This is a genomic window from Nocardia sp. JCM 38205, assembly GCF_058222935.1.
Genome location: NZ_JBYHFL010000004.1, coordinates 398,130 through 454,485, shown reverse-complemented (window position 1 = coordinate 454,485; position 56,356 = coordinate 398,130). Strand labels below are relative to the sequence as shown.

The following is a 56,356-nucleotide window of genomic DNA, read 5'->3' as shown; positions in this document are numbered from 1 at the left end:
TGCCCGCGGTGAGGTAGAGGCCGGCTTCGAGGACGCAATCGTCGCCGAGCGGGATGCCGAGGCCGGAGTTGGCGCCGAGCAGGGAGCGTTCGCCGATGGAGATGACGGTGGTGCCGCCGCCGGAGAGGGTGCCCATGGTGGAGGCGCCGCCGCCGATGTCGGAGCCGTCACCCACCACGACGCCCGCGGAGATGCGGCCTTCGACCATGGAGGCGCCGAGGGTGCCTGCGTTGAAGTTGACGAAGCCTTCGTGCATGACGGTGGTGCCCGAGGCCAGATGCGCGCCGAGGCGCACGCGGTCGGCGTCACCGATGCGCACGCCGGAGGGCACCACATAGTCGACCATGCGCGGGAACTTGTCGACGCTGTAGACGGTCACCGGGCCGCGGGCGCGCAGCTTGGCGCGGGTGGTCTCGAAACCCTCAACCGCCGCGGGGCCGTGGTTGGTCCACACCACATTGCTGAGCAGGCCGAACTGGCCTTCCAGGCTCACCTCGTGCGGACGAACCAGCCGGTGCGAGAGCAGATGCAGCCGCAGGTAGACGTCGTGCGCGTCCACGGGCGCGGAGGACAGGTCGGCGATGGTGGTCTGCACCGCGATCACCTCGACGCCGCGGGCCTCGTCGGGACCGACCAGCGCGGCGAATTCCGCGGGCACCTCGTCGAGCCGCTTGGTCGCGGTTTCGGCGAATTCACCCAGCTGGGGATTCGGGAACCAGGTGTCGAGGACGGTGCCGTCCGCGGTCACATTGGCGATACCGACTGCAGTTGCTCCCTGAATGCTCACGTCAGCAGAGCCTACCGACCGTCCGGCTCCCGTGGTGCAGCCACGTCACCGGCTGCCGCGCAGATCACGGCATCCCCGGCGGGTGATTCGGTGCGTGGCCGTCGCCGGTTCCCGTGGTAGCTGCCCGCCGTCCTGTCGCCGTCGCACCGACTTGCCCCGGCGTCGGCGTCCAGTCACCCTGGGCCGGCACTGTCTCGCCAACGTCTTCGCGTCGACCCCACGGCGCCTTCGCGTCGGTCGACGGGGCCTTCGCGTCGGTCGACGGGGCCTTCGCGTCGGTCGACGGGGCCTTCGCCTCGTCCCACGGCGCCTGCGCCTCGTCGCTGCTGCCGCCGGAGACCCGCTGACTACCCTGAACCGGTGACCCTCGATCTGCGCGCCGACCCGATTGCCCTCACCGCCGCCCTCGTCGACATCCCGAGTGTGTCCAGGGACGAGCTGGCCGTCACCGACGCGGTGGAGGCCGCGCTGCGGACCCAGACCAGCGGCTTCGAGATCGTGCGCGACGGCAATGTGGTGCTCGCGCGCACCGATCGCGGCCTGCCGACCCGCGTGGTGCTGGCCGGGCATCTGGATACCGTGCCGATCGCCGACAATGTGCCGAGCCGGATGGACACCGAGGACGGCGAGCCGGTGATGTACGGCTGCGGCACCGTGGACATGAAATCCGGTGACGCGGTGTTCCTGCATCTGGCCGCGACCGTCGCCGAACCCGCGCACGACCTGACGTTGATTTTCTACGACTGCGAGGAGATCGCCGCCGAGTTCAATGGCCTGGCCCGGATCGAGCGGGAACGCCCCGAATGGCTCGACGGCGACTTGGCGATCCTCGGTGAGCCGTCCGGCGGCTGGATCGAGGCCGGCTGCCAGGGCACCTTGCGCGTCCGGCTCGCCACCGCGGGCACCAGGGCGCATTCGGCGCGGGCCTGGCTGGGCGACAACGCCATCCACCGGTTGGCGCCGGTCTTGCAGCGGCTGTCCGACTACCGGGCGCGCCAGGTCGATATCGACGGCTGTGTGTACCGCGAGGGTCTGTCTGCGGTGCGGGTCGCCGGTGGGGTGGCGGGCAATGTGGTACCCGACGCCGCCGAGGTCGACGTGAACTTCCGGTTCGCGCCCGACCGCAGCGTCGCCGACGCCACCGAGCACGTCCGCGAGGTGTTCGCCGGTCTCGAGCTCGATTTCCAGGTCACCGACGCGGCGCCCGGCGCGCTGCCCGGCCTCACCGCCCCCGCGGCCAAGGACTTGATCACCACCGTGCACGCGCACGGTGCCGCCGGTGTGCGCGCCAAGTACGGCTGGACCGACGTCTCCCGGTTCGCCGCCCGTGGCGTACCCGCGGTGAACTTCGGCCCCGGCGATCCGAACCTGGCGCACAAACGTGACGAGCGGGTCCCGCTGGCCCAGATCACCCAGGTCACGGCGATGCTGCGGAGCTATCTCACCGGCGCTGCGTGACGCCGCCGGACCGCCACTGATGGCCGACGGAACCGAGGCAAAGGCTGGTCAGCATCGTTTTCGAGGGAAGCGAGACCGAACCGCGACGCCGCAGGCGGCGCCAATAGACTCAGCCCCATGTCCACCGACGCCGCCGAGCCACTCAACAGCAAGCCGAAGTCGACAGCCAGATTCCGCGGGCCGATCATGTTCCGCCGGGATCGCAAGCCCGGCGTCGGCACCGCCGACCGGAATCTGCTGGATCGGCGTGGCGACAGCGATTGGGTGCATACCGACCCGTGGCGGGTGCTGCGCATCCAGGCCGAGTTCGTGGAGGGTTTCGGGGCGCTGGCCGAGGTGCCGCGCGCGGTGTCGGTGTTCGGTTCGGCGCGTACGCCGGTCGATCATCCCGAATACGAGGCCGCCCGTGCCATCGGTTCCGCGCTGGCGCACGCCGGGTTCGCGGTGATCACCGGCGGCGGGCCCGGCGCGATGGAGGCCGCCAACCGGGGCGCGTGTGAGGCGGGCGGCTATTCGATCGGGCTCGGTATCGAATTGCCGTTCGAGCAGGGGCTCAACGAATGGGTCGATCTCGGTATCAATTTCCGCTACTTCTTCGTCCGTAAGACCATGTTCGTCAAGTACTCGCAGGCATTCGTCTGCCTGCCGGGCGGTTTCGGCACCATGGACGAGTTGTTCGAGGCGTTGACGCTGGTGCAGACCCGCAAGATCACCCGGTTCCCGATCATCCTGTTCGGCACCAGGTTCTGGGGCGGGCTGGTGGACTGGATCCGCGATTCGCTGCTGGGGGCGGGCAAGATCTCGCCGGGCGATGTGGATCTGCTCTACGTCACCGACAGCGTCGAGGACGTGGTGCGCATTCTGGAGCAGGCCACCGCCGAGCGTGAGAATCTGGAAACGATGGGCACGGAGGACAAGTGGTGAGCGCGGCCGAACGCGCCTACGCCGTCTGCGTCTACTGCTCGGCCAGCACCATCGACGGCGCGCAGCTGGAGCTGGCGGCGCGGGTCGGCACCGAAATCGCCCGGCGCGGTTGGCAATTGGTGTCCGGCGGCGGCCACGTGTCGATGATGGGCGCGGTGGCCACGGCCGCCCGCGCCGGCGGCGCGAACACCATCGGCGTGATCCCGAAGCATCTGGTGCACCGCGAGGTGGCCGATGTGGACGCCGACGAACTCGTCGTCACCGACACCATGCGCCAGCGCAAGCAGGTGATGGAGGACCGCGCCGACGCCTTCCTCACCCTGCCCGGCGGCATCGGCACGCTAGAGGAATTCTTCGAGACGTGGACCGGCGCCTACCTCGGCGTACACGACAAACCCGTCGTCGTGCTGGATCCGGACGGGCATTACCGCGGGTTGTTCGCCTGGGTGGACGAGCTGCACGCGCGCGGTTTCGTCCCGCAGCCCGCGCTGGATCGGGTGCGCGTCGTCGCCGACTTCGACGAGGCATTCGAGGCACTCGTTCCGAGTACGGCGCGACGAGAGCCCGGCACTCCGGAGCCGGTGGGCAATCCCGCTGCCGCCCAGCAGCATCCGATCGAGGAGTACTGATTCCGTGCGCAACGACGCCACCGTCAGCGTGTTCGACCTGGCCAAGAGCCTGCCCGGGATGGCGGTGGACGCGCCGGGCATGCTGCGCAATGCCTTCGGCATGCTGGTCGGCCCCGGTGACAAGGCGTCGGTCGGCCGGTATTTCCAGCGGGCGGCGCACCGTCATCCGCATCGGGCGTTCCTGCGGTTCGAGGGCCACGAATACACCTACGGCGCAGCCAATTCGCTGGTGAACCGCTACGCGAGCGTGCTGGCCGAGCACGGCGTCGGCCGCGGTGACGTGGTCGGTGTGCTGATGACCAACCGCCCGGAAACCCTGTTCACGGTGCTGGCCACGGTCAAGCTCGGCGCCACCGTCGGCCTGCTCAATCACCATCAGCGCGATCGGGTGCTCGCGCACAGCTTCGGGTTGCTCGGCAGTGTGGTGAACGTCGTCGGTGCGGAATGCCAGGAGGCGCTCGATTCGCTGGCCGAGCCGCCGGCCCGGCTGCTGTACGCCGAGGATCTGCATGCCGAAGCCCAGCTCGGCGATCCGTCCGATCCGCCGGTCTGCGCGGAGGTGACCGCGGGGGAGCGGGCGTTCCTGATCTTCACCTCGGGCACCACCGGCCTGCCGAAGGCCAGCGTGATGACGCATCTGCGCTGGTCCAAGAGCATGTCCGGGCTCGGTGGCCTCGGCGTCCGGCTCCGCGGTGACGACACGATGTACTGCTGTCTGCCGCTGTACCACAACAACGCGCTCACGGTGGCGCTGTCGTCGGTGCTTGCGGCCGGTGCGACCTTCGCGCTGGGCAGGCAGTTCTCGGCATCCCGCTTCTGGGACGAGGTGATCGGCGAGCGCGCCACCGCGTTCATCTACATCGGCGAACTGTGCCGGTATCTGCTCAACCAGCCGGCCCGGCCGACCGACCGTACGCACCGGGTGCGCCTGGCCGTCGGCAACGGTCTGCGGCCGGAGCTGTGGGACGAATTCCGGCGGCGCTTCGGCATCGGGCGGGTCGTGGAGTTCTACGGCGCCAGCGAGGCCAATATCGCGTTCGTCAACGCCTTCGGGGTCGACCGCACCGCCGGTTTCGGGCCGCTGCCCTACGCCATCGTGGAATACGACGAGGACACCGGAAAGCCCGAGCGCGGCCCGGACGGCCGGTTGCGTCGCGTGCGTTCGGGTGGCGTCGGACTGCTGCTGGCCAAGGTCACCGGCCGCACGCCGTTCGACGGCTACACCGATGAGGCCGCCTCCGAGGCCAAACTCGTGCGTGACGGCTTCCGACCTGGCGATGTCTGGTTCGACACCGGCGATCTGGTGCGCGATCAGGGCTGGTTCCATATCGCCTTCGTCGACCGGCTCGGCGATACCTTCCGCTGGAAGGGCGAGAACGTGGCCACCACCGAGGTCGAGGCGGCGCTGAGCGCCTCGCCGGCCATTTCCCAGGCCGTGGTATTCGGCGTGGACATCCCCGGTACCGACGGCAAGGCCGGGATGGCGGCGGTGACCCTCGCACCCGGCGCCGAATTCGACGGAACAGCGCTGGCCGAGCTGGCGTATGAGCGGCTGCCGCGGTACGCGGTGCCGCTGTTCATCCGGGTGGTCGATGAACTCGAGACCACCTCCACGTTCAAGAGCCGCAAGGTAGAACTGCGCAAACAAGGGTATTCGCCCGACGATGATTCCGACGTGTTCGTCCTCGCCGGCCGCGCCGACGGCTATATCCCGGCCTATCCGGGCTACGCCGCCGATGTGGCGACCGGGCGCGCGCCCCGGGACTGACCGGGGTCCGCGCCCGAAACCGGTTATTACACGAGTCGGTACAGTCGACCCCATGTTCCGCCCCGACGCGCCGTCGCCGACCCTGTGCGGACGCCCGGTGGCGACGGACCGGGCGCTGGTCATGGCGATTGTGAACCGCACCCCGGACTCGTTCTACGACCGGGGCGCCACCTTCACCGATGCCGCCGCCATGGACGCCGTGGCCCGCGCGGTCGACGAGGGCGCCGATCTGGTCGATATCGGCGGTGTCAAAGCCGGGCCCGGCGAGGTGGTCGATGCCGCCGAGGAAAACCGCCGGGTGGTCCCGTTCGTCGCCGCCATCCGCGCCGCCTACCCGGACCTGCTGATCAGCGTCGACACCTGGCGCGCCGAGGTGGGGCGTACAGCGATCGGCGAGGGCGCCGATCTGATCAACGACACCTGGGCGGGCGCCGATCCCGATCTGGTCGCGGTCGCCGCCGAACTGGGCGCGGGCATCGTGTGCAGCCATACCGGCGGCGCCGTACCGCGCACCAGACCGCACCGGGTCCGCTACTCCGACGTGGTCACCGAGGTCACCGCCACGGTGGTGCGGGCGGCGGAGGCGGCGCTGGCCGCCGGGGTGCGGCGCGACTCGATCCTGATCGACCCGACCCACGATTTCGGAAAGAACACCTACCACGGGCTCGAACTGTTGCGTAGAGCCGACGATCTTGTAAATACCGGATGGCCGGTCTTGATGGCGCTCTCCAACAAGGATTTCATCGGAGAGACTCTTGGTGTCGATCTCACCGAGCGGCTGGAGGGCACATTGGCAGCAACGGCATGGTCGGCGGCGGCAGGCGCTCGAGTCTTCCGCGTCCACGAAGTCGCCGCGACCCGGCGCGTAGTGGACATGATTGCCGCGATACAGGGTATCCGGCCCCCCGCACGAACCCTGCGAGGTCTGGTATGAACATCCAACACCGTGAGCCCAGCTGGGCGATGACGAATACCTGGGATGCCCCGGAGTGGGCGGTAGACGAACTCGTCGCCGCCAAGGCGGGCCGCACCGTCTCGGTGGTGCTGCCCGCGCTGAACGAGCAGGACACCGTTGCCGCGGTGGTGGCCAGTATCCGGCCGCTGCTCGGCAGTCTGGTAGACGAGCTGGTGGTGCTCGATTCCGGCTCCACCGACGCGACCGCCGAGCGGGCCCGCGCGGCCGGCGCCCGGGTGGTCAGCCGGGAACAGGCCGTCCCGGAACTCGATCCGGTGCCGGGCAAGGGCGAGGTGCTGTGGCGTTCGCTGGCGGTGACCAGCGGCGACCTGGTGGCCTTCGTCGACTCGGACCTCATCGATCCCGATCCGGCCTTCGTGCCCAAACTGCTGGGCCCGCTGCTGACGGTGGACGATCTGCACCTGGTCAAGGCCTACTACCGCAGGCCGCTGCGGCAGGGCGACGCGGTCGAGGCCCATGGCGGCGGCCGCGTCACCGAACTGGTGGCCCGTCCGCTGCTGGCGGCGCTGCGCCCCGACCTCTCGGAGGTGCTGCAACCGCTCGGCGGCGAATACGCCGGCACCAGGGAACTGCTCACCTCGGTGCCGTTCGCCCCCGGGTACGGCGTGGAGATCGGGCTGCTGCTCGACACCTACGACCGGCTCGGCCTGGACGCCATCGGCCAGGTCAACCTGGGCGTGCGCACCCACCGCAATCGCCCGCTGGCCGACCTCGGCGTGATGAGCAGGCAGATCCTCGGCACCGTGCTCGGCCGCAGCGGCGTCCGCGATTCCGGTGCGGCGCTGACCCAGTTCCCGTTGATCGGCGACGAGTTCACCGCCCACAGCACCGAGGTGTGCCTGACCGACCGTCCGCCGATGAACACGGTGCGGCCGGAGAGTGTCGCGGCCTGAGCGGTAGGTAGCGGTTGGGCTGTCCGGTTCGCGCCGGCGGTAGACCGGGCATCGTTGTCCGCCGAGGGCTGGCGCTGGACCTACCGCTGACCTGATTCCTCGCGCCGAACATGTCGCCGCCCACGACGGTGGAATCGCGGCTGTGGGGATCGTCCAGCCGTCAGTGCGCTCCGGGCTTGTCGTCGTCGGCGGCGGTGGGTGAATCCGCGGCCGGGCCGTCGGCGTCGGCCGTCGGCGGTGTGGGAGATGGCTGGGTGTTCGGCTCGGAGACAAGTTCGGCATCGCCCGGCGATGTCCCGTCGGGATCGGCAGGTGCCTGCTCGTCCGTGTCGGTGGACGTCTGCCTACCGGAGTCGCCACGGTCGCCCTCGCCGGTGCCGGGTCGACGGTGCCCGGGCCCCGCGTTGGCTCCGGCGTCGTCCCCGATTCCGCTCGGCTCGGAGGCCGCCGACGCATCGTCGGAGCGCAGATGTTCGGGCCCGGATTCGTCGGCGAGCCGGGCCTGCAATTCGGCCACCGTGACGTGGGCGCGGCGATGCTCGGCGGGCTTGCGGATGAAGATGGCGATGGTCACCAGCAATCCGATTGCGATCAGTGCGATCGCAATGATCGTCATCACATTCACCTGTGCCTCCGCGTCATGTGATTGCCGGAAAACCGGGACCGAGCAGAGCCGGCGCCGTCGAATGGTTACTTCCTGGCTATCTAAGCATGCGGCGGTACGGTGCGCGGCCGAGGGTGAGCGTTCAAGCACAAGGCGTCGCCGGATGCCAAGCCGTTGCGGCCGAATGCACCGACGTGCCCGGATCTGTGTCGGGACGGATTCGCCGCCGGGATTCAGCAGCGGGCGGGATTCAGCGGCGGGTGCGCAGCGCCTGCGGCCGCACCTCGGCCGGCTCATGGCGATACACCGGCGTCAGCATCTCGGCCTCCAGCGGTTCACCGGTCGCGCGGTCGAAGCGCACCGCGATCAATACCGAGAACCGTCGGGTGCCCGCGCGTTCGTGCAGCCCGGCGAGCCGAGTCGCCAGCAGCCGGACAGCACCGAGCGAGCCGGGCGGATGCAGGCCGTCGATCACCAGGATCGAGCCCTGACCGTCGGGGCGCGGGAGCCGGGCGAGATAGGCGATGTCGTGCGGGTCGGGACCGGAGGGCCGATACACCCGCCGCGCGGCTCGATCCTCGATACCGCGACGGCCGTCGCCGGCACGGGCCACCGAGCGCCGCAGCCGGGGATCGGCGGCGATGAGCTGACGCAGGCTCGGCGAGAGTTCGGGCCCGCCGAGCACGATCAGCCCGTCGCGGTTGAGATCGAGGGGATGTCCCGGCGGGAACTGTTCGACGGTGACCGCGAATCCCAGCTCCCGCAGTAGATCCGCCAGCCGCGGTGCCGCGGCCGGATCGGGGGCGCCGATCAATCGGCCGGTACGCACCCGGGGCGTGAGAACGGTGAGCGCGCCGTGCCCGAAGAACAAGCCCTCCGGTGCCGGGCCCTGCGTGCTCACCTGATGGATGCGCGCCCGGGAAAGCCCGGCCGCCGCACCGATTCTGGCGAACGTCCAGCCCTCGGCATGCAATTCACGGATCACCGCGCGACGAATTCGCGTGAGCTCGTTGATGGTCTGCTGCGCCGCCGCGACACCGTCAGTGGCTGCCTTGAGGCGCTCGACCTTGTCCTCGATCGCGAACACCCGCGCCACGTCATCGGCCGACATGTGCGAAGTGTAGACAGCGTAAGCCGGACGGGTGTCTAGTTCGCTTGACAGATCAGGTGGCGTCGGTGTCGATCGGCGGACGTTCGTTGCGCTCCAACGGTTTCTCCGGCTTCGGCGCTGGGTAACCCGGCATACCGCTATTGGTGCCGTAGAGGTCCTGCTTGTCCGGCATGGCCTTGCCGATATCGCTGAACAGCGAATCGTCACCGTTCAGAAGGTGTTTGGTCACCATCGACTTCGGGGTCATGCCGCGCAGCTCGTTCAGGTCGGCGAGCGGCTTACGCAGATCCTCGAATTCGGGGCCGAGCTCCTGCTTCAACTGCGCCGTCGCGCCACTGGCGTAATCGCGCACCTGCCGCAGGCTGCGCGTGGTCCAGCGCACGGCACCGGGCAAGCGCTCCGGGCCGAGGATGACGAGGGCGGCCACGAGCAGGATCACCATCTCGCTCCACCCGATGTTGCTGAACACCAGACCAGGCTACCGCGCGCCGGGGCCGCCGGATCAGTCGGATTCCAGGGTGACCGGAACGTCCACCTGCCGGCCTTCCCGGATCAACCGCACCGTCACCGTCTCACCGATCTTGTTCGCCTGCACCGCGACGACCAGCTCTTCCGGCCCCGTCACCTCACGATCGCCGACCTTGACGACGACGTCGCCCTCCACGATGCCCGCCCGCGCGGCGGGCCCGCCCGGCGCCACATCGGCCACCTCGGCGCCGCTCATCGCCTCGTTGGCGACGGCCTTGGTGCGGGCGCTCAGGCCGATCACCGGATGATGCTTGACGCCGTCGCGGATCAGGGTCTGCGCGACGTCGGTGACCACGTCCACCGGCACGGCGAAGCCGAGGCCGACCGAACCGCCGGTCTCGCTGCGGATGGCGGTGTTGATGCCGATGACCCGGCCCTCCATGTCCACCAGCGCGCCACCGGAGTTACCGGGGTTGATCGAGGCGTCGGTCTGCACCGCATCGATGACGGCCTTGGTGTCGCTGCCCTCGCCCTCGAGCTTCACCGGGCGATGCAAGGCGCTGACGATGCCGGAGGTGACCGTTTTGCTCAGTCCCAGTGGGGAACCGATCGCCAGCACGGCGTCGCCGACGCGGACGTCCTCGGACTTACCGAGCTGAGCAACAGTGAGATTTTTCACATCGACCTTCAAGACCGCGAGGTCGGTTTTGGTGTCGCGGCCGACGATGTTCGCGGGTACCCGGGTGCCGTCGGAGAACATCACCTGGATCTTGGCGTTGCCGGAACCGTCCTGGGCGGCCATGGAGATGACGTGATTGTTGGTGGCGATGTAGCCGTTGCCATCGATGACCACACCGGAGCCGGTGGCGCCGTTGTCGCCGACGGTCGTGCGGATCGAGACCACCGAGGGCAGCACCGCATCGGCGACCTGGGCGATCTGACCGTGCGGCTGCTCGGGATCTCCGGTCTGCTCGAGGGCGACCTTGCGTGAGGTCAGCGTGGAGGCCGTCTCCGCGGTCAGCCGGCCGACGAGGCCGCCGATCAGGCCGATGACCAAGGCGATGGCGGCCAGCAGCGCCAGCGCGCGCGGTGCCACCCGGGAACCGAACAGCACCTCGCGCGCCGACAGCTTGGTGGCTTCGGCCTGCGTCCGGGCCGCGGGGGTGGGCAGGGCGGGCGCACCGAGGCGGGCGCCGGATTCCGGGTCACGCCACGGATCGGCGGGGCCTGCGATCTCGGTCTGGCCGGTGACGGCGTCGGGATCACGCTGGAGGAGTTCGTCGGAGCCTTCCGGGCGGCCGAACGCCTCGGCCAGCACGGCGTCCGGCGGCCGGTTCTGCACCGGGTCGGGGCCCTGGGCGGCGGTGGCCGAGCCGGGGCGTGGTGCGAAGGATCCGGCCTGGCCGTTGGGGCGGCGGAAGGCACGAGCGGTGTGGGTATCCACGTGCGGGCGGTATACCGGGCGCGGCCCGAGCACGGGCGCGTCCGGCGGCCGCAGGTTCCCCCTGTTGGCCGCCGAATCCGAGGTGTCGGCCGATCCGGTGTTCGTCGATTCGGTGGTCACGCGCCAAACTCTACTTGCGCCACCACGTTGTCCACCGCCTACTGTCGAAGCTCGCCGCGAAAGACGCACCGAGGAAACCGGAAACGGCCTCGTCACGGGAATTGCGCGCCGCGGCGGCGGAACGATCGGTGCCGGGAAGTTCGCCGAGCGGAATGCGGGTCAGGCTGTCGTGCAGTCCGTGCGGGATGGAGATCTGGGCGGCCCGGCGCAATGCGATGCGCGCCTGCTGCTGGGCTTCGACCTCGGCCGCGCATTCGGGGCAGACGGAAATGTGCTGGGCGGCACGCAGATACGCGTTCATCCGCAGTTCGCCGTCCACATAGGCGGCGACGGCCTCACTCGCCAGATGCTCGGTGGAACGGAAACGCGGTGAACGACCTGACGTACCGGAGTCGCCAACCATTCGGTGCTCATCCTTCCAACCGACTCGATCACGGCCGGGCGCGGCGCCACGGCCGGAGATCACCCGTTCTTGCTGGTTCAGGACTCGCTCGCCGCGTCGGCGAACCGGTCCTGGGTTCCATTATGCGCAAGGTGCTCGCGCAGTGCCTGACGGCCGCGATGGATCCGGCTGCGGACGGTGCCCAGTTTCACCCCGAGCGTGGCGCCGATCTCCTCGTAGGACAGCCCCTCGATATCGCACAGCACGACCGCGGCGCGGAACTCCGGCGCCAGCGCGTCCAGCGCCGATTGCAGGTCGGGGTCGAGGCGGGCGTCGTGGTAGACCTGCTCGGGTCCTGGGCCCTGGGCCGGCACCCGGTCGTAGTCCTCGGGCAGCGCTTCCATCCGGATGCGGCTGCGGCGGCGGACCATGTCCAGGAACAGGTTGGTGGTGATGCGGTGCAGCCAGCCCTCGAAGGTGCCCGGCTGATAGTTCGACAGTGAGCGGAAGACCCGGATGAAGGTCTCCTGGGTGAGATCCTCGGCGTCCTGGGCGTCGCCGGAGAGACGGTAGGCCAGCCGGTAGACCCGGTCGGCGTGTTCGCGGACCAGTTCGTCCCAGGTGGGCATGACGGAGCGATCGCCGGTGGCATCGAAGGCCGCGGTGCCGGTCAGTTCGTCCTCGGCCACCTCCGCGACCTCGGCCAGTTCCAGTGCGGTGACCTCGCGCTGCGTCGGCAGCTCGGGCAGGGTGGCGTACTCGCGCGCCGCATCGACCATGTGGATGGGAAATACCTCCTACTCGGGACCGAGGCGTCGGAGTTCGAGCAGCGGTCCGGGTCCACGGACCGTCGCTGTCGGGTACAACCGATAGAAGGTGTCCGGTTGTTCCCGACCCGGTGTTCTGGCTCTGACGCCGCCGGTCGGCTGGTCTTGCGTGCTGCCTACTCTTTCCTGTCGCGATATGGCCTGTGTATGGAGATCCTGAGGGACACCTGAGAATGTTTCGGGCCGCTGGTCACGGTTTGGCATAGCCTCATGGGCGTGGCATCGAATCTGGAGCGAAATCTCGCCTACGTGGAGGAATCCGTCGTGGAGGACGAGATCCTCGTCAGCGCCCGGGAACGGGCCACCGAGCTGGGCGCCGCGCCGGTGGCTCCGTCGGTGGGTGCGTTGCTGAGCATGTACGCCCAGATGCTCGGCGCGCGGGCCGTGGTCGAGGTGGGCACCGGCGCGGGGATCAGTGGCCTGTGGCTGCTGGACGGTATGCGCGAGGACGGCACGCTGACCACGATCGATTCCGAGCCGGAGCATCAGCGCGCGGCCAAAGAGGCGTTCCGGGCCGCCGATATCCCGCTCGCGCGCACCCGGCTGATCAACGGCCGCGCCCTCGATGTGCTGCCGCGCCTGGCCGACGGCGCCTACGACCTGGTGTTCATCGATGCCGCGCCGGTCGAGCATCCGCAGTACGTCGCCGAAGGGGTGCGGTTGCTGCGCGAGGGTGGAGCGATTCTGCTGCACAACGCACTGCTCGGCGGGCGGGTGCCCGATCCGGCGCAGCGCGACGCGGCAACGCAGGCGGTGCGCGCGGCGACCAGGGCCATCGCCGAGGACCCCAACCTGACCAGCGTGTTGATTCCGGTGGGTGACGGGCTGCTCTGCGCCTCCCGTGGCTAAGGGAGCCATTGACGGCCGATTGAACGAGTGTTTAGTATATTGAACATGTGTTTAACCGACCAGCCGTACCGGAAGGATCCGCCCCGGATCTGAGCACTCGTGCACGCATTCGCGACGCCGCCATCACCGTCTTCGGTGAGCAGGGGTTCAACGTCGGAGTACGTGCCATCGCCACCGCAGCCGGCGTCTCGCCGGGCCTCGTCAATCACCATTTCGGATCGAAAGACGGGTTGCGCGAGGAATGTGACGACTACGTACGCAAGGTCATCCGCGATGCCAAGCTGGATTCGGTCGAGCGTCCGGCGCCGTCGAACATCCTCGGTCAGCTCGCCGAGATCGAAAGCTTCGGTCCGGTCATCGCCTATATCGTCCGAAGTTTTCAGGCGGGCGGCGCGTTGGCGGGCCTGCTGTTCGAGCACATGGTGTCCGACGTCGAGCAGTATCTGCGCGCCGGCATCGCGGCGGGCACGATCCGCGCCCCCCGCGATCTGCACGCGACGGCCCGCTATCTGGCGCTGAACAACGGCGGCGGATTGATGCTCTTCCTGCAACTGTATGCCGCCGAACACGACGGCCCTCTCGACTACGGCAAGGCTCTGCGCGCCTACGCCGATCAGATGCTTCTCCCCGGCGTCGAGCTGTTCACCAACGGACTGCTGACCGGCCCGATGATGCTCGACGCCCTGCTCGATCAACCGAGTCCAGATACCTAGATCTCCTCAGGAGTTCCCATGACATCGGCAATCCACGTCCGGGATCTGCACAAACACTTCGGCCAGGTCCGTGCGCTCGACGGGCTGGACCTGGAAGTGAACCAGGGCGAGGTGCACGGCTTCCTCGGGCCCAACGGTGCCGGCAAATCCACCACCATCCGCATCCTGCTCGGTGTGCTGGCGCGCACCTCCGGCGAGGTTCGGCTGCTGCGCCGCGATCCGTGGGTGGACGCGGTCGAGCTGCACCGCCAGATCGCTTATGTGCCAGGCGATGTCACGTTGTGGCCGTCGCTGTCCGGTGGCGAGACGATCGACCTGCTCGCACGGATGCGCGGCGGTATCGATACCGCTCGGCGCGCCGAATTGATCGAGCGATTCGAACTCGATCCGCGTAAGAAGGCCCGCACCTATTCGAAGGGCAATCGGCAGAAGGTCGCGCTGGTGTCGGCGTTCTCGTCGAACGCCGAACTGCTGCTGCTCGATGAGCCGACCTCGGGCCTGGATCCCTTGATGGAGCAGGTGTTCCGTGACTGCGTGGCCGAGGCTGCCGAACGTGGGGTCACGGTCCTGCTGTCGAGCCACATCCTGTCGGAAGTGGAGGTGCTGTGCGAGCGGGTGACCATCATCAGGTCAGGGCGCACCGTGGAAAGCGGCACGCTGGCCTCGATGCGTCACCTCAGCCGCACCTCGATCACCGCCGAATTGACCGGTGACCCGGGCGATCTCGGTGCGCTGCCCGGGGTGGCCGATGTGCGCCTCGACGATCACACGCTGCGGTGCCAGGTCGACAGTGAGCATCTGGGTGAGCTGATCCGCATTCTCGGCGATGCCGGAGTGCGCAGTCTGGTGAGCCAGCCGCCGACGCTGGAAGAGCTGTTCATGCGCCACTATTCGACCAACGGCGACGGCTTTCCCGATTCAGGCGATGCGTCGAGCGCTTCCGACTCCGAGCTGGTGAAGGTGCAGAAATGACCACCGCAACGCTGTCGAGGTCCGGTGAGCACCGCGCGGCCGCGCGCTACGGCACGGTCTCCGGATTCGCCGGCACCGCCCGCATGCTCGGCCTGGCGCTGCGCCGCGACCGAATCATCTTGCCCGCCTGGGTATTACTGCTGTCGGTGCCCTTGGGCAGCGTGTACGTCTCGAGCATCGAAACGGTCTATCCGACCGAGGCCGACCGGGCCTCCTTCGCCGATTCGATCCTGGCGAGTCCATCGCAGCTGGCCATGTACGGGCCGATCTACAACACCAGTATCGGCGCTGTCGGGGTATGGAAAGCGGGGATGTTCTTCACCCTGGTAGCGGTGGCGACCATTCTCACCGTCATCCGGCACACCAGGGCCGAGGAGGAGACCAGCCGCACCGAGCTGGTGGCCTCCACCTCGGTAGGGCGCTTCGCCGGGCTCACCGCGGCGCTGGTGCTGGGCCTCGGCGGTGCGCTGGCCACCGGTCTGATCGGCGCGTTGAGCCTGGCGGCGACGGGCGTTCCGGCCGACGGATCGCTGGCATTCGGTGCGGCGCTGGCCGGCTCCGGCATGGTGTTCGCGGCGGTAGCCGCGGTCGCCGCGCAGCTCACCACCGGCGCCCGGCTGGCGCGCGGAATCGCGTTCGGCGTGCTCGCGCTGACCTACACGCTGCGCGCGGTGGGTGACGCCCAGGCCGGTAACGGTCCGGTGAGCCCGCTGACCTGGTTGTCGCCGTCGGGCTGGTCGCTGCAGGTGCGGGCCTTCGCCGGGGACCGCTGGTGGGTCCTGGCGCTGCATCTGGTGACGGTGGCGGTGTGCGTCTGCGCTGCCTATCTGCTGCTGATGCGCCGCGATGTCGGAGCGGGCCTGATCGCCGAACGACTCGGCGCGCCTGCGGCCGGTGCCGGGCTGTCCGGCCCGCTGGGGCTGGCCTGGCGGCTGCAACGGGGCACCCTGCTGGCCTGGACGATCGGTCTCGGCCTGTACGGCCTGCTGATCGGCAGCGTGGTGCACGGTATCGGTGACGAACTCGGCTCCAACCAGACCATTCGCGATCTCATCACTCGGATGGGCGGCACCGAATCGCTGGAGGACTCGATGGTCACCTACGCGTTCACCATGCTCGGTGTCGCGGGTTCGGCCTACGCCATCTCGGCCACCCTGCGCATGTTCGGTGAGGAGAGCAGCGGTCACGCCGAGACCGTCGTCACCGGGGCCGTCGGCCGGGTGCGGTGGGCGCTGTCGCATCTGCTGTTCGCGCTGGGTGGCCCGGTGCTGGCCATGCTGACCGCAGGCCTGCTCGGTGGGCTGGTGTACGGCTTGGCAGCCGACGATATCGGCGGCAAGCTGCCCGGTGTGCTGGCCGCCGCACTGGTCCAGCTTCCCGCGATCTGGTTGTTCGTCGCGGTCACCGTGGCCCTGTTCGGGCTCGCGCCGCGTTGGACGCCGGTGGCGTGGGGTGTGCTGACAGCAGCGATCGCGGTCTTCCTGCTCGGCTCGGTGTCGGGGGCGCCGCAGTGGCTGCGCAATCTCGAACCGTTCAATCATGCCCCGAAGGTGCCGGGATCGGAGTTCACCGCGACCCCGGTGCTGGTGGTCACCCTGCTGGCGGCGGCCCTGCTGGCCGTCGGCCTGGTCGGTTGGCGCGGGCGGGACCTGCGCTGAACCGAGGCGGGCAGCGCCCCTCGACGACGCGGTCGGGGGCGCTGCCCGGCCTCACACCCAGGTGCCCTTACCGACGGTGACGACGCCGCCGTTGCTGATGGCGAACCGGTCGCGGTCGCGCTCGAGGTCGACGCCGATGATCTCGCCCTCGGAGACCACCACGTTCTTGTCCAGGATGGCGCGCCGCACCACCGCGCCCTTACCGATGCGCACGCCCGGCATCAGCACGCTGCCCTCGACGGTGGCGCCGTCGTCGACCACCACATTGGCGCTGAGCACCGAATTGCGCACGGTGGCGGCGGACAAAATCGAGCCCGCGCCGACGATGGATTCCTGCGCCAGCCCGCCCTGAGCGAACTTGGCGGGCGGCAGATTCTCCGCGGCGCCGCGGATCGGCCAGTGCTTGTTGTAGAGGTTGAACACCGGATGCACCGACACCAGGTCCATATGCGCCTCGTAGAAGGCGTCGATGGTGCCGACATCGCGCCAGTAGCCGCGATCGCGGTCGGTGGCACCCGGGACGTCGTTGTCGGCGAAGTCGTAGACGGCGGCCTGACCGGCGGCGACCAGCTTCGGGATGATGTCGCCGCCCATATCGTGGTCGGAATCGGAATTGTCGGCGTCGGCGCGGATCGAATCGACCAGCACCCTGGTGGTGAACACGTAATTGCCCATGGACGCGAAGGTCGAATTCGGATCGTCCGGGGTGCCGGGCGGATGCGCCGGCTTCTCCAGGAACTGGGTGATGCGCCCGGATTCGTCGGAGTCGATGCAACCGAACGCACTGGCCTGGCTGCGCGGCACCCGGATACCGGCCACGGTGACCCCGGCGCCGGACTCGATGTGGTGGGCCACCATCTGCTCGGGGTCCATCCGGTAGACGTGGTCGGCGCCGAACACCACGATGTAGTCGGGGTCCTCGTCGTAGATCAGATTCAGCGACTGCATGATCGCGTCGGCGCTGCCGGTGTACCAGCGCGGCCCGAGCCGCTGCTGCGCGGGCACCGGCGTGATGTATTCGCCCGCGAAACCCGACAGGCGCCAGGTCTGCGAGATATGCCGGTCCAGCGAATGCGATTTGTACTGGGTGAGCACGCACAGCCGCAGATATCCGGCGTTGACGAGGTTGCTGAGGACGAAGTCGATGAGGCGGTAGGCACCGCCGAACGGGACCGCCGGCTTGGCGCGGTCGGCGGTGAGTGGAAAGAGTCGCTTGCCCTCGCCACCGGCGAGCACGATTCCGAGTACGTGCGGCTGGCTCCTCACACTGTCAAACTACCGAACCTCACGCCAGGAGGTGGGGCGGCGTGCGAGTGGCCCGGGCCCGGTCGAGCGTCTACGTTGAATCCGTGAGTTTCGCGCACCCGACGGCGATGACGGAGCCGGCGGATCGGCTGCGGGTCGCCATGCTGACCCGCGAATACCCGCCGGAGGTCTATGGCGGTGCGGGCGTGCACGTCACCGAGCTGGTGGCCGAGCTGCGTGCCCTCGCCGAGGTCACCGTGCACTGTATGGGCGCCCCGCGCGACGACGCCGTGGTCCACCAACCCGACACCCACCTCTACGCCGCCAATCCCGCGATCCAGATGATGTCGGCCCAGCTCCGGATGGCCGATGCGACCGGCGAGGTCGACGTGGTGCATTCGCACACCTGGTACACGGGCCTGGCCGGGCATCTGTCGTCCACCCTCTACGGCATTCCGCATGTGCTGACCGCGCATTCGCTGGAACCGCGGCGGCCGTGGAAGGCCGAGCAGCTCGGCGGCGGCTATCGGCTGTCGTCATGGTCGGAACGCAATGCCGTCGAACACGCCGACGCCATCATCGCCGTCAGCGCGGGGATGCGCCGGGATGTGCTCGACGCCTACCCGGCGGTGGATCCCGCACGGGTGCATGTGGTGCACAACGGCATCGACGCCTCGGTCTGGCATCCCGGCCCACCCGAATCCGGCGCCGAACCCTTCCTGTGGGAGCTGGGGGTGCGCACGGACCGGCCGATCGCGGCCTTCGTCGGGCGGATCACCCGGCAGAAGGGGGTCGGGCACCTGCTGGCCGCCGCCCGCGATTTCGATCCGGAGATCCAGCTGGTGTTGTGCGCGGGCGCGGCCGATACGCCGGAGCTGGCCGCCGAGGTGGCCGCCGCGGTGGACGAGTTGAGCCGTCGCCGCGGCAACGTGTTCTGGGTGCAGGACATGCTGCCCACCGAGCGGATCCGGCAGGTGCTCGCCGCCGCGACCGTCTTCGTCTGCCCGTCGGTGTACGAGCCGCTCGGCATCGTGAACCTGGAAGCGATGGCCTGCGGCACCGCCGTCGTCGCCTCCGATGTCGGCGGCATCCCCGAGGTGGTCGCCGACCGCACCACCGGGCGGCTGGTGCATTACGACCCGGCGGCGCCGGGCGAATACGAGCGCGGCCTGGCCGAGGCGGTGAACGAGCTGGCCGCCGATCAGGTGCTCACGGCCGAATACGGTGCCGCGGGCCGGGCCAGGGCGGTGGCCGAATTCGATTGGTCGCGGATCGCCGCCCAGACCCTCGAGGTCTACGACCATGTGCGCAAACCCTGAGCGGTCAGGTTCCGCTGAGCCGGTAGGTGCTGACCAGCACCGAGGCGGTGACCTCCATGGTGTCCGGCAGGGCCGCGATGCGTGACGCCCCGGCGTCCGTGTGATGGGCCGACGGCCCCATGGCGACAACGTTGGCGATGTCGGTGCGCGAGAGTTTCATCGGGTACTCGACGGCGTCGCGCCCGCACAGTTCGAAATGTCCGGACATGGTGGCGGTCAGCCGATCCTGCTTGTCCGGGTCGACGCTCACCATGCCGAGCGGTTCGATCAGCTCGGCCAGATGCCGGTCGGTGGGAGTGACGACGACGAATCTGCCATCCGGGTGCAAAACCCGCGCTACCTCGCCGGGATTGCGCGGCGCGAATACCGACAGTGCCGCGTCGACGGCGCACTTGCGCAGCGGCAGTCCGCGCCAGGCGTCGGCGACCACCGCCGCGGCCCGCGGATGGGCTCGGGCGCTGCGTCGTCCGGCGGGTTTGGCCACATCCAGTGCGATGCCCAGCGCATGCGGCACCGCGTCCAGCACCCGGGCCAGGTAGTAGCCGGTGCCCGCGCCGATCTCCAGCACGAGCGCGGACGCGCCGGGGCCGAGGTGTGGGGCCCCGGCGAAGGCCGCGACGGTGGCGTCGGCGATCGGCGCGAAATGCCCGCCGCCCTGAAAAGCCGCTCTGGCGTCGAGCATGTCCGCGGTATCGCCGGTCATCTTGGTCGAGGCACCGGTCAGCAGGGTGATGTACCCCTGCTTGGCGATATCGAAGCTGTGCCCCGCGCCGCAACGCAGCGACCGCTCCGACATCGCCAATCCGGCCTGGCATTCCGGGCAGGCCAGCGCACTCGTCACCTGCGTCAGTGCCGAGTGCGTAGTCGGGTGACTAGCTGGTGACACTCTTCAGTTCGTCACCGAGCGCTGCGGCTTCATCCGGCGTGAGCTCTACGACCAGACGCCCGCCACCCTCGAGTGGAACCCGCATGACGATCCCACGCCCTTCCTTGGTTGCCTCGAGGGGACCGTCCCCGGTGCGGGGCTTCATGGCCGCCATCCTCTGCTCCCTCCAGATCTGCGCGGTGTGCTGCGCACTTGCTTGGAACTCCAGTTGTCGCCAACTGGGCAGCTCGCCGGCATGTGGCGAGCTGCACTCGGTCTATTCTTCCTTATCGCCGGAGTGGACGGATACCTGAGTTCGAAATGTGACCGCTCGGTAGGTCTAGGGCGGGTCGCCGCCGACCCAGCAATCGGCCAGGTGATCGTCCACGAGGCCGGTCGCCTGCATCAGCGCGTACGCCGTGGTCGGGCCCACGAATCTGAATCCGCGCCGCTTCAATTCCTTTGCCAGAGCGGTGGATTCGGGTGTGACGGCGGGCACGTCGGCCAGGGTGCGCGGACGTGGGCGCGGGGGTGGAGCGAACGACCAGATCAGCTCGTCGAGGCTGGTGTCGAGGTCGCGGGCGACCTTGGCATTGGCGATGGCCGCATCGATCTTGGCGCGATTGCGCACGATGCCGGGGTCGGCGAGCAGGCGTGCACGGTCGGTGTCGTCGAAGCGGGCCACCTTCTCGATGGCGAACCCAGCGAAGGCGGCCCGGAACGCCGGGCGTTTGCGCAGGATGGTGATCCACGCAAGACCCGATTGGAAGGCCTCGAGGCACAGTCGTTCGAACATCGCGTCGTCGCCGTGCAGCGGGCGGCCCCACTCGGTGTCGTGGTAATCGCGGTAGAGCTGCGAAGGCAGCGACCACGGGCAGCGGACCGGCTCGACGACCGTCATCGCGGATCCGGGCCCACCGGCGGCTGCGTCGGCCCGGGCTGGACGGACGCGGCCGATTGTGCGCCCGCCTCGGCGCGGGCCTGGGCCAGCTGGCCCTGTAGCTCGTCGATGCGCGCGGCGAGCCGGGCCAGCGCCCAATCCACCTCACCGGCCTTGTAGCCGCGCAACACCTGCTGGAACCGCAGCGAGCGCACATCGGCACCGGAGATCCCCTCGACCGGCAGCACCGTCGCGGTGGTGCCCTCCGGTAGCGGCCCCAGCTCCTCCGACCGCCCGAACACCGCCCCCGCGAGCAGGAACAGCACCGCGGCCACCAATCCGACGATCAGCACATACAACAGCAGCGTGAGCATGAGCTGAGCTTATGGGTTGGCACCGACAGGCTCACGCGCGGCAACCGTGGCGACGGCCGGCGACGCGGGCGTCCGGAGCGCGCCGGGTGCGGCGGCCCGCCGGCGACCACTCGCGCGTCGGCACGCCGGGCAGAGCCGGGTCCGACCCGGTGATGTGGTCTGGCGGTGAAGAGACCCGGTTACGCCGCCGCTCAGAGATGACGTGTCGTGTCGATACCCAAAGACATACCCGCCAAGCCACGCCGGCGCACCGCCAGCTTGTCGGCGACCTCGCGCAGCGCCACCGCGGCCGGGTTCTCCGGATCGCGCAGCACGATCGGGGTGCCTTCGTCGCCCGCCTCGCGCAGCGACTGCTCGATCGGGATCTGGCCGAGCAGCGGGACATCGGCGCCGACGGCGCGGGTGAGGCGCTCGGCCACCGCCTGGCCGCCACCGGAACCGTAGAGGTCCATCCTGGTGCCGTCGGGCAGGTCCAGCCAGGACATGTTCTCCACCACGCCCGCGATCCGCTGACGGGTCTGCAAGGCGATGGCGCCCGCGCGCTCGGCCACCTCGGCGGCGGCCGGCTGCGGAGTGGTGACGACCAGGATCTCCGCGTTCGGGATCAGCTGGGCGATGGAGATCGCCACATCGCCGGTGCCGGGCGGCAGGTCGAGCAGCAGCACGTCCAGATCGCCCCAGAACACATCGGCCAGGAACTGTTGCAGCGCGCGGTGCAGCATCGGGCCGCGCCACACCACCGGCGTATTGCCCTGGGTGAACTGGGCGATGGAGATCATCTTCACGTCGTGCGCGATGGGCGGCATGATCATCCGCTCGACCTGGGTGGGCCGGGCGTCGGTGCCGAGCATGCGCGGGACGGAGTGGCCGTAGATGTCGGCGTCGAGCACGCCGACCGAGAGTCCGCGCGCGGCCATGGCGGCGGCGAGATTGACGGTGACACTGGACTTTCCGACGCCACCCTTACCCGAGGCCACCGCGTACACCCTGGTCAGCGAGCCGGGCTGGGCGAAGGGGATGACCGGTTCGGCGGAGTCGCCACGCAACTGCTTACGCAGCTCGGTGCGCTGCTCATCGTTCATCACGTCCAGGTCGACGCTGACCGCGCCGACGCCGGGGACGTCGGCGACCGCCTTGGTCACCCGCTGGGTGATCTCGGTGCGCAGCGGGCAGCCCGCCGTCGTCAGGTAGACCTCGATATGGACATCGCTGTCGGCGCCGATGCTGACGCTTTTCACCATGCCCAGTTCGGTGATCGGTTTGCGAATTTCCGGGTCGTCGACCTTTGCGAGGGCGCCCCGCACGTCCGCTTCCGTTACCACTGGCATGCCGCCGATTTTAGGCGTCTCAGATACGGGGCAGCTGTGCGGGCTGTGGTGCGATGCCGGTGCCGTACGAATTGGCCCACGCCATGACGTTGGCGACGTAGGCCATGGAGTTGTTGTAGCGCAGGATCGCCTTGGACTGCTGGGCCAGATCGCGCATGTCCAGGCCGCCGTCGCAGAGGTATTTGCCCGCCGTCAGGGTGGCGTCGTAGTAGTTCTGCGGGTCGGCGATGCCGTCGCCGTTGCCGTCGGCGGCGTAGTGCGACCAGGTTTCGGGCAGGAACTGCATCGGGCCGACGGCGCGGTCGTAGCCGGCCAGGCCGTCGAGGGCGCCGCCGTCGGAATCGTGGATGACGTTGTTGCCGGCGAGGCTGCCGTCGAGTACCGGGCCGTAGACCGGGTCGAGGGCGTTGCCGTCGGCATCGGCCTTGCCGTTGTAGATGTGGGTCGATTCGACCCGGCCGATGCCGGCGAGCACCGTCCACGGCATGTGGCAGGTGGGGTTCTCGACGGCGAGGGCCTGTTCGGCGGCCACGTAGGCGGCGTGTGCGATGCCCGGGATGCCCATCTGCGCGGCAGGCAGGTCGGCGGGCACCCGATCTTCGGGCAGCGCAACGGTTTTCACCGTCGGCGGGACCGCGCGCGACTGCTTGGCCATCGCGTGGGTGAGGCTTTCCAGGTCGACGACGGTCTGCGCGTCGGCGGCGAAGCTCGCGGTGGCGTCGACGCCCTCGTCGCCGGGCAGGTGGGCCTGGATCGAGGCCGCGGTGGGGTCGGTGCCGACGGCCGATGCGGTGTTGACGGCGACCAATCCGGCGGGAACGAGCCCGGTCAATGCGAGTACGGAGCTCCGCCGAACGGTAGGCGGCGGTTGTTTGCGGTGACGCCCCACGGTGCTGTGACCCTCCATCGACTCAATGAGCCGAGCTCGCCGACGAGGCGCCGACTCCGTTACGAGCCGTTGTCTCAGTCGTGAGCCCTTCGTGACCTACGAAGGAAGGCTACCGCATCCGAGATCTTTTTGTTACTGCTTCGTGATCTGTGTTCCCGTTTGAAATCACTGCGGGGGAGCGGGAAGTGGGACAACGATGCCGAACGGCAGCGTCACCGCCGGCTGCGGCGCCGGCGTGGCGGCGGGTGCGGGCGGGGGACCCGCCTCCGGGGTCGTGGACGGTTCCGCGGGCGGCTGTGCGTTCGGATCGGCCGGCGCGGGCTGAGCCGGATCACCGGGCGCCTGCTGGCCGGGCGCGGGCTGACCGGGCCCGCCCGGATCGGCGGGCGGTGCGGCCGGCGCCGGTTCGGCGGGCGCTCCGGGCTTCGGCATCGGCGCGGGAACCACCTGGCCGGGGGCCGGCGGCGGAGGCGGCGGACAGAAGATGCCGCACGGGATGGGCGGCAGACCGGGAATGATGATCATCGGCTCGCCCTGCGGTGTGGTGGGCGGCACGGTCTGGGTTCCCGGTGGCGGAGCTTCGGGGGTGGTGGTCGCCGCAGTGGTGTCCACCGCGGTCATGTCCGGGCCCATTTCGATCGGCGCGCTGCCCGGCGGGATCAGTTCGGGGGAGATGGTGACCGGGGCGGGGGTGCCGCCGGTGCGATAGGCCGCCGACCAGCTCAGCACGTTGGCCGCGTAGGACATCGAATTGTTGTAGCGCAGTACCGCGCGCAGTTCCTGGGCCGGATCGCGCAGGTTCAGCCCGCCGGAGCAGAGATATTTACCCGCGGCCAGGGTGGCGTCGAAGACGTTGTGCGGATCGGATACGCCGTCGCCGTTGCCGTCGGCGGCATACAGATTCCAGGTGCCGGGCAGGAACTGCATCGGGCCGATGGCGCGCACGTAGCCGCCGTCGGCGGCCTTGATGATCTCGTTGCCCGGCAGGGTGCCGTCGAGCGCCGGGCCGAAGATGGGGGTCACCGAGGTGCCCGCGGCATCGGTGCGGCCGTTGCCCGCGTGGCCGGATTCGATCCGGCCGATGCCCGCGAGCAGATTCCAGGACAGCCCGCAGCCGGGCATCGAGGACTCGAGGGCCAGTTCGGCATTGCGGTAGGCGGCGAGCACCACCTCGGGAATGCCGAGGGTGCCGCCACCGGTGGGCAGCGAAATGCTCTGCAGCGGCACCGTGCCACCGAACGGCGGCGGTGCGCCGTCGGCGGGTGGGGTCATCGCGCGCAGTTTGCGCGGCGGCTCGGGGGCCACGGGGAGCAGGCCGATCGTCTGGGACAGCTTCGAGGATGTGTCGTCGTCGGTGGTGTCGGTGCTGCGCGAGGACGCCGCGAGCAGGGCTTCCGGTGCTTTCGGCGGGGTGGTGGAGGTGGTGGTGTGGGTGGCGGATCCGGTAGCGACCAAGCCGGCGACGACGAGTGCCGAGACGGTTATCGGGGCAGATATTCGCATTCGGCCGTACCAATCCTCTACGTCGCGGGAGGCGACCGTCCCGGACATCCGGGCCGGGTCGCTCTGGACAACGTGATCCAGGTTACCCATCGGTCAGAAGACTGTTGTGTATTTCCGGTCAATCATCGGCGGCGGGTGGTGAAACCGGGGCTGTGCCCTGCTTTCGACCGGAGCTTTTCTTGCGTGTGACCTTTCCGGTCTTGTCTGAGCGAGGCTCGTGCTCCGGCAGTGTCGCCTCGGCGAGTCGGTCGAGTACCTCACGCATCTCGTCGAGTTCGCGGCGCAAGTAGTCACGGGTGGCCACCTCGCCGACGGCCAGGCGCAGCGCGGCCAGTTCGCGGGCCAGGAATTCGGTATCGGCCTTGGTCTGCGCGGCCCGCATCCGGTCTTCTTCGAGCGAGACGCGGTCGCGGTTGTCCTGCCGGTTCTGCGCCAGCAGGATCAGCGGCGCGGCATAGGCGGCCTGGGTGGAGAAGGCCAGATTGAGCAGGATGAACGGGTACGGGTCCCAGCGCAGCGTCACCACGAAGACGTTCAGCAGGATCCAGACGACCACGATCACCGTCTGGATGGCGAGATAGCGGCCGGTGCCGAGGAACCGCGCGATGCGCTCACTGGTGCGCGCCAGCGCCTCGGCGTCCCAATCGAACCGGAAACGCGACTCGACCGGCGTTTCCAGCCGCTGCCGTGCCGGGTTCACGGCCCGTCCGAGGGGAGTCTTGTCAGTCACGGCCGGTCACCCCTTCGTGTAGCTCCTCGTCCTCGCGCCAGTCCTCGGGCAGCAGATGATCGAGCACGTCGTCGACGCTGACGGCGCCGAGCAGGTGGTTCTCCTCGTCCACCACCGGCCCGCAGACCAGGTTGTAGGTGGCGAAGTAGCGGGTGACGGCGGCCAGCGGCGCCTCCGGCCGCAAGGTGGCCAGATCCGTGTCGAGCAGCCCGCCGACCAGATGCGCAGGCGGCTCGCGCAGCAGCTGTTGCAGATGGACGCAGCCCATATAGCGTCCGGTCGGGGTGGAGGTCGGCGGCCGCACCACGAACACCATCGAGGCCAGGGCCGGGGTCAGATCCGGGTTGCGCACCCGGGCCAGCGCCTCGGCCACCGTTGTGGCCGGGGTCAGCACCACCGGGCGCGGCGTCATCAGGCCACCCGCGGTATCCGGGGAGTGGGCGAGCAGCCTGCGCACCGGCTCCGATTCCTCCGGGTCCATCAGCGCCAGCAGCGATTCGGCTTCGTTCTCGGGCAGCTCGCCCAGCAGGTCGGCGGCATCGTCGGGGTCCATCGCCTCGAGCACGTCGGCGGCCCGGCGCACCTCGAGATGGCCGAGCAGATCGACCTGATCGTCATCGGGCAGCTCCTGGACGACGTCGGCGAGGCGTTCGTCGTCGAGCGCGATCGCCACCTCGAGGCGGCGTTTCTCCGGCAGTTCCCGCAGCAGATGCGCCACGTCGGCGGCGCGAAGGCCCTCGAACTGTTCGAGCAGACTGGTGACCTCCTGGCCGGGCCTGCCGATCTCGTACGGTGTCAGCCCGCTGACGTGCTGCCAGTCCACCACGTGCACCGTGCGCCTGCGTCCGAGCCTCCGGTGCCCGCGCACCGCGACCCGCGACACCCGCCAATCCCGTGTCCTGGTCTGCTCCAGGCCGAGATCGACCACGAACACATCCACCCCCGCCAGGTCGGACAGGTCCGGGTCGTGCACGCGCACCGCCGAATCCACGATCTGTGCCAGAGCCAGCAGTTCGCCGGGCCGCTGGGCGAAGCGGCGCAGGCTGACGGTGCCGGTATTGAGGGTGACGTTGCCGGGCTCGATCGAGGTCACCCGCAGCATCGGCACGAAGATCCGCCGCCTGGTCGGCAATTCGACGACCAAGCCGTGTACCCGCGGCTGTTGACGGTCGTAGCGGACTGCCACGACCACGTCGCGGATGCGGCCGATAGACTCGCCGTCCGGTCCCAGCACCGCCAGGCCGGCCAGCCTGGCGACGTAGACCCTGGTAGCTGCCATGACTGCCAGACTAATGACACTGCGGGCCGATTTCGGCCGACGACAGGAGTGTTGATGAAGCCACGCCGTTCCGTTCTGGCTGTGCCGGGCAGCAACCCGAAGATGATCGAGAAGGCCAAGGGCCTGCCGGTCGACGAGGTGTTCCTCGATCTGGAAGACGCCGTCGCCCCGCCCGCCAAGGCCGCCGCCCGCGCCAACATCATTGCCGCGCTCAATGATTCCGGGTGGGGTTCGCAGCTGCGGGTGGTGCGGGTCAACGACTGGACCACGCCGTGGACCTACCAGGATGTGATCAGCGTGATCGACGGTGCGGGCACCGCGATCGATGCGATCCTGCTGCCCAAGGTGACCGACGCGGGCCAGGTGCGGGCACTGGATCTGCTGCTGAGCCAACTGGAGCAGACCAACGGCCTCGAGCCGGGCCGGATCGGCATCGAACCGCAGCTGGAGAACGCGCTCGGATTGCGCAATATCGACGAGATCGCCACCGCCAGCCCGCGCGTGCAGGCCCTGGTGTTCGGTCCGGCCGATTTCATGGCCAGCATCAATATGCGCACCCTTGTGGTGGGCGAGCAGCCGGAGGGCTACGACACCGGCGACGCCTACCACCACATCCTGATGACGATCCTGCTCACCGCACGCGCGCACGGCCTGCAGGCCATCGACGGTCCCTACCTGCAGGTGCGTGACGTCGACGGATTCCGCCGCGCCGCCGCCCGCACCGCGGCGCTCGGCTTCGACGGCAAATGGGTGCTGCATCCGAGCCAGGTGGAGGCCTGCAACGAGATCTTCAGCCCGCGCCAGGCCGATTACGACCGCGCCGAATTGATCCTGGAGGCCTACGCCTTCCACACCTCCACCGAGGGCGGGGCACGCGGTGCGGTGATGCTCGGCGACGAGATGATCGACGAGGCCAGCGCCAAGATGGCGCAGGTGATCGCCGACAAGGGCCGGGCCGCGGGCATGTCGCGCACCACCCGTTTCACCCCACCGGAAAAGTGACGCGCGGTATATAGCACGGCACGGCGCTCGATGGAATAGCAGAATGGACCTATGACGAATCCCTTGGGGAACGCGAATCGCGGCAGGCAAGGTCTGCCGACGCCGCCGTCGGGCTGGCCGGTGGGGTCGTATCCGACCTACGCCGAGGCGCAGCGCGCCGTCGACTACCTGGCCGACAACCAGTTCCCGGTGCAGGACGTGACGATCGTCGGCGTCGATCTCATGCAGGTCGAGCGGGTGCTCTACCGGTTGAACTGGGGCAAGGTGATCGGCGGGGGTGTGGTCTCGGGTGCGTGGCTCGGCCTGTTCCTCGGTTTGCTCTTGAGCCTGTTCACCACCGGCGGGGCGCTGGGCCCGCTGCTGGTGGGCCTGGTCGGCGGCATCATCTTCGGCGTCATCTCCACCTCCATCCCGTATGCGGCGACCAAGGGCCAGCGCGATTTCGCGTCCACCATGCAGTTGGTCGCGGGCCGTTACGACGTGCTGTGCGATCCCAAGACGGCCGAGCAGGCCAGGGACATGCTCGCGCGACTGGCGATCTGACCGCATGGATGTTGTGAACACGGTGCGCGCCGGCGTGCTGAAACATTTCGGCGTCGACGCATCCGCGGTGGACGCGGCCTCGGTGACCTTCCTCGGGCTCGAACCGATCGAGATCCTGCGCATCGCTCCCGGCGACGATTTCGTGCACTACGCCACGCTGGGTGGTTCCCGTCATCCGATGGGTGATCCGTCCGAGCTGCTGGCCGACCCGGTGAAAGGCCCGCGCGCCGAACTGATTCTCACCCTGCACGCCGGGCTCGGCGCGGCATCCGGCCTCGCTCGCACCCTCGGCGTGTTCGCCGCCGCACCGGCCGTGGAAGGCGTTGTGCTGCAAGAGGATGCGCTGCTGGACCTGGGTGAGCCGATGTGGACCAATTCGCCGTTCACCGCGGTCCTGCTCGGCCCCAGCGACATTCCGGACGTGGCGCTGCCCGAACCCGCCGAGCCGGTCCACTACCTCGACGTCGTCCCCGTCACCGCCACCGAGGCGGCCTGGGTCCGAGTACGCGGCGCCCAGGCACTACGAGACGCGTGGGCCGAAGCCGGAATCGACGTCCGCGACCCCAACCGCGGAGCGGCGTCCTTGTAGCGCAACGCCCCCCGCATGGGTCCGTTTCCCGGATCGACGTGCCGTACTCCCGAAGCCGAGGGCTTCTCGGCAAACAGTGCGGGCGCCTGTTCCGTGCGGAACAGGCGCCCTTGTGCTGCTAGCGGATCGCGACTACGCCACGCCCTCCGCGCGGGCGGCAGCCGCCACGGCCTCGGCGACGGCCGGGGCGACGCGCGGGTCCAGGGGGCTCGGCACGATCTTGTCGACGGCCAGCTCGTCGGAGACGACGGCGAGGATGGCGTCGGCGGCGGCGATCTTCATGCCCTCGGTGATCCGGCGCGCGCCCGCGTCGAGGGCGCCCTTGAAGACGCCGGGGAAGGCGAGCACGTTGTTGATCTGATTCGGGAAGTCGCTGCGTCCGGTGGCCACGATGGCGGCGTACTTGGCGGCGACCTCGGGGTGGATCTCCGGGTCCGGGTTGGACATGGCGAACACGATGGACTCAGGGGCCATCGAGGCGATGAGGTCCTCGCCGATCTTGCCCGCGGACAGGCCGAGGAAGACGTCGGCGCCGGCGAGGGCGTCGGCGGCGGTGCCGGTCAGGCCGCGCGGGTTGGTGCGCTGGGCCAGATCGGCCTTGACGTCATTGAGATCGGTGCGGTCCCGGCTGACGATGCCCTTGGAGTCGAGCACGGTGACGTCGGCGACGCCCGCGGCGAGCAGGATGTTGGTGCAGGCCACGCCCGCGGCGCCGGCGCCGGACACTACGACCTTCAGGCCCGAGGTGCTGCGACCCTGGACCTTGGCCGCGCCGTTGAGGGCGGCAAGCACCACAATGGCGGTGCCGTGCTGGTCGTCGTGCATGACGGGGCAGTCCAGCGCCTCGATGACGCGCTTTTCGATCTCGAAGCAGCGCGGGGCGGAGATGTCTTCCAGGTTGACCGCGCCGAAGCTCGGGCGCAGCCGGATCAGGGTCTCGACGATCTCGTCGACGTCCTTGGTGTCCAGCACGATCGGAATGGAGTCGAGCCCGGCGAACTTCTTGAACAGCGCGGCCTTGCCCTCCATCACCGGCAGCGACGCACGCGGGCCGATGTCACCGAGTCCGAGCACCGCGGTGCCGTCGCTGACGACCACGACCAGCCGGTCGGTCCAGGTGTAGCGCTTGGCGAGCGATTCGTCCTCTGCGATGGCGCGGCTGACCTGCGCGACACCGGGGGTGTAAGCGATCGACAGGTCGCGCTGGGTTTCCAGCGGCGCACTCAGCTCTACCGAGAGCTTGCCGCCGAGGTGGCCCGCGAAGATCTCCTCGTGGGTGATCGCCGCGAGGTCGGCGGCGGCATTCTTGCTGGCAGTGGCGTTCGGTGCGTCAGTCACAGATGACACGATTTCACTCCTGCTGGGATCGGTCACAACCGGGGGACGGTTACCGTCGGGTTTTTTGGTACTAGGTGCTTCGTATCGCTCATCGGGTGCGCTGACCGGTACGTTTCGACTTCTCGACAGCCCTGTCGACGTGGCGCGGCACTGATCCGTGGAGCGGAAGCCGGACGGGTGGGTCCGGACAGATCATGCGGTTCGATCCTCCGGACACGACGGTGCGTCGTGAGGCGGTGATCACCGTGGTTCCCGTACCCGGCGGTGGCGTGGGTCGGGGATCCGCAACATTCTGCCAGCCTGCCCGACCACTTGCCAAACCGGTGGGTCCGGTCGTGATCGTGCGCCATCATCCGAGGGTAAGCCGCCGGAATTACCCCGACGTAAGCGGAAACTCGCCTCAGCCGGTACCGATGCCGTGAGCTGTCCTATGTCTCGGCCGGTCTCGCGGTGAGAAATACCGTCGGGCCGGGCTGTGAACGCCTCGGCGACCGCCGTCAGCTGGAACCGGGTGCGGCCGGATCGAAGCCGGACACCCGTCGGCGCGGGTGGATGGGCCGAACCGATCGCGTCGGCCCATCGGGGTGCAGGGGTGCGGTCGGCGGTTCGATCGGGTTGCGGGCCGTCGTGCGCACCCAGACGGTATCGAGCCCGCCGGAACGCAACCGCATCCGCCATCCGGCGTCGGTCTCGGGGAAGTCGGTGCGCCGGTGGATGCCGCGGCTCTCGGTCCTGGCCAGCGCACTGTATTTGGTCCAGCGCGCGACCGCGAGCATGGCCGCGGCTTCCCTGGCGCGCAGCCGCTCGGCGCCGGTGCCGCCGAGGTCGAAGAGCGCGCCCGGCCACATGGCGTCGAGTTCGGCGATGCTGTCGCGCAGGCTGCCCGCGCTGCGCCGGTAGCTGCGCCGCAACGGCAGGGTGTGTTCCTGTACCAGGCCGATCACCGCGCGGGGATCGATCCGGGCGACGGGACTCAGGCCGGCTCCCGGTCCGGCGGGTGCGAGCGCGGGCCGGTCCGGCACCGGCCGCCCGCGGGCGAATCGAGCGGCACCGGCGCCGGACCAGGTGCCCGAGGCGAGTGCCCAGCTGCCGCCGAATCCGCTCACCGCACCGGTGACGGCCTCGCGGGTGGTGACATCGCCTGCCGCGAACAGCCCGGGGATGCTGGTGGCGCAGTCCGGGCCGGTGAGATGCAGGCCCCCGGTACCGCGCACGGTGCCTTCGAGAACCGCGCGCAGGGCGATGCCCTTCTCGGGGTCGACGGTGCCGTGCCGGCGCAGGCGACGGCGTTGACCGGGCGAGAGTGCCGCCGGGATCCCGTAGATCCTGCGTCCCTCGGCGAGCGCGGCGAAGGCGGCGCCGCGATGGCCTTCGATGACGGTCCCGGTTTCGTCGTGCAATTCGGCGAAGATCAACCCGCGATCGGCGGCGCTCACCGACGTGGCCGGTGCGAGACCGTACGCGCTCGAGAATTCCATTCCCGACAGCTCGGCCCCGGCCTCGACGGCGAACAGCAGTCCGTCACCGGTGTCGACGTCGGTGCCCGCGCGTCCGGACCCGAACGCGCATCCGCCGGTGGCGACCACCACCGCCGACGCGCGGACCGTCCAGGGCCGGAACTTGTTGTGCCGCTGCATCCCCGCCGCACCGGAGACGATTCCCTCGCTGTCCACCAGGAGCTGGGTGGCCGGGTGATGATCGAGTACGCGCACTCCGGCTTCGAGCGCGACCCGGCGCAGGCGGCGCAGATACGCGGCGCCATCGAGCCAGATCCGTCCCGCGAGTTGCCCGCCGGAGAATCGATGTCCCCGGTCGGCCAGTTGGGCGATGCGCTCGTGCGTTTCGGCGAGCACCCGGTGAATGGTCTCCGGATCGCCGAGCCAGCCGCCGTGGCCGAGCGCCCGCCGCACGGTTTCGGCGCGGGCCGGGCCCGGCGCGATGTTCCACAGCGAGGTGGTGCCGATGGCGCTCGGACCGGTGGCGCCACAGCGCGCCTTGTCGGCGAGGATCACGCGCGCACCGGTGGCGGCGGCGGAGAGGGCCGCCCAGATTCCGGCGGGACCACCGCCGAGAATCAGAACGTCGGTTTCCCACTCACTCACGAGATCAAATATTCGGCCACATTTCACCCGCCCGCAACCGATTCCGCACTATCAGCTCCACCACTGTGTCCACAGCAACACACCGGCCGTGGCGAAAACGACCAGCGATCCGGAAAACGCCGCCAAACCCTTATGTCGATCCGAATACACCTGCGCCGCAACGACGATCGCCGCCGACACCACATGCCAGGTCACCGATTCACCGCCCGGTCCCGGAAAGCCGCGTCGCGCACCGATGATCGCCGCGGCCACCACCACGGCGGCGAGCGCGAAGATGCCCGCGGCGATCAGGCCGCTGATTCCGCGCGCGAGTCTCACGAGCCGATCACCGGCACCCCGGTCGCCTTCCCGACCAGAACCTCGAGCTGAGCGGGATCGGTGGTGAACTCACCGAGCCGGATGGTCTTGTTGCTGCCGTGGTAATCCGACGAACCGGTGGTGAGCAGGCCCAGTTCGGCGGACAGTTCGGTCAGCAGGGCGCGGTCGGCCTCGCTGTGATCGGGATGATCGACCTCGAGGCCACCGAGGCCGAGTTCGGCCAGTTCGCGGATGTCGTCGATCGCCAGCAGCCTGCCCCGCTTGCGTGCCCGGGTGTGCGCGAGCACGCTGACCCCGCCGGCGGCGGCGATCATCTCCACCGCCCGGCGCAGCGGTGTGTCGGCCTTTTCGGCGTAGTAGCGCCCGTGCGGTGCCAGCAGATCGGCGAAGGCGGCATCGACGGTGGGCACGACGCCGGCGGCGACCAGCGCCCTGGCCAGATGCGGCCGTCCCGCCGAGGGGCCGGCCGAGGCCAGCACCTCGTCGGGGTCGACGGGCAGCCCGTCGGCGGCCATCCGCTCGGCCATCGCGCGCAGCCGCTCGACCCGCTCGGCCCGCAGCCGCTCACGCTCATCGGCGAAACCCCGGTCGGACGGGTCGAACAGGTAGGCGAGCAGGTGGACCGGCACGGGCCAGCCGTCCTCACCGAGACCGACGCACGACATCTCCATGCCACGGATCAGGGTCAGGCCGTCGGGCCGTGCGGCCACGGCCTCGGCCCAGCCCGCGGTCGTATCGTGATCGGTGATCGCGACGACGTCGAGGCCGGCCGCCGCCGCGTTCCGCACCAGCTCGGCCGGGGTGTCGGTGCCGTCGGACGCGGTCGAATGGGTATGCAGGTCGATGCGCACGCCCTCCAGTGTGTCAGTGCGCGATCGGCGGGCTGTGCCCATGTCCGGCCGGTGCGCCGTGCCCGGCCCGCCGCGGACGTAGCATCGACCGGTGCCATCGATTCCGCCGCTGCCGTACTTCCGGGGTCCGGCGAAGACGCCGACTCCGCTGCCACGCATCCCGGTGCCGACGGCACGGGCGATCGTGGACTGCGCCGTGTACGTCGACGGTGTGCGGCTGCCCGGGCATTACACCCATGACGCGGCGTTGCGGGAGGTGCGCGACAGAGGCGAGGGTTTCGTCTGGCTCGGTGTGCACGATCCCGACGAGGCGCAGATGACCGATGTCGCGCAGACCTTCGGATTGCACGCCCTCGCCGTCGAGGACGCGGTGCACGCCCACCAGCGACCCAAACTCGAACGCTACGACGACACGTTGGTGCTGGTGCTGCGTCCGGTCGCCTATCACGAACACGATATGAATTCGGTCAGCGAGATCGTCGAGACCGGTGAGCTGATGATCTTCACCGGACCCGATTTCGTTGTCGCGGTGCGCCACGGCGAGCATTCCGGGCTGGCCGCGCTGCGTCGGGGCCTGGAGGCCGATCCCGAGCGGCTGCGGTTGGGGCCCGGCGCGGTTCTGCACGCCATCGCCGATTACGTCGTCGACAACTATCTCGAGGTGGTGCAATCCATCGAGGACGATATCGACGAGATGGAGGAAGAGGTCTTCACTCCGCGCAGCCGGGTCGGCGTGGAATCCATCTACCAGCTCAAACGTGAGGTGGTGGAACTGCGGCGGGCGGTCAACCCGCTCGGTATTCCGTTGCAGATCCTCAGCCAGAACACCGATCTACCACTGCCGAAGGAGATCCGGCGGTATTTCCGCGATGTCGCCGACCATCACACCACCGTCGCCGACCGCATCGTCGATTTCGACGAATCGCTCGGTTCGCTGATCAATGCGGCGCTGGCCAAGATCGCGGTGCAGCAGAACACCGATATGCGCAAGATTTCCGCGTGGGTCGCGATCGCGGCGGTGCCGACCATGATCGCCGGTATCTACGGCATGAATTTCGAGCACATGCCGGAATTGAAGACGGTCTGGGGTTATCCGGCGGTGTGGGTGCTGATCCTGTCCGTGTGCGGCAGCTTGTATGTGGTGTTCCACCGCAACCACTGGTTGTGAGAACCGCCCGCTTCACGGCGTGCGGAGTTCGTCGCCGCGCCGTAAGCGGTGGGTGCCGGGCATGGTGGCCCAGGTCGCGAAGGCCAGCAGCCCGTCGAGGACCATGGCCAGCAGCGCGACCAGCACCGCGCCCACCAGCACGCGGTCGTAGCGGTAGAGGCCGATGCCGTCGAAGATGTAGCGTCCGAGCCCGCCGAGATTGACGTAGGCGGCGATGGTGGCGGTCGCGACCACCTGCAGCGTTGCCCCGCGCAGACCGGTCAGCAGGATCGGGAGAGCATTCGGGACTTCCACGCGCAGCAGGATCTGTCGTTCGGTCATCCCCATGGCGCGGGAGGCGTCCACCACGTCGTCGGCGACGTTGGCGACCCCGGCATAAGCGCCGGCCAGCAGCGGCGGGATCCCGACGGTGATCAGCGCGAGCAACGGCGGGATCAGGCCGAGGCCGAGCAGCAGCACCATGAAGGTGAGCAGGCCGAGCGTCGGCAGCGCGCGCATGGCATTGGCGAACCCGACCACCACTGCCGAACCCCGCCGGGTGTGCCCGATGACCAGCCCCACCGGCACCGCGATCACCGCCGACAACGCCACCGCGAGGAAGCTGTACCAGAGATGTTCGGCCAGACGACGTTCGATGCCGGTGGGCCCGCCCCAGTTCGCGCCATCGGTGAAGTAGGCCCAGGCGTCCAGGAAAAGGTTCATGCCGCAGCGCCTTTCCGGTGTGCGCGCCGGGAGTCCGCGCGCAGCCATGGGGTGGCCAAGCGGCCGAGCGCGTACACCAGGCGGTCGAAGATCAGCGCGAGCGCCAGCGTCACGATGATGCCCGCGACGATCTCGTCCGGATAGTCACGCTGGTAGCCCTGGGTGAACAGCTTGCCGAGACCACCGGCCCCGATCAGCGCCCCCACCGACACCATCGCGATATTGGTGACCACCACGACCCGCAGGCTGGACAGGAACACCGGGACGGCCAGCGGCATCTCGACGGTCAGCGTGCGCCGCAGCGGGCTGAACCCGACCGCCTCGGCCGCATCGACGACATCGGCCGGCACCGAATCCAGCGCCGCGGGCACCGCGATCACCAGCAGGGACGTCGAATACAGGGCCAGTGCGATGACGACATTGAGCGGATCGATCGTCGAAACCCCCACCAGCGGCGGGATGATCACGAACAGCGCCAGCGATGGCACCGTGTACGCCAGCCCCGCCACGGTCACCGTCACGCGACGCAACCATCGCACCCGCCGCACCAGCGCGCCGACCGGGATCGCGATGACCAGCCCGATCAGCAGTGGCAGCAGCGCGAGATACAGGTGGGTCCTGGTGAAACCCATGATCTCACCGAAGTTGTCGACGAGGTAGTTCATCGGCGGGCTCGCCTCACGGCACCGGCTCCTCGTCGAGGAACGCGCGACTGCGGGCGGCGTCTTCGGCGGCGCGCTGCTCGGCAAGTCGGGCCAGCACCTCGGTGGCGAGGATGCCGCCGCGCACGGCCCCCGAATCGTCCACGGCCACGCCGATTCCCGAGGGTGAGGAGATCGCCGCATCCAGGGCCTGCCGCAGATCGCCGGACGGCGTGAACAGCGAACCGCCCGCCGACACGCTGTCGGCCGGTGACTTTCCGGCGCGTACGGATTCCACGCCGGTGATGTCGATCCAGCCGCCGGGACGTCCGTCGGCATCGGTGAGCAGCACCCATTCGCCCGCCGCCAGCCGCAGTCCGGTGATCTCGGCTTCGGTCACTGTCCGGATCTCGTGCAGCGCTACGGTATCCGCGGGGCGGAAGGACAGCCCGCGATAGCCGCGATCCCGGCCGACGAAGTCCGCGACGAAATCGGTGGCAGGCTGCGCCAGCACCCGTTGCGGAGGATCGTACTGCTGGAGCACACCGCCGCGACCGAACACCGCGACCCGATCGCCGAGGGTGATGGCCTCGTCGATGTCGTGGGTGACGAACACGATGGTCTTGTGCAGTTGCGCTTGCAGCCGTTGCATTTCGACCTGCAGGTCGGCGCGCACCACCGGGTCCACGGCACTGAACGGCTCATCCATCAGCAGAATCGGCGGGTCCGCGGCCAAGGCCCGCGCGACACCGACACGCTGCTGCTGCCCACCCGACAGCTGTGCCGGATACCGGGACGCCAGCCCGCGATCGAGCCCGACGCGATCGAGCACCTCCAGCGCCGCGGCGCGAGCAGCCCTGCGGGAGTCGCCGCGCAGCATCGGGACGGTGGCGACATTGTCGATGACGGTGCGGTGCGGCAGCAGCCCGCCGCTCTGGATGACGTACCCGATCCCGAGCCGCAATTTCACCGGATCGACCGTCGCGATATCGCGCCCGTCGATGGTGATGCTGCCCGCGCTGGGGGTGATCATCCGATTGATCATCCGCATGGAGGTGGTCTTGCCACATCCGGACGGCCCGACGAACACGGTGAACGTGCCCGACGGAATGTGCAGGTCGAGATCGCTGACGGCGTGCGTGCCGTTCGGATAGGTCTTGCTGACGGCGCGGAACTCGATATCGGACACCGGGCTATCCGATCGGCCGGTTCAGGCCCTGCGCCGCGACCCACTCCTTCGCCGCGGCGGCGGGCTCGGTCTTGGTATCGCCGGAGACCGATTCGTTGAGCGCGATCAACTGAGCGGTGGTGAGCTTGGCCGATACCGCGTTCAACACGGCGATCAGCGCGTCGGTGCGCTTTGCCGCATTCAGCAGCGGAATCACATTCTGCGCCGGGAAATTCGACTTCGGATCTTCCAGCACCACCAGGTCGTTGGCCGCGATGGCGGGCGAGGTGGTGAAGATATTGGCCGCGGTGACCTGGCCGTCCACCAGGGCGCGCACGGTGGCCGGGCCGCCGCCGTCGGCGATCGGGACGAAGTTGCCGGGGCTGATGTCGAGCCCATAGTTCTCTTTCAGGCCGGGCAGCCCGACCGGACGCTCCTGGAATTCGGCGGGCGCACCGAATGTCACCTCGGCCGAATGCGGAGCCAGATCGGCGATGCTGCGCAGATTCCAGCGGTCGGCGGTCGCCCTGGTGACCACCACGGCGTCGGAGTTCTCGCCGGGCGCCGGTGCGCCGAGGGCCAGATCGGTGCCGATGGCGGCGGTCAGTTCGCGGTCGATATCGGCGGGCTGGGTGGCTGTGCTGTCGGGTTCCAGGTATTGCAGCAGGTTTCCGGTGTATTCCGGGATGAGCGAGATGGCGCACTGGCGCAGCGCCGGGATATAGGCCTCGCGGCTGCCGATATTCAGTTTCGTATCCACGCTGAATCCGTTGACCCGCAACGCTTCCGCATACACATTCGCCAGGGTCTCGGACTCGGGGAAGTTCGCCGAGCCCACGATGAGCGTGTCGCCCTCGCAGCTACCCTGGCCGGCCAGCGGATCGGAAGTGCCGCACGACGACACGATCATTGCGACGGCCAGTGCTGCGGCCGCGAACAGGAAACGGGCGGCGGTGAACGTCAGCCGCACGGCGGTGCGCCCCACCCGGGCGCCGTCGGGGGCGGGAGTCGGTGTCACGTGGGTCCTTCCGCAGGCCGGCAGTGCGCGATCCCGGTGCCCGGTGGCCACCGGTACATTCTCCACTGACCATAGTGCCCGCCCGACCCGGTCGGCGCGGGTTAGTCCTCGGCTTCGGAAAGTTGGTGTCGCGCCGATGGTGCTTGCCGCGCCGCTGCGGGTGCTGGCCCGGATCGTGGTCCTCGCGCTGGCCACAGTGGCGGTGTCCTGCGGCGATGATTCCGCGCCCGAACCACTGGTGGTCGGCTCGGGCGACAGCGCGGAGTCGGTGCTGCTGGCCGAGATCTACGCCCAGGCGCTGGCCCGCACCGGCGCGTCCGTCGTGGTCGAATCGGGGCTCGGCACCCGCGCGGGCCGGATGGCGGCCCTCGACGCCGGCACGGTGACGCTGGTCGGCGAGCACAACGGGGCGCTGCTGGGCGAACTGGCCGGCAACGTGACGGCGTGGAGCACCAAGGAGGTGACCCGCGAGCTGAACCGTTCGCTGCCGCAAGGACTGGTCGTCACCGACGCCGCCGACGGGGCCGATCTGCGGGCACGTGTGCTCGTGAACTCGGCCGCACCGGCCGAGTCCGTCGCGGATCTGCTACCGGATTGCCCGTCGTCGTCCGCCGGCGTCGCGCCGGTGCCAGGCCTGCTGACCGCGCCGCCGCCGGCGCTACGGATCGACGGCTGCGACTTCGCGTCGACGCAGACCTTCGCCGATCCCGCCGAGCTACGAAAAGCGCTGGCGGAAGGGCGCATCCAGGTCGGTCTGCTGGCCGGTCCCGTGGAACTCGCACCACCCGCGACCGAGGGCCTGCGGGTGCTGTCCGACGACGACAACGCGCTGCGCTCGGAGAACCCGGTCGCGCTGGTGCGCAAGGGCGCATTGGACGATCGCGAGTGGGAGAAGCTGAACTACGTCGCCGGTGAGCTCACCACCGATCGATTGACCGGCATGGTGGCGGCGATACGCGACGAGCAGGCGAACCCCGCCGAGCTGGCCCGTACCTGGCTCGACGACCACGGTCTCTGACGGAACACCCACACGCGCTCTGCCCGGAGCCGCGCACACCCCCGATTGCCACGTGATGGCGGCGGCGACTCGACCCCGCGTGCCCCCAACGGTTCCGTGACGCTATCCGCCGCCAGATGCACCGCACGATATCGCCGAGGACGGGTGAAACCCCCGTTGAGCAGTGTGTTCCGGCGGGGTGGCGGGCAACCCTGCCGGGTAGCGGGACCCAGCAGCGCACATCGTCGTGTGGCCTCGCTAACGGTTCGCCCCTCTTGCCGGCCGTGACTTCCGCGCCGTATATTCCAGCTGGAATATTTGGTGCGGAGTATGTCGTAGGTCGTCGATAGGTTGTCGTGACGCTCGTCGGCAACGTGAGTGGTGGATACAGATCCGGAAAAGAGGACGTTATGGGGCAGCGCACCGGCGCGACGGTGACCCCGCTGGCCATCGCTGTGCTGGCCCTGCTCGAAGAGCGGCCGATGCATCCGTACGAGATGTACCAACTGCTGGCGATGCGGCGCGAGGACAAGCTCGTCAAGGTGCGGCCCGGCTCGCTGTACCACGTGGTCACCCGGCTGGCCGAGCTGGACATGGTGCGGGCCGAGGGGATCGACCGTGCGGGCAACCGGCCCGAACGCACCACCTACCGGATCACCGCCGCCGGGCGCGAGACCCTGCGCACCCGGATCGCGGAGCTGCTGCGCACACCGCTGCCGGAGTATCCGCTGTTTCCGGTCGCCCTCGGTGAGGCGCACAACCTGCCCAAACCCGAGGTGCTGGCGCTGCTGCGGGAACGCCTCGACCACCTGGCCGGGGAATCGGCCGAGCTGGAGACGATGATCGCCAAGGCCGAACGCAAGCAGGTGCCGCGGCGGTACTGGATCGTGCTGCCGTATCTGCGCGCCACCGTGCGCGCCGAGATCGAATGGGTCGAGCAGCTGGTGGCCGAACTCGACAGCGGCGCACTGCTCTGGGAGGAATTCGATCCCGCCACCGGGCGACGTGCCGAGCCCTGTGACGCCCCGCCCTGGCAGCCCGAGCCCGCGGCCGACGAGGCCGAGCCCGCGGCCTCGTGAGCCTTCCCAGCGAACCGACAACGACGTCGCTCGTCATTCACATCCGAGTTAGGAACGAAACCGATGTCCACTCAACGTAATCCGTGGTTAGCGCTCTCAGCGCTGGTCGTCGGGTTCTTCATGATCCTGCTGGATGTCACGATCGTCGCGGTCGCCAACCCGGCCATCCTCGACAGTCTGCACGCCGACATCTCCCAGGTCATCTGGGTGACCAGCGCCTACCTGCTCACCTACGCGGTGCCGCTGTTGATCACCGGCCGCCTCGGCGATCGGTTCGGCCCCAAGAACATCTATCTGATCGGCCTGTCGGTGTTCACCCTCGCCTCGCTGTGGTGCGGGCTGTCGGGGACCATCGAGATGCTGATCGCCGCCCGCGCGGTGCAGGGTCTGGGCGCGGCGCTGATGACGCCGCAGACCATGGCCGTCATCACCCGCACCTTCCCGCCGGACAAGCGCGGCGCGGCCATGGGCCTGTGGGGCGGCGTCGCCGGCCTGGCCACCCTGGTCGGCCCGATTCTCGGCGGTGTGCTCGTCGACAATCTGGGCTGGGAGTGGATCTTCTTCGTCAACGTCCCGGTCGGCATCGTCGCGTTCGTGCTGGCCTGGAAGCTGGTGCCGGCGCTGGAGACGCACGCGCACAAGTTCGACATCCCCGGGGTGCTGCTCAGCGGTATCGGCATGGCGCTGCTGGTGTTCGGCATCCAGGAAGGCAACACCTACGACTGGTCGCTGCGGATCTGGCTGCTGATCGGCGCGGGCGTGGTGGTGCTCGCACTGTTCATCGTCAACCAGTCGCGCAATACCGGTGAACCGCTGGTGCCGTTGAGCCTGTTCCGCGACCGCAACTTCGGGCTGTCCAACCTGGCGATCGCGGCCATGGGCGCGGCCACGACCGCGGTGATGGTGCCGTCCTACTTCTATCTGCAAGCCGTGCGGGAGATGTCGCCCACCGAATCCGCGCTGGTGTTCGCGCCGATGGCGATCATCACCGGCGTGATGGCGCCGTTCGTCGGCAAGTTCGCGGGGCGGCTGCATCCGCGGGTCGTGCCGACCATCGGCTTCACGTTGTTCGCGATCTCGGTGGCCTGGTTCGCGCAGTTGATGACACCGGATTCGGACATCATCTGGTTCCTGGTCGCCGCCGGGCTCGCCGGTTTCGCGAACGCGTTCATCTGGGCGCCGCTGGCCACCACCGCGACGCACAACCTGCCCGTTCAGAAGGCCGGTGCGGGCGCGGGCATCTACAACACCACCCGCCAGGTGGGCGCGGTGCTCGGCAGCGCCGCGATCAGCGCCCTGATCGCCGCGCGCATGTCGGCCAACGGGCTGGGTGAGGCACCTGCGGGCGAAGGCACCGCCGGCCCGATCCCGGAACCGGTCAAGGAGGCGTTCAGCTCGGCCCTGGCGGATTCGACGTATCTGCCCGCCGCGATCCTGCTGATCGGCGTGCTGGCCTCGGTGCTGTTCCTGCGCCCGGGGGTGAGCGCCCCGCCGAAGCCGCCCACCGAGCGGGCCAAGGCCGAATCCCTCACTCCCTGAATCGGTTCACCAGCGCGAACGACAAAGGCGCCGGCAGCGGAAGCTGCCGGCGCCTTTATCTGCCAGGAAGAGATCAGCTGTAGATCTTCTCGACCTCGGAGGCGTACTGCTTCATCACCACAGCGCGCTTGAGCGACATCTTCGGGGTGAGCTCGCCGGTCTCCTGGGTCCAGTCGACGGTCAGGATGCGGGTCTTCTTGATCTGCTCGGCCTTGGAGACCTTCTTGTTGGTCTCGGCGACCGCCGCGTCGATCTCGGCGACCAGCGCCGGGTTCTGCACCAGCGTCTCCATCGGAGTGTCGGCGGATACGCCGTTGCGCTCCTTCCAGCCCGGCAGCGCCTCGGGATCGAGGGTGATCAGCGCGCCGACGAACGGCTGGCCGTCACCGACCACCATCACCTGGCTGATCAGCGGATGCGCCCGCAGCGAATCCTCGAGCAGCGCGGGGGAGACGTTCTTGCCGCCCGCGGTGACGATGATTTCCTTCTTGCGGCCGGTGATGGTGACGAAGCCGTCGGCGTCGATGGCGCCGAGATCGCCGGTCTTGAACCAGCCGTCCTCGAAGGCATCCTCGGTGGCTTCGGCATTGCCCCAGTAGCCGTCGAACACGACCGAACCCTTGAGCAGCAGCTCGCCGTCCTCGGCGATCTTGGCCGCATGACCCTCGATCGGGCGGCCGACCGAGCCGACCCGGATGTGCTCGGGGGTGTTCACCGTGATGGCGGCGGTGGTCTCGGTCAGGCCGTAGCCCTCGTAGATGGTGACGCCGACGCCGCGGAAGAAGTGGCCAAGGCGCGCGCCCAGCGGGCCGCCGCCGGAGACCGCGGCCTCACACTGACCGCCGAGGGCGGCGCGCAGCTTGCTGTAGACCAGCTTGTCGAAGACGAAGTGCTTGACCTTGATGACCAGGTCGGGGCCACCCTTGTCGAGGCCCTCGCTGTAGGCGATGGCGGTCTCGGCGGCCAGATCGAAGATCTTGCCCTTCCCGCCGTCGTGCGCCTTCTGCTTGGCGCTGTTGAACACCTTCTCGAACACGCGCGGCACCGAGAGGATGAAGTGCGGCTTGAAGGCGGCGAACTGGTCGACCAGGGTGGTCCAGTCCGAGGTGTGCGCGACGATCACCTTGGCGTCGAAGGCGGCCAGCGCCACGGCGCGGGCGAAGACGTGCGCCAGCGGCAGGAAGAGCAGGGTCTTCTTGCCCGCGACGATGAACTTGCCGAGCGCGATGCGGTCGGACTTCGATTCCGCCCACAGGTTCGCGTGGGTGAGCATGACGCCCTTGGGGCGGCCGGTGGTGCCCGAGGTGTAGATCAGGGTGGCCGGCGAGGACGCGCCGACCTGCGCGCGACGCTCGTGCACGACCTGATCGTCCAGCTCGGCGCCGCGGCTGATCAGCTCGTCGATGGCGCCCTTGTCGATCTGGGAGATCTCCTTCAGCTCCGGCAGCGAACCGGACTCGATCTCGTCGATGGTGGCGCGGTGCTTGTCGTTCTCGACGACCAGCAGCTTGGTGGCCGAATCCTGCAGGATCCACTTGGCCTGCTCGGCGGCCGAGCTGTCGTAGATCGCCACGGTGCATCCACCGGCCGCCCAGATGGCGAAGTCGAGCACGGCCCACTCGTAGCGGGTGGCCGACATGATGGCGACGCGGTCACCGAGCCCGATGCCGGAGGCGATGATGCCCTTGGCCACCCCGGTCACCGTCTTCGCGAATTCCGTCGCGGTCACATCCCGCAGGCCGCCGCTGCCGTTCGGCACCTGGAACAGCACGGCGTTCGGCGACTGTTCGGCATGGCGGAACACGTTGTCGGAATTATTGGCGTCTTCCGGGATGGTGTAGGAAGCCGGGGCTTCGAACTCTCGCATCATGGCCCTTCCACGTGGGTTAACTCATCAGTAATCTACGGCACCTGCACCGCGGCCGTGACGTCGACCACCGCAAATAGGTCCGTACCCGCTCATTGACGAGCGGATACGGACCTGAGCGGGATCATCCTAGATCGCGGATATGCGCCGGGCGTATGGCTTCGGCCAAGAACTCCGCCATCTCGCGCAGCACCGCCGAGGCGGGACCGACCAACGCGGCCTGCAACTGCGCCACATGCCAGAGGCCGCGGCTCTCGGTGAAGGTGACGGCGACCCCGGCTTCCCGCAGCGCCGCCGCCAACCGCACGCACTGGGTATGCAGCAGCTCGCTGACGTCGACCTGGACGTAGGTCGGCGGCAGCCCGCGCAGCTCACCGAGCAGCGGTGCGTAACCCGGATCGTTGTTGTCGCCGCCGCCCAGGTAGGCCGCGGCGCATGCGCGCGACCACGGCTTGCTGATCACCAGATCGCGGTGCCGGTCCGGGATTTCGTTCGGATCGGTCCACGGTGCGATCAGGCCGAGCGCGGCCGGGGTGTAGCCGTGCCGGGCGATCAGCCGCTGCGCGGTGGCCATGGCAAGGCCGCCGCCGGCCGAATCGCCGGAAATGGCGATCTGGTCGGGGGAGTAGCCGTGCGCATCGACGAGTTCCAGGAACGCGGCCTCGGCGTCGTCGAGTCCGGCGGGGAACGGATGCTCCGGCGCGAGCCGGTAGTCCAGCGAATAGACCGCGCAATCGGTTTCGTGTGCCAGCCGGGCCGTCAACGACCGGTGGGTGGCCAGCGAGCCGACCGCGTAGCCGCCGCCGTGCAGGTAGAGCACGGCGCCGTCGCCGGGGGTGGCCGCGGTGAATCGGTCCGCGGGCCGGCCGGCCAGCCGAATCCGTTCGATCCGGGTCCCCGGCGGCGCCGGCTGCAAGCGCGAGCCGGCGTCCAGCAGGAGGCGCTGCATCTTCCACGGCAGCCGATCGTTGAGCGTGGCCCGGTACACCGGGCTCAGGATCGTGCGCGCCAGTGGCAGGGGAATGGCGATATCACGCATCGGTCGTTACCGGGCTCAGGGCAGGAACCGGCGCTCGACCGTGGCCGAGATGCGCTGGTAGCCGGAGGCCAGAACCCGCACGTACAGGTCGAGGAACTTGGCCTCCCAGCCGATCAGGACCCGGCCGTGCTTGCGGCGCACACCCTCGGTGATGGTCTTGGCCGCCATCTCCGGGGAGTGGATGGCCAGGTACTTGTCGAACATCGTGCTGGCGTTCTTGCCGTCGATGCCCTCGGCGTAGGTGGCATTGCGGGCCACCGCGGTCTTGATGCCGCCGGGGTGCACGCAGGTCACCTCGACCGGCGTCTTGGCCACGATCATCTCCTGGCGCAGCGCCTCGGTGAAACCGCGCACGGCGAACTTGGCCGAGTTGTACGCGCTCTGGCCGGGCACCGAAATGAGGCCGAAGAGGCTGGACACGTTCACCACGTGACCCTCACCGGACTCGATCAGGTACGGCAGGAACGCCTTGGTGCCGTTGACGACGCCCCAGAAGTCGACGTCCATGACCCGGTCGAAGTCCTTGAACTCGGTCTTGACCACATCACCATGGTGGGCGATACCGGCGTTGTTGTAGATCTGGTGCACGACGCCGAAGTGCTCCTTGACCGCGTCGGCGTAGAGCAGCACCGCTTCACGCTCGGCCACATTGAGCCGGTCGGACTTCACCTGCGCGCCCAGCTGTTCGCACTGGCGCACGGTCTCGGCAAGGCCGTCGGTGTCGATATCCGACAGCGCCAGCTTGGCGCCGCGCCGGGCCAGATCAATGGCCAGCGCCCGGCCGATACCGGAACCGGCACCGGTGATCACACATACCTTGTTACGGAAGTAAGCGTCCTTGCTCACTGGGCTGCCACCACTTTCAGTTCGGGGCGAGTGGAGTTGTCGTCGGTGGTCGTCTCGTAGGCCTCGACATCGAAATGCTTGGTCAGCCTACGGAATTCGAAGGTGAAGTCGGGCCACAACGTGGTGTTGTTGCCGTGCTTGTCCAGGTACCAGCTGGAGCAGCCGCCATTGAGCCAGACGCTCTTGGCCAGCTTCTTCTGCAACTCGGCGTTGTACCGGTCCTGCACATCGCGGCGTACCTCCACGGTACGCAGATCCTGCTTGTCGATGGTGGCCAGCGCGTCGGCGATGTAGTTGATCTGCGATTCGATCATGTACACCATCGAGGTGTGGCCGAGGCCGACATTGGGCCCGAGCAGGAAGAACATATTCGGGAAGTTCGCGATCGAGGAACCCTTGTAGCCCTGCTGGCCGATCTCGTCGAAGACCTCGGTGAGGGTGCGGCCGTCCTTGCCGGTGATGGTCTCGTAGGTCGGCGAATCGGTCACGTGGAAGCCGGTGGCCACGATCAGCGCATCGATCTCGCGTTCGGTGCCGTCCTTGGTGACGATCGAGTTCGGCCGCACCTCGGCGATGCCGTCGGTGACCACGTCGACATTGTCGCGATCCAGCGCCGGGTAGTAGTCGTTGGAGATCAGCATGCGCTTGCAGCCGATCCGGAAGTTCGGGGTGACCTTGGCGCGCAACTCGGGATCGCGGATCTCGTAGCGCAGCTTGGCCTTGGCCAGCAGCTCGAAGCCCTGCATCAGCGCCGGGAACTTGGCAAGGCCGACGACCTGGGTCTCACGCGCGGCGTAGATCGCGGCGCGGGACAGGCGCTGTACGCCGGGGATGTACTTGAACGCCAGCTGTTCGGCCTTCAGGTAGGGCCGGTCCAGCCGGGGCAGCAGCCACGGCGCGGTGCGCTGGTAGACGTCGAGGTGGCCGACCTTCGGCGCGATGGCCGGCACGATCTGGATCGCGGAGGCGCCGGTGCCGATCACGGCGACGCGCTTGCCGGTGAGGTCGGCGTCGTGGTTCCAGCGGGCGGAGTGGAAGATCTCGCCCTCGAAGCTGTTGATGCCCTTGATGTCGGGCAGATTCGGTTCGCACAGCGCGCCCACCGCGGAGACCACGGTGTCGGCGGTGAAGTTGCCCTGCGAGGAGGTGATCTCCCAGCGTGCGGTGTCGTTGTTCCAGCGTGCACCGGTGACATCGCAGTTGAAGATGTGCTTGTCGAGCACGTTGTACTTCTTGGCCACGCCCTGGATGTAGGCCTGGATCTCGCCCTGCCGGGAGAACGAGCGCGACCAGTTCGGGTTGAGCGCGAAGGAGTACGAGTACAGGTGCGACGGCACGTCGCACGCAGCGCCCGGATAGGTGTTGTCACGCCAGGTGCCACCCACGTCGGCGCCGCGTTCCAGGACCAGGAAATCCTGGCGACCCTGCTGGCTCAGCCGGATGGCCAGGCCGAGGCCGGCGAAACCGCTGCCGATGATGATCGTCCGCAGGTGGCGGGTGGGCTGGTTAGCGACAGCTTTGTCTGTAACCTTGCGACTCATATACTCAGACTAGAGCCCTATTGAGTAGCAGTCAACAGCTCTGTTGAATCGTAGTCAATAGTATTGACCCTCGTTCAGTAGGATGGTCGCGTGAGCACGAGTCCGGGAGAAACCGCCAAGCGTGTCCGGCTGAGCCCGGACCAGCGGCGCGCACAATTGATCGAGCTCGGCGTCAAGATGCTGGGCGAGCGCGCCATCGAGGACATCTCGATCAGCGAAATCGCCGCCACAGCAGGCATTTCGCGTGGCCTGCTGTTCCACTATTTCCCCACCAAGCAGGACTTCCAGCTCGAGGTCGTGCGCCACGCCAACGCCGAACTGCTGATGCGGGTCGCGCCGGATGCGGGCCTCGGCCTGTTCGACATGCTGCGCGATTCGGTCAGCCGCTATATCGACTACGTCAGCGAGAACCGCACCTCCTACCTGGCGCTGCTGCGCGGCCCTGCCAGCTCCAGCCCAGACCTCGTCGCCCTGGTCGACCAAACCCGCAACGCGATCGTCGACATCATCCTCACCCAGGTCCCCATGCCGCCCGAGGAACGCGACCACCCCCGCCTGGTGCTGGCCGTCCGTGGCTGGATCGCCTTCACCGAGGAATCGACCCTCTCATGGTTGCGCAACGAGACCATCCCCCGCGACGAACTGATCGACCTCCTGGTGGAGTCGCTGCTGGCGCTGTCGATGGCCGTCAATCCGGCGCTGGCGGCGGCACTGCGCGCCTGAGACGTCTCTACCCGGGAAGCCGGGCCGACAGAAGCCGTGGCACCAGAAGCTGTGGCATTCGCGGCAGCCCGGTCGCGATTAGCTTGGGTCGGACCTCGTACTCCGCAGGGAGCACTGGCGTCCGGCGGGTGGCACCGGCAGTGGAGGCTTCCGGTGAAAGGATCTGTTGACGAATGCGAAGCATTACGAACTCGGCTGTACTGGCGGCGGTTTCGGTGGGCGTGCTGATGGGAGCGGCCGGCCAGGCGTCGGCCGAGACGCCGCACCGGCCCGGCCCGGTGTCGGAGTCGACCGGGTCGAGCTCGGGTTCGGCGGGCCCGCTGCTGAAGGCGCTGCTGTGTGCGCTCCAAGGTGGCGTCACCGGCTCACACGAGACCTCGCCGCCCACCTGCTATCTGCCGACGGCCTGACGCGAGGCCGGCTCACCGCCGAGCGGCGCGCTTCCCGCTCCCCGCATCCGCCCGATCCAGTGCCTCGGCGAGAGCCCTGATCTGGTCGACGGGTGGGTCGTAGCCCGGGAAGTAGCAGCACACGCGGTCGGCGACATCGCCGAAGCGGCGGATGATCTCGGTGGCGCAGGTTTCGGGGGTGCCGCGCACGGCGATGGTGTCGAGCATGTCGTCGGAGATGCGGTCGAACATGCGCATGATGTCGCCGGACTTGGAGAGGGCGTTGAGCTCGGGTTGGCGCTCACCCCAGCCTTCGATGTCGAGGACGGGGCGGTCGGCGGGAAGGATGCGTAGAAGGCAAGCAGGCCGCGTACCGCTATCGACGCTGCCGCCAGTTCTTCGTCGGTCCGGCGCATGGCGACGATGGCTGGGGGATAGATCGGGGACTCGGTCCGGATCGCGCGTTTCGTGTGCCTGGCCGCCGCGAGCGATCAAGGGGCGGGCGCAGTCCCGCCGTGTTCAGGCTGCACTCGGAGCTGGTCGAATTCGGGCACCGCGCGATGAATCGTCTGGAAGTCGCGGTCGTTGTGCACGACGGTCGCCGAATGCCGCAAAGCCGTTGCGGCTATTTGAATGTCTGTGGTTTGTGCGCCACGTCCCGCGCCGATCTTCCACAGCGCCTTTCGAATACGCGCGACCTCGCGCTCGACAGCCGCGTCGGTGGCCAGCCAGTGGAAGACCGAGCCGTACAACTCGGTGATGAAAGTGAGGTCCTGTGCGTTGCGGGCGCTGTACCGAGCCTCATCCATGGTCACCATCGACGAGCAGAGCACTCCCGAGACCGCCAGGCGGTCTACTGCAAGCTTGACCGCTTCACTCGTCCGATAATGGGACATGACCGAGTGGTCGATCAGGTAAAGGGGCCGGGAGAACGGTGCGGTCATTCGCTGCTACGCCGCTGATCGGCGAGCTCGCCTTCGGTGAGGAAAGGATTGTGATTCATTCGCGAGAGCCTGCCAAGGGCCTCGCGCTGCCGATAGCCCTGCACGAGCTCGTTCATGGCCAGGTTGATTACGGCCTTCTTGGTTGTGAGCCCGGTGAGCCGGAGCGCTTCGTGCAAGACCTCATCGGGGATATCGACTGTCGTTGCCATCAGCTTCCTCCGATATTGCGAGATGTTCGTATTCATAATACATGTGATTCGTAATATCGGCCGGTGTGGATGGCTGCGGGTGCGGAGCCCGCTCGGTGAAAGTACACAACGAACTCGCCCACAACGCCGGACGCCGGGCCCGAAACACTCTGCGGGAGAGTGGATTCGGGCCCGGCGTCGGTGACGAACCAGTGATCAGGCGATCGGCTCGAAGGCCTCGGCGATGATCTCGGCCTGCTCGACGGCGTGCACCTTGCTCGAACCCGAGGACGGCGCCGACATGGCGCGCCGCGAGATCCGGCGCAGCTTGCCGAAACGCTCCGGCAGCAGCTCGGGCAGGTTCAGGCCGAAGAACGGCCAGGCACCCTGGTTGGCCGGCTCCTCCTGCACCCACGCGATGTCGGTGGCGTTCGGGTAACCGGCCAGCGCCTCGTTCAGGCGGAACTTCGGCATCGGGTAGAGCTGCTCGATGCGCACGATGGCGACATCTTCGCGCTTCTGCTTGGCCTTGGCGGCGGCCAGCTCGTAGTAGAGCTTGCCGCTGGTCAGCAGCACTCGCTTGACCTTGCCGCGATCGCCGATGCCCTGCTCGTAGGTCGGCTCGTCGAACACCGAGTGGAACTTGCTCTCGGTGAAGTCCTTCAGATCGCTGACCACGGCCTTGTTGCGCAGCATCGACTTCGGGGTGAAGACGATCAGCGGACGGCGGATGCCGTCGAGGGCGTGGCGGCGCAGCAGGTGGAAGTAGTTCGCCGGGGTGGACGGCACCGCCACCGTCATCGAACCCTCCGCGCACAACTGCAGGAAGCGCTCGATGCGGCCGGAGGTGTGGTCCGGGCCCTGACCCTCGTGACCGTGCGGCAGCAGCAGCACGACCTCCGACAGCTGGCCCCACTTCGCCTCACCGGAGGAGATGAACTCGTCGATGATGGACTGCGCGCCGTTGACGAAGTCACCGAACTGCGCCTCCCACAGCACCAGCGCGTCCGGGTTGCCCAGCGAGTAGCCGTATTCGAAGCCGACGGCCGCGAATTCGCTCAGCGCCGAGTCGTGCACGGCGAACCAGCCCGGGTTGGTGGAGCCGATGTTGTGCAGCGGGGTGTACTCGTCGGCGGTCTTGCGGTCGATGATCACCGCGTGACGCTGGGTGAACGTGCCACGGCGGGAGTCCTGACCGGTCAACCGCACCGCGCGTCCCTCGTCGATCAGCGTGCCGAAGGCCAGCAGCTCGGCGAAGGCCCAGTCGACCTTGCCCTCGTAGGCCATCTCGCGCCGCTTCTCCAGCACCGGCTTGACGCGCGGGTGCACGTTGAAGCCTTCCGGCACATTGAGGAACGCGTCGCCGATGCGCTGCAGCACCGACTTGTCCACGGCGGTCTGCACCGTCGCGGGCACCTTCTGATCGTCCTCGACCGATTCGCTGGGTTCCGGCGAGTATTTCTCCAGCTCGCGGACCTCGTTGAACACGCGCTCCAGCTGGCCCTGGTAATCGCGCAGCGCGTCCTCGGCCTCTTTCATGGAGATGTCGCCACGGCCGATCAGGCTCTCGGTGTAGCTCTTGCGCACCGAGCGCTTGGTGTCGATGACGTCGTACATGTACGGCTGGGTCATCGACGGGTCGTCGCCCTCGTTGTGGCCGCGACGGCGGTAGCAGATCAGGTCGATGACCACGTCCTTGCGGAACTTCTGCCGGAAGTCGACCGCCAGGCGCGCGACCCAGTCGCAGGCCTCCGGGTCGTCGCCGTTGACGTGGAAGATCGGCGCGCCGATGAACTTCGCGATGTCGGTGGAGTACTCGGTGGAGCGGCTGTTCTCCGGCGCGGTGGTGAAGCCGATCTGGTTGTTCACCACGATGTGGATGGTGCCGCCGACGCGGTAACCACGCAGACCCGACAGGTTCAGCGTCTCGGCGACCACGCCCTGGCCGGCGAACGCGGCGTCACCGTGCAGCATCAGCGGCATGACCGAGAAGCCTTCGGGGCCGTCGCCCTTGTCCAGCAGGTCCTGCTTGGCACGGACCAGGCCCTCGAGCACCGGGTCGACCGCCTCGAGGTGCGAGGGGTTGGCGGTGAGCGAGACCTCGATCTCGTTGTCGCCGAACATCTGCAGGTAGGTGCCGCGCGCACCGAGGTGGTACTTCACGTCGCCGGAGCCGTGGGTGGCCGCCGGGTTCATGTTGCCCTCGAACTCGGTGAAGATCTTCGAGTACGGCTTGCCGACGATATTGGCCAGCACGTTGAGCCGGCCGCGGTGCGGCATACCGATGACGACCTCGTCGAGGCTGTGCTCGGCGCACTGGTCGATCACCGCGTCCATCATCGGGATGACCGACTCCGCGCCCTCCAGCGAGAAGCGCTTCTGTCCGACGTACTTGGTCTGCAGGAACGTCTCGAACGCCTCGGCCGCGTTCAGCCGGTTCAGGATGTACTTCTGCTGGGCGACGGTCGGCTTGACGTGCTTCTGCTCGACCCGTTCCTGGATCCACTCGAGCTGGTCGGTTTCCAGGATGTGGGTGTACTCGACACCGACGTGGCGGCAGTAGGAGTCGCGCAGCACCGACAGCACATCGCGCAGCTTCATCCGCTCCTGGCCGTGGAAGCCGCCGACGTTGAACTCGCGGTCGAGGTCCCACAGGGTCAGCCCGTGCTGGGTGACGTCGAGGTCGGGGTGGCTACGGAACTTGTCCTTGACCAGGCGCAGCGGGTCGGTGTCGGCCATCAGGTGGCCGCGGTTGCGGTAGGCGGCGATCATCTCGAGCACGCGGGTGCTCTTGTCGACCCCGCGTTCCTTGACGTCCTTGCGCCAGCGCACCGGCTCGTACGGCACGCCGAGGCCGTGGAAGATCTCGTCGTAGAACTCGTCGGAGATCAGCAGCTGGTGGATGGTGCGCAGGAAGTCGCCGGACTCCGCGCCCTGGATGATGCGGTGGTCGTAGGTCGAGGTCAGCGTCATCAGCTTGCCGACACCGATCTCGGCGATGCGCTCATCGCTCATGCCCTGGAATTCGGCCGGGTACTCCATGGCACCCGCACCGATGATCGCGCCCTGGCCCGACATCAGCCGCGGCACCGAGTGCACGGTGCCGATGGTGCCGGGGTTGGTGAGCGAGATGGTGACGCCGCTGAAGTCCTCGGCGGTCAGCTTGCCCTCGCGGGCGCGGCGCACGATGTCTTCGTAGGCGGTGTGGAACTGCCCGAAGGTCATCTCCTCGCAGCCCTTGATCGCGGCAACGACCAGCGAACGGTTGCCGTCCTTGCCGGGCAGGTCGATGGCGAGGCCGAGGTTGGTGTGCGCCGGAGTGACCGAGTTGGGCTTCCCGTCGATCTCGGCGAAGTGCCGATTCATGTTCGGGAAGGCCTTGACCGCCTGCACGATGGCGTAGCCGAGCAGGTGGGTGAAGGAGATCTTGCCACCGCGGGTGCGGGCCAGGTGGTTGTTGATGACCAGCCGGTTGTCGATCATCAGCTTGGCCGGGATGGCCCGGACGCTGGTCGCGGTGGGGATGCTGAGCGAGGCGGACATGTTCTTGGCGACCGCGGCTGCCGCACCACGCAGCACCTTCGTCTGGTCGGCTGCCGGGGCGGCAGCCTTGGGCCCGCCGGTCGGCGCGGCGTTGGACGTCGGCGCCGGGGTGGTCTTGGGGGCGCGCGCCTGCTGCGGAGCGGGCGCGGGGGCCGCGGCGGCCGGAGCCGTGGCCGCCGCAGGCTTCGGAGCCGGGGCGGGGGCCTTCGGTGCGGCGGCAGCCTTGGGCGCGGCGGCCGTGGGCGCGGGCGCCGGAGCCGAGTTCACCGGCGCGATCGTCGCTGCCTGCGCGGGTGCCGGGGCGGGGGCCTGCGCTGGCGTCGGCTGACCGGCCTGAGACTCACCGGACGCGTCGGGGGTGTAATCGGCGAGGAACTCGTGCCAACTTTCGTCGACCGATGACGGATCGTTCTTGAACTTCTGATACATCTCGTCGACTAGCCACTGGTTCTGTCCGAACTGGGAAGTTGAGCTGCTCACAGCAGGTGTTCGCCTCATTTCGTTCTTCGCGCTGCGACGTTTGTGACGTGCCCGGCACGGGGATCGGCGGATACGCGCCGATGCGCCCTCTGTCGAGGATAGGCCCAGCCCCGAATCGGCGGTGCTACCGACCGGCGGACAGGCCGCTCCTCGATGGTGACGACCTGTCTTCCGCTGAGAATATTCCCTCCCGTTCTCCGGCCGCTGCCCAGAGTCGGGCATAGGCGCCGCGGGCGGCCAGCAGTTCGTCGTGTGCGCCGATTTCCACGATCCGGCCGTGGTCGACGACCGCGATTCGGTCGGCGCGCGCGGCCGTCGCCAGCCGGTGCGCCACCACCACCGTGGTCCGGTTCCTTGCCAGCGATTTCGTCGCGACCAGCACCGATCGCTCGGTATCTGGATCGAGGGTGGCCGTCGCCTCGTCCAGCAGCAGCAGATCGGGGTCGACCAGTTCGGCCCTGGCCAGCGCGATCAGCTGGCGCTGTCCGGCCGACAGGCCGCGGCCGCGCTCACCCACCGGTTGGGCCATGCCGAGCGGGAGAGCCTCGATCATCGCGGTCGCGCCCACCGCCGCGGCGGCCGCCGCGATCTCTTGTCCGGTCGCCGATGGTTTCCCGAATGCAATGTTGCTGGCGACGTCGCCGGTGAACAGGTGAGGTTCTTGCGGGACGATGCCGAGGCGGGCCCGGTAGTCGGCGAGCCGGTAGTCGCGCAGGTCGACGTCGTCGACGCGGACCGACCCAGCGCCGTCGGCCGGTAGGTCGTAGAGGCGGGCCAGCAGCTTGACGATGGTCGATTTACCCGCGCCGGTCGCGCCGACCAACGCCAGCGTGGTGCCGGCCGGGATGTCGAGGCAGACGTCGTCGAGGGCGAGGTTCTCGGTGCCCGGATAGCCGAAGCGCACCTGATCCAGGCGGACGGCGCCGTCGAGCCGGTCGGTGATGGCGACGGCGTCGGGGGCGTCGGGCGCGATCGAGGATTCCGTGCGCAGCAGCGCCCCGATCCGGCGCAGACCCACCTTGGCCTGCTGATATCCGTCGAAGACCTGGGACAGGTGCTGCACCGGCCCGAACAGCAGTTCCAGGTAGAGCACGAAGGCGACGAGGGTGCCCGCGCTGGTGGTGCCGCCGGCGATCTCGCGGGCGCCGACGAACACCACCATGGCCAGCGCCAGGTCCGACCAGGCCGAGATGAACGCGAAGTACAGCGCGATGGCCCGCTGCGCCCGCATCCGGCTGTGCCGGTAGCGCTCGGAGTATTCGGCGAAACGGCGGGCCGCGAGCGGTTCGTGCCGGTAGGCCTGCACCGCGCGCAGGCCGCTGATGTTCTCCTGGAAGTCCGCGTTGACGGTGGAGACGTGTTCCCGCGAGATCGTGTAGGCCGCCGAGGACACCCGCCGGAAGATCACGGTCGCGATCACCAGCGGCGGCAGCACGCCGAGCAGCACCACCAGTGCCAGCGAGGTGTCGATGACCAGCAGTGCCACCGCGATCGCGACCAGCGACAGCGCGCTGACCAGTGCGGTCGAGACGCCGGTCTGCAAGAAGGTCGACAACGCGTCCACGTCGGTGGTCATCCGCGTCATGATCCGGCCGGACAGTTCGCGCTCGTAGTAGTCGAGGCCGAGTCGTTGCAGATGGGCATAGCTGCGCACGCGTAACCCGTAGAGCACCCGCTCGCCGGTGCGGGCGGTCAGCGTGGTGGTGGCCGCGGCCACGATCCAGCCCGCGAGCACCAGCACCGCGCCGAGGACGGCCGCCCGCACCAGTGCGCTCAGATCGTCTCCGCCGACGCCGGCATCGATGGCGTAGCGCACGATCGGCGGGAACCCGATCCCGATCAACGCCTCCACCGCCAGCAAGATCATGACCGTCAGCACCAGCGCGCGCACCGGCCACAGCAAGCGGATCAGCCGGAAGCCGGGATCGGGTTGCCGTAGTCGCGCGGCATCCAGCCGGGGCTCTTCGGTGGCCGGGGGCAGCCGCTCGATGGTGCGGCGCAGTTCCGGCGTCTCGCTCAGATCCGCGGCGGCGGAGCGGCCGGCCCCGCGCGGTGTCCGGCGGGCCGGCTCGGGGAGCACGGGAGCCGTGAGCGGCTGGGCATGGGCGGGTGCGGGCAGGCGGACCACTCGGTCGGCGTGCGCGAGCGTCGATTCGCGGTGGGCCAGGATGATCGTGGTGCGCTCGCCGCGGTCGGGCAGCGCCTCGAAGATGGCGGCCTCGGTGACGGCGTCGACGGCGGAGGTGGCGTCGTCGAGGACCAGGATGCGCGGCCGGGCCAGCAGCGCCCGCGCCAGGGCGATGCGCTGGCGCTGCCCACCGGACAGGGTGAGTCCGCGTTCACCCACCACGGTGTCGTAGCCGTCGGGCAGGTCGCTGATGAATTCGTCGGCCGCGGCCATTTTCGCCGCCTGCCGGATCTCGGCGTCGGTCGCCTCTGGACTGCCGAGGGCGATATTCGCGGCGATCGTGTCGGAGAACAGGAACGGGTCGTCGAAGACCACACCGATGGCGGCGCGCAGGTCACTCGCCCTGAGCTGGGCGATGTCGACGCGGTCGGCCGCTCGTCCATCGCCGCGGGAGGGTGAGCCGCCAGCGGGCTCGTCACGGCCGGTTTCCGCTCGCCCGGGATCGCCGGTGGCGGGCGGCGTGGGAGCTGCGTGACTGCCCTTCGCCGACGGCCCCGGGATCGCAGCGTCGATCAGGACTTCGGGCTTCGCCGCCGCGTCCGGTGCGGCGGTGAACAG

At 68.7% G+C, this 56,356-nt stretch carries 54 protein-coding genes (2 of these 54 only partly in view); 20 read left to right on the top strand and 34 right to left on the bottom strand.

Annotated features, from left to right (window positions below; all coding sequences use genetic code 11):
* Positions 1–787 carry the 5' portion of a 2,3,4,5-tetrahydropyridine-2,6-dicarboxylate N-succinyltransferase gene (dapD, locus tag AC4HOU_RS17645; protein WP_194990734.1) on the bottom strand. The gene continues 161 nt to the left of window position 1, outside the view, so only the first 787 of its 948 coding nucleotides appear in the window; it begins with the start codon at positions 785–787; its stop codon lies beyond the left edge, outside the window.
* Positions 788–1,147: 360 nt separating this feature from the next.
* On the opposite strand from dapD, the gene dapE reads away from it, so the two are divergent.
* From dapE to AC4HOU_RS17615, 6 genes are all read left to right on the top strand, one after another.
* Positions 1,148–2,245, top strand: a complete 1,098-nt coding sequence (dapE, locus tag AC4HOU_RS17640; RefSeq protein ID WP_194990735.1) for a succinyl-diaminopimelate desuccinylase — start codon at positions 1,148–1,150, stop codon at positions 2,243–2,245.
* A 117-nt stretch (positions 2,246–2,362) separates the two neighbouring features.
* Positions 2,363–3,169 (top strand): LOG family protein, encoded by an 807-nt coding sequence (locus tag AC4HOU_RS17635; protein ID WP_163809192.1) that lies wholly within the window; start codon positions 2,363–2,365, stop codon positions 3,167–3,169.
* Entirely contained in the window at positions 3,166–3,798 is a 633-nt protein-coding gene (locus tag AC4HOU_RS17630; protein WP_194990736.1) for an LOG family protein, read from the top strand. The genes AC4HOU_RS17635 and AC4HOU_RS17630 overlap by 4 nt, the downstream gene beginning before the upstream one ends.
* A gap of 4 nt (positions 3,799–3,802) precedes the next feature.
* Positions 3,803–5,566, top strand: a complete 1,764-nt coding sequence (locus tag AC4HOU_RS17625) for a long-chain-acyl-CoA synthetase (protein ID WP_490724771.1) — start codon at positions 3,803–3,805, stop codon at positions 5,564–5,566.
* Positions 5,567–5,618: 52 nt separating this feature from the next.
* Positions 5,619–6,500: a dihydropteroate synthase gene (gene folP, locus AC4HOU_RS17620; protein ID WP_490724770.1), complete on the top strand. Its 882-nt coding sequence runs from the start codon at positions 5,619–5,621 to the stop codon at positions 6,498–6,500.
* On the top strand, positions 6,497–7,435 hold the full coding sequence (locus AC4HOU_RS17615; protein WP_163809202.1) for a glucosyl-3-phosphoglycerate synthase: 939 nt from the start codon (positions 6,497–6,499) through the stop codon (positions 7,433–7,435). Before folP ends, AC4HOU_RS17615 begins: the two co-directional genes overlap by 4 nt.
* A 160-nt stretch (positions 7,436–7,595) precedes the next feature.
* On the opposite strand, the gene AC4HOU_RS17610 is transcribed toward AC4HOU_RS17615, so the two are convergent.
* The 6 genes from AC4HOU_RS17610 to sigE all read right to left on the bottom strand — a co-directional run bounded on the left by AC4HOU_RS17610 (position 7,596) and on the right by sigE (position 12,343).
* Positions 7,596–8,051 (bottom strand): hypothetical protein, encoded by a 456-nt coding sequence (locus AC4HOU_RS17610; protein ID WP_490724769.1) that lies wholly within the window; start codon positions 8,049–8,051, stop codon positions 7,596–7,598.
* A gap of 238 nt (positions 8,052–8,289) precedes the next feature.
* Complete coding sequence (locus AC4HOU_RS17605; protein WP_163809205.1) at positions 8,290–9,150, bottom strand: hypothetical protein; 861 nt, start codon at positions 9,148–9,150, stop codon at positions 8,290–8,292.
* A 52-nt stretch (positions 9,151–9,202) separates the two neighbouring features.
* Positions 9,203–9,619 (bottom strand): Sec-independent protein translocase protein TatB, encoded by a 417-nt coding sequence (gene tatB / locus AC4HOU_RS17600; protein WP_163809207.1) that lies wholly within the window; start codon positions 9,617–9,619, stop codon positions 9,203–9,205.
* Positions 9,620–9,652: 33 nt separating this feature from the next.
* The gene (locus AC4HOU_RS17595) at positions 9,653–11,182 is read right to left on the bottom strand and encodes a S1C family serine protease (RefSeq protein ID WP_195006774.1); all 1,530 of its coding nucleotides are present in this window, start codon (positions 11,180–11,182) and stop codon (positions 9,653–9,655) included.
* A gap of 10 nt (positions 11,183–11,192) precedes the next feature.
* The gene (locus AC4HOU_RS17590) at positions 11,193–11,585 is read right to left on the bottom strand and encodes a hypothetical protein (protein ID WP_163809216.1); all 393 of its coding nucleotides are present in this window, start codon (positions 11,583–11,585) and stop codon (positions 11,193–11,195) included.
* A 77-nt stretch (positions 11,586–11,662) separates the two neighbouring features.
* Positions 11,663–12,343: an RNA polymerase sigma factor SigE gene (gene sigE, locus AC4HOU_RS17585; RefSeq protein ID WP_228806653.1), complete on the bottom strand. Its 681-nt coding sequence runs from the start codon at positions 12,341–12,343 to the stop codon at positions 11,663–11,665.
* 258 nt (positions 12,344–12,601) lie between these two features.
* Between sigE and AC4HOU_RS17580 the strand changes: the two genes are divergently transcribed.
* The 4 genes from AC4HOU_RS17580 to AC4HOU_RS17565 are packed head-to-tail and all read left to right on the top strand — an operon-like array spanning position 12,602 to position 16,583.
* Positions 12,602–13,240 (top strand): O-methyltransferase, encoded by a 639-nt coding sequence (locus tag AC4HOU_RS17580; protein WP_163809218.1) that lies wholly within the window; start codon positions 12,602–12,604, stop codon positions 13,238–13,240.
* A gap of 47 nt (positions 13,241–13,287) precedes the next feature.
* On the top strand, positions 13,288–13,953 hold the full coding sequence (locus AC4HOU_RS17575; protein WP_194991264.1) for a TetR/AcrR family transcriptional regulator: 666 nt from the start codon (positions 13,288–13,290) through the stop codon (positions 13,951–13,953).
* A gap of 18 nt (positions 13,954–13,971) precedes the next feature.
* The gene (locus AC4HOU_RS17570; RefSeq protein WP_490724768.1) at positions 13,972–14,925 is read left to right on the top strand and encodes an ABC transporter ATP-binding protein; all 954 of its coding nucleotides are present in this window, start codon (positions 13,972–13,974) and stop codon (positions 14,923–14,925) included.
* Positions 14,922–16,583, top strand: coding sequence for an ABC transporter permease (locus AC4HOU_RS17565; RefSeq protein WP_490724767.1), 1,662 nt, complete (start codon positions 14,922–14,924; stop codon positions 16,581–16,583). Before AC4HOU_RS17570 ends, AC4HOU_RS17565 begins: the two co-directional genes overlap by 4 nt.
* A 51-nt stretch (positions 16,584–16,634) precedes the next feature.
* Here the strand turns inward: AC4HOU_RS17565 and glgC are convergent, their stop codons facing one another.
* Positions 16,635–17,849 carry a glucose-1-phosphate adenylyltransferase gene (gene glgC, locus AC4HOU_RS17560; protein ID WP_138455576.1) on the bottom strand — a complete coding sequence of 405 codons (1,215 nt, stop codon included), beginning with the start codon at positions 17,847–17,849 and terminating at the stop codon, positions 16,635–16,637.
* A gap of 128 nt (positions 17,850–17,977) precedes the next feature.
* Between glgC and glgA the strand changes: the two genes are divergently transcribed.
* Positions 17,978–19,147, top strand: coding sequence for a glycogen synthase (gene glgA, locus AC4HOU_RS17555; RefSeq protein WP_490724849.1), 1,170 nt, complete (start codon positions 17,978–17,980; stop codon positions 19,145–19,147).
* A gap of 4 nt (positions 19,148–19,151) precedes the next feature.
* Here glgA and AC4HOU_RS17550 read toward each other — a convergent pair whose 3' ends face one another.
* The 9 genes from AC4HOU_RS17550 to AC4HOU_RS17510 form a co-directional block, all read right to left on the bottom strand.
* Positions 19,152–19,988, bottom strand: coding sequence for a putative RNA methyltransferase (locus AC4HOU_RS17550; protein WP_490724766.1), 837 nt, complete (start codon positions 19,986–19,988; stop codon positions 19,152–19,154).
* 31 nt (positions 19,989–20,019) lie between these two features.
* Positions 20,020–20,187, bottom strand: a complete 168-nt coding sequence (locus tag AC4HOU_RS17545; RefSeq protein ID WP_011211259.1) for a DUF3117 domain-containing protein — start codon at positions 20,185–20,187, stop codon at positions 20,020–20,022.
* A gap of 165 nt (positions 20,188–20,352) precedes the next feature.
* Positions 20,353–20,913, bottom strand: coding sequence for a DNA-3-methyladenine glycosylase I (locus tag AC4HOU_RS17540; protein ID WP_194991262.1), 561 nt, complete (start codon positions 20,911–20,913; stop codon positions 20,353–20,355).
* Positions 20,910–21,266, bottom strand: a complete 357-nt coding sequence (locus tag AC4HOU_RS17535) for a DivIVA domain-containing protein (RefSeq protein ID WP_163809241.1) — start codon at positions 21,264–21,266, stop codon at positions 20,910–20,912. The genes AC4HOU_RS17540 and AC4HOU_RS17535 overlap by 4 nt, the downstream gene beginning before the upstream one ends.
* 191 nt (positions 21,267–21,457) lie before the next feature.
* Positions 21,458–22,594, bottom strand: a complete 1,137-nt coding sequence (locus tag AC4HOU_RS17530) for an Mrp/NBP35 family ATP-binding protein (protein WP_163809243.1) — start codon at positions 22,592–22,594, stop codon at positions 21,458–21,460.
* Between the two features lie 19 nt (positions 22,595–22,613).
* The gene (locus tag AC4HOU_RS17525; RefSeq protein ID WP_490724848.1) at positions 22,614–23,483 is read right to left on the bottom strand and encodes a lytic transglycosylase domain-containing protein; all 870 of its coding nucleotides are present in this window, start codon (positions 23,481–23,483) and stop codon (positions 22,614–22,616) included.
* Positions 23,484–23,648: 165 nt separating this feature from the next.
* A complete protein-coding gene (locus AC4HOU_RS17520) occupies positions 23,649–24,986 on the bottom strand; it encodes a lytic transglycosylase domain-containing protein (RefSeq protein WP_490724765.1) in 1,338 nt (445 codons plus the stop codon).
* A gap of 118 nt (positions 24,987–25,104) precedes the next feature.
* Positions 25,105–25,716: a DUF1003 domain-containing protein gene (locus tag AC4HOU_RS17515; RefSeq protein ID WP_175585755.1), complete on the bottom strand. Its 612-nt coding sequence runs from the start codon at positions 25,714–25,716 to the stop codon at positions 25,105–25,107.
* Complete coding sequence (locus tag AC4HOU_RS17510) at positions 25,709–26,995, bottom strand: magnesium transporter MgtE N-terminal domain-containing protein (RefSeq protein ID WP_194992390.1); 1,287 nt, start codon at positions 26,993–26,995, stop codon at positions 25,709–25,711. Before AC4HOU_RS17510 ends, AC4HOU_RS17515 begins: the two co-directional genes overlap by 8 nt.
* A gap of 54 nt (positions 26,996–27,049) precedes the next feature.
* On the opposite strand from AC4HOU_RS17510, the gene AC4HOU_RS17505 reads away from it, so the two are divergent.
* The 3 genes from AC4HOU_RS17505 to AC4HOU_RS17495 are packed head-to-tail and all read left to right on the top strand — an operon-like array spanning position 27,050 to position 29,129.
* Positions 27,050–27,997 (top strand): HpcH/HpaI aldolase/citrate lyase family protein, encoded by a 948-nt coding sequence (locus tag AC4HOU_RS17505; RefSeq protein WP_195006773.1) that lies wholly within the window; start codon positions 27,050–27,052, stop codon positions 27,995–27,997.
* A gap of 51 nt (positions 27,998–28,048) precedes the next feature.
* Positions 28,049–28,540, top strand: coding sequence for a YflT domain-containing protein (locus tag AC4HOU_RS17500; RefSeq protein WP_014352664.1), 492 nt, complete (start codon positions 28,049–28,051; stop codon positions 28,538–28,540).
* Between the two features lie 4 nt (positions 28,541–28,544).
* Positions 28,545–29,129, top strand: coding sequence for a suppressor of fused domain protein (locus AC4HOU_RS17495; protein ID WP_194991295.1), 585 nt, complete (start codon positions 28,545–28,547; stop codon positions 29,127–29,129).
* Between the two features lie 132 nt (positions 29,130–29,261).
* On the opposite strand, the gene AC4HOU_RS17490 is transcribed toward AC4HOU_RS17495, so the two are convergent.
* The 4 genes from AC4HOU_RS17490 to AC4HOU_RS17475 all read right to left on the bottom strand — a co-directional run bounded on the left by AC4HOU_RS17490 (position 29,262) and on the right by AC4HOU_RS17475 (position 33,738).
* A complete protein-coding gene (locus tag AC4HOU_RS17490) occupies positions 29,262–30,476 on the bottom strand; it encodes an NAD(P)-dependent malic enzyme (protein ID WP_375139354.1) in 1,215 nt (404 codons plus the stop codon).
* Between the two features lie 488 nt (positions 30,477–30,964).
* Positions 30,965–32,569, bottom strand: a complete 1,605-nt coding sequence (locus tag AC4HOU_RS17485; RefSeq protein WP_490724764.1) for an FAD-binding protein — start codon at positions 32,567–32,569, stop codon at positions 30,965–30,967.
* Between the two features lie 51 nt (positions 32,570–32,620).
* On the bottom strand, positions 32,621–32,887 hold the full coding sequence (locus AC4HOU_RS17480) for a hypothetical protein (RefSeq protein ID WP_163809264.1): 267 nt from the start codon (positions 32,885–32,887) through the stop codon (positions 32,621–32,623).
* A complete protein-coding gene (locus tag AC4HOU_RS17475) occupies positions 32,884–33,738 on the bottom strand; it encodes a PHP domain-containing protein (RefSeq protein ID WP_163809266.1) in 855 nt (284 codons plus the stop codon). The genes AC4HOU_RS17480 and AC4HOU_RS17475 overlap by 4 nt, the downstream gene beginning before the upstream one ends.
* A 91-nt stretch (positions 33,739–33,829) precedes the next feature.
* Between AC4HOU_RS17475 and AC4HOU_RS17470 the strand changes: the two genes are divergently transcribed.
* Positions 33,830–34,906: a magnesium and cobalt transport protein CorA gene (locus AC4HOU_RS17470; protein ID WP_194991296.1), complete on the top strand. Its 1,077-nt coding sequence runs from the start codon at positions 33,830–33,832 to the stop codon at positions 34,904–34,906.
* A gap of 12 nt (positions 34,907–34,918) precedes the next feature.
* Here AC4HOU_RS17470 and AC4HOU_RS17465 read toward each other — a convergent pair whose 3' ends face one another.
* From AC4HOU_RS17465 to AC4HOU_RS17450, 4 genes are read right to left on the bottom strand one after another with little or no spacing between them, the layout of a single operon-like run.
* Positions 34,919–35,608: an ABC transporter permease gene (locus tag AC4HOU_RS17465; protein WP_194991297.1), complete on the bottom strand. Its 690-nt coding sequence runs from the start codon at positions 35,606–35,608 to the stop codon at positions 34,919–34,921.
* On the bottom strand, positions 35,605–36,273 hold the full coding sequence (locus tag AC4HOU_RS17460; RefSeq protein WP_194991298.1) for an ABC transporter permease: 669 nt from the start codon (positions 36,271–36,273) through the stop codon (positions 35,605–35,607). Before AC4HOU_RS17460 ends, AC4HOU_RS17465 begins: the two co-directional genes overlap by 4 nt.
* Positions 36,274–36,286: 13 nt before the next feature.
* On the bottom strand, positions 36,287–37,438 hold the full coding sequence (locus tag AC4HOU_RS17455) for an ABC transporter ATP-binding protein (protein ID WP_194991299.1): 1,152 nt from the start codon (positions 37,436–37,438) through the stop codon (positions 36,287–36,289).
* Between the two features lie 4 nt (positions 37,439–37,442).
* Positions 37,443–38,327 carry an ABC transporter substrate-binding protein gene (locus AC4HOU_RS17450; protein ID WP_194991301.1) on the bottom strand — a complete coding sequence of 295 codons (885 nt, stop codon included), beginning with the start codon at positions 38,325–38,327 and terminating at the stop codon, positions 37,443–37,445.
* A 244-nt stretch (positions 38,328–38,571) separates the two neighbouring features.
* On the opposite strand from AC4HOU_RS17450, the gene AC4HOU_RS17445 reads away from it, so the two are divergent.
* From AC4HOU_RS17445 to AC4HOU_RS17435, 3 genes are all read left to right on the top strand, one after another.
* Complete coding sequence (locus AC4HOU_RS17445) at positions 38,572–39,453, top strand: glycine betaine ABC transporter substrate-binding protein (RefSeq protein WP_195006772.1); 882 nt, start codon at positions 38,572–38,574, stop codon at positions 39,451–39,453.
* 389 nt (positions 39,454–39,842) lie between these two features.
* Positions 39,843–40,511 (top strand): helix-turn-helix transcriptional regulator, encoded by a 669-nt coding sequence (locus AC4HOU_RS17440; protein ID WP_195006771.1) that lies wholly within the window; start codon positions 39,843–39,845, stop codon positions 40,509–40,511.
* Positions 40,512–40,574: 63 nt separating this feature from the next.
* Complete coding sequence (locus AC4HOU_RS17435) at positions 40,575–42,050, top strand: DHA2 family efflux MFS transporter permease subunit (RefSeq protein ID WP_194992616.1); 1,476 nt, start codon at positions 40,575–40,577, stop codon at positions 42,048–42,050.
* A gap of 73 nt (positions 42,051–42,123) precedes the next feature.
* Here the strand turns inward: AC4HOU_RS17435 and AC4HOU_RS17430 are convergent, their stop codons facing one another.
* From AC4HOU_RS17430 to AC4HOU_RS17415, 4 genes are all read right to left on the bottom strand, one after another.
* Positions 42,124–43,917, bottom strand: a complete 1,794-nt coding sequence (locus AC4HOU_RS17430; protein WP_194992617.1) for an AMP-dependent synthetase/ligase — start codon at positions 43,915–43,917, stop codon at positions 42,124–42,126.
* A gap of 124 nt (positions 43,918–44,041) precedes the next feature.
* Complete coding sequence (locus AC4HOU_RS17425; protein ID WP_163809282.1) at positions 44,042–44,956, bottom strand: alpha/beta hydrolase; 915 nt, start codon at positions 44,954–44,956, stop codon at positions 44,042–44,044.
* A gap of 15 nt (positions 44,957–44,971) precedes the next feature.
* Positions 44,972–45,802 carry an SDR family NAD(P)-dependent oxidoreductase gene (locus tag AC4HOU_RS17420; protein ID WP_163809284.1) on the bottom strand — a complete coding sequence of 277 codons (831 nt, stop codon included), beginning with the start codon at positions 45,800–45,802 and terminating at the stop codon, positions 44,972–44,974.
* Positions 45,799–47,343, bottom strand: a complete 1,545-nt coding sequence (locus AC4HOU_RS17415; protein ID WP_195006770.1) for a flavin-containing monooxygenase — start codon at positions 47,341–47,343, stop codon at positions 45,799–45,801. The genes AC4HOU_RS17420 and AC4HOU_RS17415 overlap by 4 nt, the downstream gene beginning before the upstream one ends.
* 90 nt (positions 47,344–47,433) lie before the next feature.
* Here AC4HOU_RS17415 and AC4HOU_RS17410 point away from each other — a divergent pair, with 90 nt between their 5' ends.
* Positions 47,434–48,066 (top strand): TetR/AcrR family transcriptional regulator, encoded by a 633-nt coding sequence (locus AC4HOU_RS17410; RefSeq protein ID WP_163809289.1) that lies wholly within the window; start codon positions 47,434–47,436, stop codon positions 48,064–48,066.
* 173 nt (positions 48,067–48,239) lie between these two features.
* The gene (locus AC4HOU_RS17405) at positions 48,240–48,476 is read left to right on the top strand and encodes a hypothetical protein (protein WP_194992400.1); all 237 of its coding nucleotides are present in this window, start codon (positions 48,240–48,242) and stop codon (positions 48,474–48,476) included.
* A 12-nt stretch (positions 48,477–48,488) separates the two neighbouring features.
* Here the strand turns inward: AC4HOU_RS17405 and AC4HOU_RS17400 are convergent, their stop codons facing one another.
* From AC4HOU_RS17400 to AC4HOU_RS17380, 5 genes are all read right to left on the bottom strand, one after another.
* Complete coding sequence (locus AC4HOU_RS17400) at positions 48,489–48,713, bottom strand: hypothetical protein (protein ID WP_195019938.1); 225 nt, start codon at positions 48,711–48,713, stop codon at positions 48,489–48,491.
* A gap of 233 nt (positions 48,714–48,946) precedes the next feature.
* A complete protein-coding gene (locus AC4HOU_RS17395) occupies positions 48,947–49,399 on the bottom strand; it encodes a type II toxin-antitoxin system VapC family toxin (RefSeq protein ID WP_195019937.1) in 453 nt (150 codons plus the stop codon).
* On the bottom strand, positions 49,396–49,608 hold the full coding sequence (locus AC4HOU_RS17390) for a type II toxin-antitoxin system VapB family antitoxin (RefSeq protein WP_194992397.1): 213 nt from the start codon (positions 49,606–49,608) through the stop codon (positions 49,396–49,398). The genes AC4HOU_RS17395 and AC4HOU_RS17390 overlap by 4 nt, the downstream gene beginning before the upstream one ends.
* Before the next feature lie 195 nt (positions 49,609–49,803).
* Positions 49,804–53,628, bottom strand: a complete 3,825-nt coding sequence (locus AC4HOU_RS17385; protein ID WP_490724763.1) for a multifunctional oxoglutarate decarboxylase/oxoglutarate dehydrogenase thiamine pyrophosphate-binding subunit/dihydrolipoyllysine-residue succinyltransferase subunit — start codon at positions 53,626–53,628, stop codon at positions 49,804–49,806.
* Positions 53,629–53,734: 106 nt separating this feature from the next.
* A protein-coding gene (locus tag AC4HOU_RS17380) for an ABC transporter ATP-binding protein (protein ID WP_490724762.1) crosses the window boundary here: on the bottom strand, positions 53,735–56,356 show its 3' portion. The gene runs 1,218 nt beyond the window's last position; the window shows 2,622 of its 3,840 coding nt (coding positions 1,219–3,840); the start codon falls outside the window, past its right edge — the gene reads right to left on this strand; it ends in the stop codon at positions 53,735–53,737.

What these genes read in the sequence shown, in the direction of transcription:
- AC4HOU_RS17590 (WP_163809216.1), bottom strand. Translation starts at nt 11,585, where the DNA reads ATGGTTGGCGACTCCGGTACGTCAGGTCGTTCACCGCGTTTCCGTTCC.
- AC4HOU_RS17610 (WP_490724769.1), bottom strand. Translation starts at nt 8,051, where the DNA reads ATGACGATCATTGCGATCGCACTGATCGCAATCGGATTGCTGGTGACC.
- AC4HOU_RS17435 (WP_194992616.1), top strand. Translation starts at nt 40,575, where the DNA reads ATGTCCACTCAACGTAATCCGTGGTTAGCGCTCTCAGCGCTGGTCGTC.
- sigE (WP_228806653.1), bottom strand. Translation starts at nt 12,343, where the DNA reads ATGGTCGATGCGGCGCGCGAGTACGCCACCCTGCCCGAGCTGCCGACG.
- AC4HOU_RS17505 (WP_195006773.1), top strand. Translation starts at nt 27,050, where the DNA reads ATGAAGCCACGCCGTTCCGTTCTGGCTGTGCCGGGCAGCAACCCGAAG.
- folP (WP_490724770.1), top strand. Translation starts at nt 5,619, where the DNA reads ATGTTCCGCCCCGACGCGCCGTCGCCGACCCTGTGCGGACGCCCGGTG.
- AC4HOU_RS17465 (WP_194991297.1), bottom strand. Translation starts at nt 35,608, where the DNA reads ATGAACCTTTTCCTGGACGCCTGGGCCTACTTCACCGATGGCGCGAAC.
- AC4HOU_RS17425 (WP_163809282.1), bottom strand. Translation starts at nt 44,956, where the DNA reads ATGCGTGATATCGCCATTCCCCTGCCACTGGCGCGCACGATCCTGAGC.
- AC4HOU_RS17535 (WP_163809241.1), bottom strand. Translation starts at nt 21,266, where the DNA reads ATGCTCACGCTGCTGTTGTATGTGCTGATCGTCGGATTGGTGGCCGCG.
- AC4HOU_RS17460 (WP_194991298.1), bottom strand. Translation starts at nt 36,273, where the DNA reads ATGAACTACCTCGTCGACAACTTCGGTGAGATCATGGGTTTCACCAGG.
- AC4HOU_RS17565 (WP_490724767.1), top strand. Translation starts at nt 14,922, where the DNA reads ATGACCACCGCAACGCTGTCGAGGTCCGGTGAGCACCGCGCGGCCGCG.
- AC4HOU_RS17415 (WP_195006770.1), bottom strand. Translation starts at nt 47,343, where the DNA reads ATGAGTCGCAAGGTTACAGACAAAGCTGTCGCTAACCAGCCCACCCGC.
- AC4HOU_RS17440 (WP_195006771.1), top strand. Translation starts at nt 39,843, where the DNA reads ATGGGGCAGCGCACCGGCGCGACGGTGACCCCGCTGGCCATCGCTGTG.
- AC4HOU_RS17385 (WP_490724763.1), bottom strand. Translation starts at nt 53,628, where the DNA reads ATGAGGCGAACACCTGCTGTGAGCAGCTCAACTTCCCAGTTCGGACAG.
- AC4HOU_RS17510 (WP_194992390.1), bottom strand. Translation starts at nt 26,995, where the DNA reads ATGGCAGCTACCAGGGTCTACGTCGCCAGGCTGGCCGGCCTGGCGGTG.
- AC4HOU_RS17615 (WP_163809202.1), top strand. Translation starts at nt 6,497, where the DNA reads ATGAACATCCAACACCGTGAGCCCAGCTGGGCGATGACGAATACCTGG.
- AC4HOU_RS17495 (WP_194991295.1), top strand. Translation starts at nt 28,545, where the DNA reads ATGGATGTTGTGAACACGGTGCGCGCCGGCGTGCTGAAACATTTCGGC.
- AC4HOU_RS17390 (WP_194992397.1), bottom strand. Translation starts at nt 49,608, where the DNA reads ATGGCAACGACAGTCGATATCCCCGATGAGGTCTTGCACGAAGCGCTC.
- AC4HOU_RS17580 (WP_163809218.1), top strand. Translation starts at nt 12,602, where the DNA reads ATGGGCGTGGCATCGAATCTGGAGCGAAATCTCGCCTACGTGGAGGAA.
- AC4HOU_RS17540 (WP_194991262.1), bottom strand. Translation starts at nt 20,913, where the DNA reads ATGACGGTCGTCGAGCCGGTCCGCTGCCCGTGGTCGCTGCCTTCGCAG.
- AC4HOU_RS17530 (WP_163809243.1), bottom strand. Translation starts at nt 22,594, where the DNA reads ATGCCAGTGGTAACGGAAGCGGACGTGCGGGGCGCCCTCGCAAAGGTC.
- AC4HOU_RS17635 (WP_163809192.1), top strand. Translation starts at nt 2,363, where the DNA reads ATGTCCACCGACGCCGCCGAGCCACTCAACAGCAAGCCGAAGTCGACA.
- AC4HOU_RS17445 (WP_195006772.1), top strand. Translation starts at nt 38,572, where the DNA reads ATGGTGCTTGCCGCGCCGCTGCGGGTGCTGGCCCGGATCGTGGTCCTC.
- AC4HOU_RS17400 (WP_195019938.1), bottom strand. Translation starts at nt 48,713, where the DNA reads ATGCGCATGTTCGACCGCATCTCCGACGACATGCTCGACACCATCGCC.
- AC4HOU_RS17500 (WP_014352664.1), top strand. Translation starts at nt 28,049, where the DNA reads ATGACGAATCCCTTGGGGAACGCGAATCGCGGCAGGCAAGGTCTGCCG.
- AC4HOU_RS17450 (WP_194991301.1), bottom strand. Translation starts at nt 38,327, where the DNA reads ATGATCGTGTCGTCGTGCGGCACTTCCGATCCGCTGGCCGGCCAGGGT.
- AC4HOU_RS17545 (WP_011211259.1), bottom strand. Translation starts at nt 20,187, where the DNA reads ATGGCGGCCATGAAGCCCCGCACCGGGGACGGTCCCCTCGAGGCAACC.
- AC4HOU_RS17405 (WP_194992400.1), top strand. Translation starts at nt 48,240, where the DNA reads ATGCGAAGCATTACGAACTCGGCTGTACTGGCGGCGGTTTCGGTGGGC.
- AC4HOU_RS17605 (WP_163809205.1), bottom strand. Translation starts at nt 9,150, where the DNA reads ATGTCGGCCGATGACGTGGCGCGGGTGTTCGCGATCGAGGACAAGGTC.
- AC4HOU_RS17395 (WP_195019937.1), bottom strand. Translation starts at nt 49,399, where the DNA reads ATGACCGCACCGTTCTCCCGGCCCCTTTACCTGATCGACCACTCGGTC.
- AC4HOU_RS17570 (WP_490724768.1), top strand. Translation starts at nt 13,972, where the DNA reads ATGACATCGGCAATCCACGTCCGGGATCTGCACAAACACTTCGGCCAG.
- AC4HOU_RS17430 (WP_194992617.1), bottom strand. Translation starts at nt 43,917, where the DNA reads ATGCGAGAGTTCGAAGCCCCGGCTTCCTACACCATCCCGGAAGACGCC.
- AC4HOU_RS17520 (WP_490724765.1), bottom strand. Translation starts at nt 24,986, where the DNA reads ATGCGAATATCTGCCCCGATAACCGTCTCGGCACTCGTCGTCGCCGGC.